Source organism: Paraplanobispora siamensis, from assembly GCF_016863175.1.
GTDB lineage: Bacteria > Actinomycetota > Actinomycetes > Streptosporangiales > Streptosporangiaceae > Planobispora > Planobispora siamensis.
Genome location: NZ_BOOJ01000030.1, coordinates 113,274 through 169,632, shown reverse-complemented (window position 1 = coordinate 169,632; position 56,359 = coordinate 113,274). Strand labels below are relative to the sequence as shown.

At 71.3% G+C, this 56,359-nt stretch carries 53 protein-coding genes, 2 tRNA genes and 1 riboswitch (2 of these 56 only partly in view); of the genes, 41 read left to right on the top strand and 14 right to left on the bottom strand.

Translation table 11 applies throughout. The features are described from left to right. Positions 1-268, top strand: the final stretch of a protein-coding gene (locus tag Psi01_RS18265) for a methyl-accepting chemotaxis protein (RefSeq protein WP_204065229.1). 857 nt of this gene lie to the left of the window's left edge; the window shows 268 of its 1,125 coding nt (coding positions 858-1,125); the start codon falls outside the window, past its left edge; its stop codon occupies positions 266-268. 151 nt (positions 269-419) lie between these two features. On the opposite strand, the gene Psi01_RS18260 is transcribed toward Psi01_RS18265, so the two are convergent. Both Psi01_RS18260 and Psi01_RS18255 read right to left on the bottom strand, forming a co-directional pair. Continuing rightward, complete coding sequence (locus Psi01_RS18260; RefSeq protein ID WP_239127810.1) at positions 420-1,877, bottom strand: MDR family MFS transporter; 1,458 nt, start codon at positions 1,875-1,877, stop codon at positions 420-422. A gap of 179 nt (positions 1,878-2,056) precedes the next feature. Then, a complete protein-coding gene (locus tag Psi01_RS18255; RefSeq protein ID WP_204065228.1) occupies positions 2,057-3,523 on the bottom strand; it encodes a tetratricopeptide repeat protein in 1,467 nt (488 codons plus the stop codon). Positions 3,524-3,708: 185 nt separating this feature from the next. Here Psi01_RS18255 and Psi01_RS18250 point away from each other — a divergent pair, with 185 nt between their 5' ends. Continuing rightward, positions 3,709-4,110, top strand: coding sequence for a hypothetical protein (locus Psi01_RS18250; RefSeq protein ID WP_204065227.1), 402 nt, complete (start codon positions 3,709-3,711; stop codon positions 4,108-4,110). Between the two features lie 66 nt (positions 4,111-4,176). Beyond that, positions 4,177-5,307 (top strand): serine hydrolase domain-containing protein, encoded by a 1,131-nt coding sequence (locus Psi01_RS18245; RefSeq protein WP_204065226.1) that lies wholly within the window; start codon positions 4,177-4,179, stop codon positions 5,305-5,307. A 300-nt stretch (positions 5,308-5,607) separates the two neighbouring features. Here Psi01_RS18245 and Psi01_RS18240 read toward each other — a convergent pair. Further along, positions 5,608-5,692 (bottom strand) — tRNA-Leu (locus Psi01_RS18240). A 165-nt stretch (positions 5,693-5,857) separates the two neighbouring features. Between Psi01_RS18240 and Psi01_RS18235 the strand changes: the two genes are divergently transcribed. The 3 genes from Psi01_RS18235 to Psi01_RS18225 all read left to right on the top strand — a co-directional run bounded on the left by Psi01_RS18235 (position 5,858) and on the right by Psi01_RS18225 (position 9,296). Next, on the top strand, positions 5,858-7,165 hold the full coding sequence (locus Psi01_RS18235) for a M20/M25/M40 family metallo-hydrolase (RefSeq protein ID WP_204065225.1): 1,308 nt from the start codon (positions 5,858-5,860) through the stop codon (positions 7,163-7,165). A 144-nt stretch (positions 7,166-7,309) separates the two neighbouring features. Next, positions 7,310-7,894, top strand: a complete 585-nt coding sequence (locus tag Psi01_RS18230; protein WP_239127809.1) for a hypothetical protein — start codon at positions 7,310-7,312, stop codon at positions 7,892-7,894. A gap of 238 nt (positions 7,895-8,132) precedes the next feature. Continuing rightward, positions 8,133-9,296: a chaplin family protein gene (locus Psi01_RS18225; RefSeq protein ID WP_204065223.1), complete on the top strand. Its 1,164-nt coding sequence runs from the start codon at positions 8,133-8,135 to the stop codon at positions 9,294-9,296. Positions 9,297-9,457: 161 nt separating this feature from the next. On the opposite strand, the gene Psi01_RS18220 is transcribed toward Psi01_RS18225, so the two are convergent. Then, positions 9,458-9,643, bottom strand: coding sequence for a DUF5703 family protein (locus tag Psi01_RS18220; RefSeq protein ID WP_203872705.1), 186 nt, complete (start codon positions 9,641-9,643; stop codon positions 9,458-9,460). A gap of 160 nt (positions 9,644-9,803) precedes the next feature. Between Psi01_RS18220 and topA the strand changes: the two genes are divergently transcribed. The 9 genes from topA (at position 9,804) to Psi01_RS18175 (ending at position 21,722) form a co-directional block, all read left to right on the top strand. Beyond that, a complete protein-coding gene (topA, locus tag Psi01_RS18215) occupies positions 9,804-12,551 on the top strand; it encodes a type I DNA topoisomerase (RefSeq protein ID WP_204065222.1) in 2,748 nt (915 codons plus the stop codon). Positions 12,552-12,739: 188 nt separating this feature from the next. Continuing rightward, the gene (locus tag Psi01_RS18210) at positions 12,740-14,059 is read left to right on the top strand and encodes a metallophosphoesterase (protein WP_204065221.1); all 1,320 of its coding nucleotides are present in this window, start codon (positions 12,740-12,742) and stop codon (positions 14,057-14,059) included. A gap of 152 nt (positions 14,060-14,211) precedes the next feature. Beyond that, a complete protein-coding gene (gene tmk / locus Psi01_RS18205) occupies positions 14,212-16,278 on the top strand; it encodes a dTMP kinase (RefSeq protein ID WP_204065220.1) in 2,067 nt (688 codons plus the stop codon). 31 nt (positions 16,279-16,309) lie between these two features. Next, positions 16,310-17,485: a DNA polymerase III subunit delta' gene (locus Psi01_RS18200; protein ID WP_204065219.1), complete on the top strand. Its 1,176-nt coding sequence runs from the start codon at positions 16,310-16,312 to the stop codon at positions 17,483-17,485. A gap of 268 nt (positions 17,486-17,753) precedes the next feature. Then, on the top strand, positions 17,754-18,503 hold the full coding sequence (locus tag Psi01_RS18195; RefSeq protein ID WP_204065218.1) for a hypothetical protein: 750 nt from the start codon (positions 17,754-17,756) through the stop codon (positions 18,501-18,503). Further along, the gene (locus Psi01_RS18190; RefSeq protein ID WP_204065217.1) at positions 18,500-19,654 is read left to right on the top strand and encodes a glycosyltransferase family 4 protein; all 1,155 of its coding nucleotides are present in this window, start codon (positions 18,500-18,502) and stop codon (positions 19,652-19,654) included. The genes Psi01_RS18195 and Psi01_RS18190 overlap by 4 nt, the downstream gene beginning before the upstream one ends. A gap of 81 nt (positions 19,655-19,735) precedes the next feature. Further along, positions 19,736-19,945, top strand: coding sequence for an RNA polymerase sigma factor (locus tag Psi01_RS18185; protein WP_373872503.1), 210 nt, complete (start codon positions 19,736-19,738; stop codon positions 19,943-19,945). A gap of 334 nt (positions 19,946-20,279) precedes the next feature. Beyond that, positions 20,280-20,684 carry a permease-like cell division protein FtsX gene (locus tag Psi01_RS18180; RefSeq protein ID WP_239127808.1) on the top strand — a complete coding sequence of 135 codons (405 nt, stop codon included), beginning with the start codon at positions 20,280-20,282 and terminating at the stop codon, positions 20,682-20,684. A 192-nt stretch (positions 20,685-20,876) separates the two neighbouring features. Beyond that, positions 20,877-21,722: a PSP1 domain-containing protein gene (locus Psi01_RS18175; RefSeq protein WP_373872502.1), complete on the top strand. Its 846-nt coding sequence runs from the start codon at positions 20,877-20,879 to the stop codon at positions 21,720-21,722. Between the two features lie 8 nt (positions 21,723-21,730). Here Psi01_RS18175 and lepB read toward each other — a convergent pair whose 3' ends face one another. After that, entirely contained in the window at positions 21,731-22,270 is a 540-nt protein-coding gene (lepB, locus tag Psi01_RS18170) for a signal peptidase I (RefSeq protein ID WP_204065215.1), read from the bottom strand. A 209-nt stretch (positions 22,271-22,479) separates the two neighbouring features. Here lepB and Psi01_RS18165 point away from each other — a divergent pair. Both Psi01_RS18165 and Psi01_RS18160 read left to right on the top strand, forming a co-directional pair. After that, a tRNA-Thr gene (locus Psi01_RS18165) sits at positions 22,480-22,556 on the top strand. 250 nt (positions 22,557-22,806) lie between these two features. Continuing rightward, the gene (locus tag Psi01_RS18160) at positions 22,807-24,456 is read left to right on the top strand and encodes a sensor domain-containing diguanylate cyclase (RefSeq protein WP_204065214.1); all 1,650 of its coding nucleotides are present in this window, start codon (positions 22,807-22,809) and stop codon (positions 24,454-24,456) included. Here the strand turns inward: Psi01_RS18160 and Psi01_RS18155 are convergent. Both Psi01_RS18155 and Psi01_RS18150 read right to left on the bottom strand, forming a co-directional pair. Continuing rightward, positions 24,453-25,298, bottom strand: a complete 846-nt coding sequence (locus Psi01_RS18155) for a class I SAM-dependent methyltransferase (RefSeq protein WP_204065213.1) — start codon at positions 25,296-25,298, stop codon at positions 24,453-24,455. The two genes, Psi01_RS18160 and Psi01_RS18155, sit on opposite strands and share 4 nt — an antisense overlap. A 259-nt stretch (positions 25,299-25,557) precedes the next feature. After that, positions 25,558-26,538, bottom strand: coding sequence for a hypothetical protein (locus Psi01_RS18150; RefSeq protein WP_204065212.1), 981 nt, complete (start codon positions 26,536-26,538; stop codon positions 25,558-25,560). 138 nt (positions 26,539-26,676) lie between these two features. Between Psi01_RS18150 and Psi01_RS18145 the strand changes: the two genes are divergently transcribed. After that, entirely contained in the window at positions 26,677-27,192 is a 516-nt protein-coding gene (locus tag Psi01_RS18145) for a SigE family RNA polymerase sigma factor (protein ID WP_204065211.1), read from the top strand. Next, complete coding sequence (locus Psi01_RS18140; protein WP_204065210.1) at positions 27,179-27,964, top strand: hypothetical protein; 786 nt, start codon at positions 27,179-27,181, stop codon at positions 27,962-27,964. Before Psi01_RS18145 ends, Psi01_RS18140 begins: the two co-directional genes overlap by 14 nt. 98 nt (positions 27,965-28,062) lie before the next feature. Here the strand turns inward: Psi01_RS18140 and Psi01_RS18135 are convergent, their stop codons facing one another. Both Psi01_RS18135 and Psi01_RS18130 read right to left on the bottom strand, forming a co-directional pair. Continuing rightward, positions 28,063-28,536: a DoxX family protein gene (locus Psi01_RS18135; RefSeq protein WP_204065209.1), complete on the bottom strand. Its 474-nt coding sequence runs from the start codon at positions 28,534-28,536 to the stop codon at positions 28,063-28,065. Positions 28,537-28,681: 145 nt separating this feature from the next. Beyond that, entirely contained in the window at positions 28,682-29,179 is a 498-nt protein-coding gene (locus Psi01_RS18130; protein WP_204065208.1) for a hypothetical protein, read from the bottom strand. A 345-nt stretch (positions 29,180-29,524) separates the two neighbouring features. Here Psi01_RS18130 and Psi01_RS18125 point away from each other — a divergent pair, with 345 nt between their 5' ends. Then, entirely contained in the window at positions 29,525-29,920 is a 396-nt protein-coding gene (locus tag Psi01_RS18125) for a nuclear transport factor 2 family protein (protein WP_204065207.1), read from the top strand. A 45-nt stretch (positions 29,921-29,965) separates the two neighbouring features. Here Psi01_RS18125 and Psi01_RS18120 read toward each other — a convergent pair whose 3' ends face one another. After that, the gene (locus tag Psi01_RS18120; protein WP_204065206.1) at positions 29,966-30,724 is read right to left on the bottom strand and encodes an MBL fold metallo-hydrolase; all 759 of its coding nucleotides are present in this window, start codon (positions 30,722-30,724) and stop codon (positions 29,966-29,968) included. A 103-nt stretch (positions 30,725-30,827) separates the two neighbouring features. On the opposite strand from Psi01_RS18120, the gene Psi01_RS18115 reads away from it, so the two are divergent. The 6 genes from Psi01_RS18115 to Psi01_RS18090 all read left to right on the top strand — a co-directional run bounded on the left by Psi01_RS18115 (position 30,828) and on the right by Psi01_RS18090 (position 38,539). After that, positions 30,828-31,544, top strand: coding sequence for a DUF998 domain-containing protein (locus Psi01_RS18115; protein ID WP_204065205.1), 717 nt, complete (start codon positions 30,828-30,830; stop codon positions 31,542-31,544). Positions 31,545-31,651: 107 nt separating this feature from the next. Beyond that, positions 31,652-32,668 (top strand): hypothetical protein, encoded by a 1,017-nt coding sequence (locus tag Psi01_RS18110; RefSeq protein WP_204065204.1) that lies wholly within the window; start codon positions 31,652-31,654, stop codon positions 32,666-32,668. Positions 32,669-32,803: 135 nt separating this feature from the next. Then, entirely contained in the window at positions 32,804-34,414 is a 1,611-nt protein-coding gene (locus Psi01_RS18105) for an ABC-F family ATP-binding cassette domain-containing protein (RefSeq protein ID WP_204065203.1), read from the top strand. A gap of 138 nt (positions 34,415-34,552) precedes the next feature. Next, entirely contained in the window at positions 34,553-35,365 is an 813-nt protein-coding gene (locus Psi01_RS18100; protein ID WP_204065202.1) for a hypothetical protein, read from the top strand. A gap of 202 nt (positions 35,366-35,567) precedes the next feature. Continuing rightward, positions 35,568-37,040, top strand: coding sequence for an RNA polymerase sigma factor (locus Psi01_RS18095; RefSeq protein ID WP_204065201.1), 1,473 nt, complete (start codon positions 35,568-35,570; stop codon positions 37,038-37,040). 227 nt (positions 37,041-37,267) lie between these two features. Then, complete coding sequence (locus Psi01_RS18090) at positions 37,268-38,539, top strand: C40 family peptidase (RefSeq protein WP_204065200.1); 1,272 nt, start codon at positions 37,268-37,270, stop codon at positions 38,537-38,539. Between the two features lie 3 nt (positions 38,540-38,542). On the opposite strand, the gene Psi01_RS18085 is transcribed toward Psi01_RS18090, so the two are convergent. After that, positions 38,543-39,049: an inorganic diphosphatase gene (locus Psi01_RS18085; RefSeq protein ID WP_204065334.1), complete on the bottom strand. Its 507-nt coding sequence runs from the start codon at positions 39,047-39,049 to the stop codon at positions 38,543-38,545. Between the two features lie 92 nt (positions 39,050-39,141). Here Psi01_RS18085 and dacB point away from each other — a divergent pair, with 92 nt between their 5' ends. From dacB to Psi01_RS18030, 11 genes are all read left to right on the top strand, one after another. Then, positions 39,142-40,524, top strand: a complete 1,383-nt coding sequence (gene dacB, locus Psi01_RS18080; RefSeq protein ID WP_239127807.1) for a D-alanyl-D-alanine carboxypeptidase/D-alanyl-D-alanine endopeptidase — start codon at positions 39,142-39,144, stop codon at positions 40,522-40,524. A gap of 93 nt (positions 40,525-40,617) precedes the next feature. Continuing rightward, positions 40,618-41,712 carry an Rv3626c family coenzyme F420 biosynthesis-associated protein gene (locus Psi01_RS18075; protein ID WP_204065332.1) on the top strand — a complete coding sequence of 365 codons (1,095 nt, stop codon included), beginning with the start codon at positions 40,618-40,620 and terminating at the stop codon, positions 41,710-41,712. A 145-nt stretch (positions 41,713-41,857) separates the two neighbouring features. Further along, positions 41,858-42,850, top strand: a complete 993-nt coding sequence (gene tilS, locus Psi01_RS18070; protein ID WP_204065199.1) for a tRNA lysidine(34) synthetase TilS — start codon at positions 41,858-41,860, stop codon at positions 42,848-42,850. Positions 42,851-42,929: 79 nt separating this feature from the next. Continuing rightward, positions 42,930-43,487, top strand: coding sequence for a hypoxanthine phosphoribosyltransferase (gene hpt / locus Psi01_RS18065; RefSeq protein ID WP_239127806.1), 558 nt, complete (start codon positions 42,930-42,932; stop codon positions 43,485-43,487). Positions 43,488-43,775: 288 nt separating this feature from the next. Continuing rightward, positions 43,776-45,746 carry an ATP-dependent zinc metalloprotease FtsH gene (ftsH, locus tag Psi01_RS18060; protein WP_204065198.1) on the top strand — a complete coding sequence of 657 codons (1,971 nt, stop codon included), beginning with the start codon at positions 43,776-43,778 and terminating at the stop codon, positions 45,744-45,746. A gap of 1 nt (position 45,747) precedes the next feature. After that, complete coding sequence (gene folE / locus Psi01_RS18055; RefSeq protein ID WP_373872500.1) at positions 45,748-46,359, top strand: GTP cyclohydrolase I FolE; 612 nt, start codon at positions 45,748-45,750, stop codon at positions 46,357-46,359. An 82-nt stretch (positions 46,360-46,441) separates the two neighbouring features. Next, a complete protein-coding gene (gene folP / locus Psi01_RS18050; RefSeq protein ID WP_373872499.1) occupies positions 46,442-47,296 on the top strand; it encodes a dihydropteroate synthase in 855 nt (284 codons plus the stop codon). Beyond that, entirely contained in the window at positions 47,293-47,730 is a 438-nt protein-coding gene (locus tag Psi01_RS18045) for a nuclear transport factor 2 family protein (RefSeq protein ID WP_204065197.1), read from the top strand. Before folP ends, Psi01_RS18045 begins: the two co-directional genes overlap by 4 nt. Then, positions 47,727-48,092: a dihydroneopterin aldolase gene (gene folB / locus Psi01_RS18040; protein WP_204065196.1), complete on the top strand. Its 366-nt coding sequence runs from the start codon at positions 47,727-47,729 to the stop codon at positions 48,090-48,092. Before Psi01_RS18045 ends, folB begins: the two co-directional genes overlap by 4 nt. Continuing rightward, a complete protein-coding gene (folK, locus tag Psi01_RS18035; protein ID WP_204065195.1) occupies positions 48,089-48,586 on the top strand; it encodes a 2-amino-4-hydroxy-6-hydroxymethyldihydropteridine diphosphokinase in 498 nt (165 codons plus the stop codon). Before folB ends, folK begins: the two co-directional genes overlap by 4 nt. Beyond that, positions 48,583-49,038 (top strand): DUF3180 domain-containing protein, encoded by a 456-nt coding sequence (locus Psi01_RS18030; RefSeq protein ID WP_204065194.1) that lies wholly within the window; start codon positions 48,583-48,585, stop codon positions 49,036-49,038. The genes folK and Psi01_RS18030 overlap by 4 nt, the downstream gene beginning before the upstream one ends. 13 nt (positions 49,039-49,051) lie before the next feature. Here the strand turns inward: Psi01_RS18030 and Psi01_RS18025 are convergent, their stop codons facing one another. Together Psi01_RS18025 and Psi01_RS18020 are read right to left on the bottom strand one after the other, a co-directional pair. Next, positions 49,052-50,212: an NADH-quinone oxidoreductase subunit D gene (locus Psi01_RS18025; protein ID WP_204065193.1), complete on the bottom strand. Its 1,161-nt coding sequence runs from the start codon at positions 50,210-50,212 to the stop codon at positions 49,052-49,054. Between the two features lie 55 nt (positions 50,213-50,267). Next, entirely contained in the window at positions 50,268-51,611 is a 1,344-nt protein-coding gene (locus Psi01_RS18020) for an aminotransferase class V-fold PLP-dependent enzyme (RefSeq protein ID WP_239127805.1), read from the bottom strand. A 51-nt stretch (positions 51,612-51,662) separates the two neighbouring features. Beyond that, positions 51,663-51,778: riboswitch (SAM riboswitch) on the bottom strand. Between the two features lie 184 nt (positions 51,779-51,962). Between Psi01_RS18020 and Psi01_RS18015 the strand changes: the two genes are divergently transcribed. Together Psi01_RS18015 and Psi01_RS18010 are read left to right on the top strand one after the other, a co-directional pair. Further along, the gene (locus tag Psi01_RS18015; RefSeq protein WP_204065191.1) at positions 51,963-52,727 is read left to right on the top strand and encodes a TerC family protein; all 765 of its coding nucleotides are present in this window, start codon (positions 51,963-51,965) and stop codon (positions 52,725-52,727) included. A gap of 47 nt (positions 52,728-52,774) precedes the next feature. Further along, positions 52,775-53,974, top strand: a complete 1,200-nt coding sequence (locus tag Psi01_RS18010) for a cytochrome P450 (protein WP_204065190.1) — start codon at positions 52,775-52,777, stop codon at positions 53,972-53,974. Positions 53,975-54,099: 125 nt separating this feature from the next. Here Psi01_RS18010 and Psi01_RS18005 read toward each other — a convergent pair whose 3' ends face one another. Next, positions 54,100-55,065, bottom strand: coding sequence for an SAM-dependent methyltransferase (locus Psi01_RS18005; protein ID WP_204065189.1), 966 nt, complete (start codon positions 55,063-55,065; stop codon positions 54,100-54,102). 331 nt (positions 55,066-55,396) lie between these two features. On the opposite strand from Psi01_RS18005, the gene Psi01_RS18000 reads away from it, so the two are divergent. Both Psi01_RS18000 and panC read left to right on the top strand, forming a co-directional pair. Further along, on the top strand, positions 55,397-56,287 hold the full coding sequence (locus tag Psi01_RS18000; protein WP_204065188.1) for a Rossmann-like and DUF2520 domain-containing protein: 891 nt from the start codon (positions 55,397-55,399) through the stop codon (positions 56,285-56,287). Beyond that, positions 56,278-56,359 carry the start of a pantoate--beta-alanine ligase gene (panC, locus tag Psi01_RS17995; protein ID WP_204065187.1) on the top strand. 782 nt of this gene lie beyond the right edge of the window, so only the first 82 of its 864 coding nucleotides appear in the window; it begins with the start codon at positions 56,278-56,280; the stop codon falls past the right edge of the window. Before Psi01_RS18000 ends, panC begins: the two co-directional genes overlap by 10 nt.

The window sequence follows — 56,359 nt, the reverse complement described above, 5'->3', positions numbered from 1 at the left end:
CCAGATCAGCGAGATCATCGCCCAGGTCAGCGAACTGCAGACCACCATCGCCGCCGCGGTGGAGGAGCAGACCGCCGTCACCGGCGAGATGGGCCGCAGCGTGAACGAGGCGGCCACGAGCAGCACCGAGATCGCCCACGGCATCGCCGACGTCGCCGAGGCCGCCCACACCGCCTCCTCCAGCGCCTCGCAGACCCGCGAGATGGCCCAGACGCTGCGCGACACCTCCGGCCGGCTGCGCTCGGTCGTCGAGCGGTTCACCGTCTGAGTCGGGGGTTCACCGTCTGAGTCGGGGGTTCACCGTATGGGTCGGCGGTTCAGCGTCTGAGCCGCCGAGGGCCCGGCGCGGCCGGGCGGGTCGGCGGAAAGGTCTACCGCGGCAGCGGCCCTGAGGCCGCTGCCGCGGTAGACCGCCGGTGTCAGTGGACGGGGTGCCCGGCCTCGGAGGTGCTGTCGGCCCGGGCCGGCAGGAGCAGGGCGGCGATGATCACGACCACGGACAGCGCCGCGCCGATGACGAAGGCCATCCGCATGCCGTCGAGGGTGGCGACCGCCTCGGTGACTCCCGTGGACTTCAGGGCATCGGCCCGCGCGCTCATCACGGTGATCACGAGCGCGGTGCCGATGGCCGCGGCGACCTGCTGCAGCGTGCTCAGGATCGAGCTGCCGTGGGAGTAGAGGTGCGAGGGAACGGCGCCGAGCCCGAGGGTGAACACCGGGGTGAAGGTCGCGGCCAGGCTCACCATCAGCAGCGCGTGCAGACCCAGGAGCTGCCAGTAGGGCATGGTCATGGTGACCTGGGTGAAACCGGCGAGCGAGAGCATGATGCCGATCGCGCCGGGGATGACCAGGACCCGTCCGCCGAACCGGTCGAACAGCCGGCCGACGGTCGGGCCGAGCAGTCCCATCGCCAGGCCGCCCGGCATCACGAGGAGGCCGGTCTCAAAGGCGCTGAGCCCGCGGAGGTTCTGCAGGTACAGCGGGAGCAGGATCATCGAGCCGAGCATGGCCATGAAGGCCACCGCCATCAGGATCAGCGCGATCGTGTAGGTGCGGTGGCGCAGCGTGCGCAGGTCCATCAGCGGCACACCGCGCTTCTGCAGGCGCAGCTGGCGCAGGACGAAGACGGCGATGGTGACCAGGCCGGCCCCCACGATCGCGGCGGCGACACCGGCGTCGCCGCCCTCGAACCGGCTGAGCCCGTAGACCAGGCCGCCGAAACCGGCGGCGGCGGTGAGCACGCTGAACCAGTCGATGGTGCTGAACTCGGGCTCGCCGACGTTCTGGAGCTGCTTCAGGCCACGCCAGGTGATCAGGGCGGCGATGGGGAGCACCACGGCGAACAGCAGGCGCCAGGAGCCGAGCTGGAGGATCAGCCCCGAGACCGCCGGGCCCATCGCGGGCGCGACCGAGATGGCCAGCGTGACGTTGCCCATCACCCGGCCCCGGTCCGACTCGGGCACCACCTGCATCAGCGTGGTCATCAGCAGCGGCATCATCACGGCCGTCCCGGACGCCTGGACGATGCGGGCGCCCAGCAGCACCTCGAACGACGGAGCGGCGGCGGCCAGCGCCGTACCGAGCAGGAACAGGCCCATCGCGGTGGCGTACGCACTGCGGGTGGACACCCGCTGCAGGAACCATCCGGTGATCGGGATGACCGCGGCCATGGTCAGCATGAAGGCGGTCGAGAGCCATTGCGCGGTCTGCGCGGTGATCTGCAGCGCCCCCATCAGATCCGGGATCGCGTTGATCAGGATCGTCTCGTTGAGGATGACCACGAAGGTGGCGAGCACCAGCAGCCGGATCACGGGCGGCGTGCGACCGGCAGCGGCGGCCGCGGGCTTGGCGGGTGAATCGAGCAGTTGGCTGGACACGGTACCTCGATCGGGTTGTCGGACATGACACGATCACGGCTGGCGTCCCAGCCTTCGACCACAAGAAGTCGTGGTGATCCAAGAATGACGGGTGCCACCGACAAAACCCGTCGACCGCTCAACCCTCCAGCACGTGACGCGAAATGTCATCCGGTTTTCCCGGCAGTCGGACGCCGGGACTACCGGGCGGCCAGTCGGCCGCGGAACTCGGCGTCGGCGCTCTGGATCAGCCGGTTCAGATGCTCCAGCTCGGCCTCGGTCGGCTCCCTGCGGAGCCTGACCGCGATCGCGAACTCGTCGTCCTTGATGGTCACGTCGAGCTCCTCGAGGAGGTCGCCCGGCAGCCTGCCGATGACGAACTCGCGGAACGCCGCGGCGAGCGCGCTCCGGACGTCACCGCATCCGCAGGAACGGCCGTCCATGATGGCGCCGAGGTGGCCCCGTCCGCTGATCGCGTCGGGGTGCGCGACGTCCAGCGTCGACAGTCCCGCCTCCACCGCCGTCCGTGCCTCCTCCAGCCGCTCCCGATGCTGGAGGAAGAGCCCGAGCGCGACACGTGAGCGGCCGAGCATCTCGGGGTCGCTCCCGAGCTCGGCCTCGGCCACGGCCTCGCGCAGGGACCGCTCCGCCTCGGCGGGGCGGTCCGCGGCCGACAGCGCCAGTCCCCGGTTCCGCAGTACCTGGGCGGTGAGCTCGTGGCGGCCGATGCGTTCGGCCCGGGCCCGCGCCTGCTCGTACGTCCGCAGCGACCCGGCCGTGTCGCCCGCGTCGTCCTGCGCCATGGCCAGGCCGAGGGCCGCCATCACCGCCTCCTCCGCCATGCCCTGCCGGTCGTAGGAGGCGAGCACCCTCGTGATCGCCTCCACCCGGCCCGCCTCGTCACCGGCGTCGTGGCTGATGTTCGCGAGCTGGGAGAGCACGTTGAGCGTCGCCCGGTGATCGGGGCCCAGCCTCGCGTCCAGCACCGCGGCCAGGTCGGTGAGGACCGCCTTGCCGATCACGGGATCGCGGCCCGCCCGGCTCATCGCGGCGGACGCGATCTCCGCGACGACCTCGTCCGGCAGCGGTCCCGGATCCGGGAACGCGGCCTCGTCCCGGCCCCCGGTCACGACGATCTCCGCCCGCAGCGCCAGCGCGGTGGCGATCCACGGATGCCCGTTGCGGTAGAAGGCGGCGACCGCCTCCTCGGCGGCCCGGCGGGCCTGATCGAGGTCGCCGCGCCGGAGCAGGAGGTCGGCCAGCTGCTGCAGCCCGAAGGCGTACCCGGGATGCTCGGGACCGTAGAAGCCCTGCCGCTCCTGGAGGTTCCGGCGCAGCTCGGCCTCGGCCTCGTCGAGCCGGCCGGCGGCGGCCAGTACGGTGCCCAGGTTGAGACGGTAGGTCAGATAGTCCTGATACCTGTCCCGATCACCGACGGGCGGGTGGGCGCACGCGGCGCGGTAGCACTCCAGCGCCCGGTCGGCCTGGTCCGAGCTGAACAGCAGATTGCCGAGATCGCACTGGGCGGACGCCCATTCCGGGCTTCCACGGCCGTGGCTCCGCTCGACGGCCTGCAGTTCCCGCACCAGGACCTGCTCGGCGTCGACCAGCCGCCCCTCCCGCAGAAGGCCGAAGGCGATGTCGAGTGCTGTGGGCGATTCAGACATGGGCGAGGAGTCTAGCGATCAGATCACGACATATCAGCGTTGTGCGCGCCGTCGTGTCAGCGGCCGCGTCAGGACGGTGACGGCCCGGTATCAGAGCGGTTCGCGATGGTTGAGCCATGAACGGTTCGGCCGTCCGGCTGAACCCCCTAACAGATTCCGTAACAGCTTCGAAGGAGCACACCACCATGTCCGTCACCCTCATCGACCAGGACGTCCTCACCCTTCGCACCGCCGCGTGGGGCGCCGTCTCGCTGATGGCCGCCGCCGGCGCCGCCGGCTCGGCCCACAAGGCCGCCACCGAGGCCTCCATCGCCCTGACCTCCGCCACCGGCCTGGTCGGGCACGTGCTCACCAAGGCGCCCAAGGGCCTGGGCGGCAAGTCCACCGCCGAGCTCGCCGACCGGGTGCTGCCGGCCCTGACCGCGTCCATGAGCCTGCTCAAGCAGCAGGCCCCGGCCGAGGCCGACAACTTCCGCCGCACCGTCCTCGTCGCCGTCGAAGCGGCCGGCCGGCCCCAGAAGGGCGCGCCCAGCCCCACCATGGCCGAGATGGCCCGCAAGATCACCGAAGCCCTCGACGCCGCCTGACGACCGAACTCCGTACCAGCCTTAAAGATCCGGACCAGCCTTAAAGATCCGAAGGAGCGCACCACCATGTCCACCACCACCCTTGCCGGGCAGGACCGTCCGGAGCTGCAGAAGGTCGTCCAGGAGATCGTCGATTTGGGCTTCGTCGGGGTGTCGCTGCGCGTGCACGACGAGCGGGGCGAGTGGGTCGGCGGCGCCGGGGTCGCCGAGCTGGGCGGGACCGACGGACCGCCGGCCGACGGGCACGTCCGGATCGGCAGCAACACCAAGACCTTCATCGCGACCCTGGTGCTGCAGCTGGTGGCCGAGGACAGGATCGGGCTGGACACCCCGGTGGACGACTATCTGCCCGAGTTCGGCCTGGACCGGCGGATCACGGTGCGGATGCTGCTGCAGCACACCAGCGGGGTGTTCAACCACACCGGCGACTACTACCCGGACTTCGTGCCCGGGGTCGTCTGGTCGGGCCGGGAGTGGGTGGAGAACCGGTTCAGGACCTACAGCCCGGAGGAGCTGGTACGGCTGGCGCTGTCCAAGCCGGCCCGGTTCGAGCCGGGGACGGACTGGAGCTACTCCAACACCAACTACGTGCTGGCCAGGCTGCTGATCGAGAAGGTCACCGGCCGCACCTACGCCGAGGAGATGCAGCGGCTGATCCTGGGCCCGCTCGGGCTGTCGGGCACCGTGGCGCCCAGCACCGAGCCGGACGTGCCCGAGCCGCACGCCCACGCCTACTACCGCTACGAGGACGCCGGTCAGGAGAAGACGGTCGACGTCACCCGCCAGAACCCCTCCTGGATCTCCGGCGGCGGTGACATGATCTCGACCACCCGGGACCTGCACACGTTCATCTCCGCGCTGGTGGGCGGCAGGCTCCTGCCGGAGGCGCTGCTGGCCGAGATGTTCACGCCGCGTCCGACGGGCATCCCGAACATGGGCTACGGCCTGGGCGTGTTCGTGCAGGAGACCGAGGACGGCGGTACCGTCATCACCCACAACGGCGGCATCTCGGGCCACGGGGCGCTGATGTACAGCACGCCCGACGGCAGCAGGACCCTGACCGCCGCGATCAACTATGTGGACGACGCCGAACTCTCCATGGGGGCGGTGTTCCCGCAGGTGACGCAGCGGCTCGTCGACGAGGTGTTCGGCAGCGGACAGGCCGGCGCGGCCGGCGAGGTCGAGCCGGCCCAGTGAACCCGGCCCAGTGAACGGACCCGGCTCGGTGAACGGAGCCGACTGGATTGGCGCGCACGCCGCGCCCGCCGCGGGCGGGCGCGGCGTGCGGGTACGCCTGCATGCTCAGCGACACCCTGCGAAAGACCGACTGCTAGTGCCGCGTTCCGCAAAGCGGGCGGACAAACCGTCGGCGCGGGGCGTTCGCCCGGCACCGCCTCGTCCGGACGATCGACGAGTCGGCCTGCGGCTGACCTATCACCCCGGGAAAACAAAAGTGAGGGCCGAGATCCTTCTCAGCCCTCACGTAGTGAAAGGGTGTGTCCGAGGGGGGACTTGAACCCCCACGCCCCGCAAAGGGCACTAGCACCTCAAGCTAGCGCGTCTGCCATTCCGCCACCCGGACGTGGTGCCTGCACGAAAGACCGTCATCCCTCGTCGGCGGACCTAGGTTAGCAAACCTTTGAGCGCACGTCATATCGGTAACCGCCGAGGTCCGGCGGGGGGTGCCGGGCGGGTGTCCACGGCGGCAGGATGGGGACGCAAGCCGTACCAAACCGAAGGAGTCGACATGACCGTGCTCAATGGTGAGGACGAGGTCGTCGAGCTGTGCCGTGACCTGATCCGGATCGACTCGACCAACGCCGGTGACAACGCGGGGCCCGGCGAGCGTGCCGCCGCCGAGTACGTCGCGGAGAAGCTGGCCGAGGTCGGGCTGGAACCGCGCATATTGGAGTCGGACGACCGCCGGGCGAACGTGGTCGCGCGCATCGCGGGGGAGGACTCCTCCCGCGACGCCCTCCTGCTGCACGGGCACCTCGACGTGGTCCCGTTCAACGCCGACGACTGGACCCACCACCCGCTCAGCGGCGAGATCGCCGACGATTGCGTGTGGGGGCGCGGCGCGGTCGACATGAAGGACATGGACGCGATGATCCTCGCGGTCGTCCGGCAGCGTCTCAGCCAGGGCCGCCGCCCGCCGCGGGACGTCGTGCTGGCCTTCACCGCCGACGAGGAGGCCGGCGGGACGTACGGCGCGCAGTGGCTGTCGGAGAAGCACCCGGACCTGTTCGAGGGGTGCACCGAGGCGATCGGTGAGGTCGGCGGGTTCAGCGTCTCCATCGACGAGGCGCGCAGGCTCTATCTGATCGAGACGGCGGAGAAGGGCATCGCCTGGATGCGCCTGACCGCCCACGGCCGCGCCGGCCACGGGTCCATGCTCAACAGCGAGAACGCCGTGACGGAGCTGGCCGAGGCGGTCGGCAGGATCGGGCGTTACGAGTGGCCGGTACGGCTGACGCAGACGGTGAAGACCTTCCTGAACGAGGTCTCCGCGAACCTCAACCTGGAGTTCGACCCCGACGACGCCGAGGCCACCGTGGCCAAGCTGGGCCCGCTGGCCCGGATGATCGGCGCCACGCTCCGCAACACCGCCAATCCCACGATGCTGGCGGGCGGGTACAAGGCCAACGTCATCCCGCAGACCGCGACCGCGCACGTCGACGGCCGCTTCCTGCCCGGCCACGAAGAGGAGTTCTTCGCGACCATCGACGAGCTCCTCGGGCCCAACGTGACCAGGGAGTTCGTCTACCACGACATCGCGATCGAGACCGGTTTCGACGGGCCGCTGGTGCGGGCCATGGCCGACGCGCTCGTCGCCGAGGACCCCGGCGCGCTGGCGGTGCCGTACACCCTGTCGGGGGGCACGGACCTGAAGGCCTTCAGCCGGCTGGGGATGCGCGGATTCGGGTTCGCGCCGCTGCGCCTCCCGGCCGACTTGGACTTCTCGGGGATGTTCCATGGGGTGGACGAGCGGGTGCCGGTCGATTCGCTCCGGTTCGGGGTCCGGGTCCTTGACCGCTTCCTGGACGCCTGCTGAGACGTTCTCCGGAAAACCATTGCACTGACAGGACGTGGTGCTAACGTAACTCTCCGTTGAAGGCCGGGCCGCGCCATGCGGTCCCGGCACCGAATTCCGGGAGGTCGCGTGGCACGCACGCCGCACAGACGGTGGAGGGCCCTCGTGCCCGCCGTCACGCGGGGTGTGCCCGTGGCCGTCCTCGGCGACGACGTGACCTCCAGCCGAGACGACCGGACGGCGCGGTTCGCGACCGGCGTCCGGCGGGTGGTCAGGCGGGCCTTCGCGATCGGCGGCATGGTCGCCGCCGGATGGCTGCTCGCCGTCGTCTTCGGTCTCTTCGGCACTGCTCCGGCGGTCGCGGACACCACCGCGGCAACGGGAGCAGCCCTTTCCGACGTTCTTGCCGTCACCCCCTTCGAGCCGGCCGTCCAGGCCGGCGGTTTCCCCACGGAGAGCGGTGAACTGTCGGCGGGCAACGCCGAAGCGATGGCCGGGCGAGGTGTCGACGGGCTCACCCGCCAGTCGGCGCCGGGTTCCCCGGCACCGTCCACCGTTGACCCCAGCGCGGGCTCCAACGGCTTCGTGCCTCAGACCGGCGGTGGATCCGGCCTTTCCGGGCCGAGCGTGGGGGATGTCGCACGGTTCGTCTACGACCCGCAGCTGAGGGCGCACCGCGTCCCGCGGGCGTTGGTGCTTCCCCCCGTCGTCCGCACAGCGGCGGACGACCCTTCCATCTCACCCGACTGATCCTTCTCTCTCGGCCGGTTCCGTTCCCGCTGTCGTCGGGTGGCCGGCCGGGCGGAGCGTCCCGCGGGCTGCACGCCCATGAGGAGCCGCTCCGTGCCCGGGTGATGAGCAACTTCCCATTCTCGTGACGGTCGCCGGGTGTCCGCTGCGCGCTCTCCTGCCGAGATCCCGCATGCCCCCGCACGCCGCACACGAGATGTCAGGTTCCCCCTGAAGAACTCCAAGGAGTAACTGAACCATGCGTACACGGGTTAAGAGCACGAGTTCGGCGGCGCTGCTCGCGCTGGGCGTCCTGGTTCTCGGCGGCGGCACCGCCGTCGCCGACACCGACGGCGACCAGTCGGTCGGCGGCGGCAACCAGCTCGATCTGCCGATCAGCCTGCCGATCGACATCAGCGGCAACGGTCTGGGGGTCTTCGGCCAGGCGGACGCGAGCTCCAAGGGCGGCGCCTCCGCCGAGAGCGGCGGTGGCGGCATGGGCGGCCGGACCTCCGGGGCCAACAGCGTGCTCGGCGGCAACCAGGTCGACGCCCCGATCAGCGTCCCGGTCAACGTCTGCGGCAACGCGGTGTCGCTGTTCGGCAGCTCCGACGCGGGCTGCAAGGGCGGCGCGTCGACCAAGGGCGGCGGCGGCAAGAGCGGTGGCGGCCGGACCTCCGGCGAGTCCTCCGTCGGCGGCGGCAACCAGGTCGACGCGCCGGTCAACGCCCCCGTCGACGTCTGCGGCAACTCGGTCTCGGTCTTCGGCGAGGCGTTCTCGGGCTGCAAGGGCGGCTCCCACTCCGGCTCCGGTTACCACCACGGCCCGCACAGCGGCTGGCACGCCAAGGGGAACACCACCGACGGCCGCTACGGCGCGGCGAGCGGCAACCAGCTCAACGCCCCCATCACCGCCCCGATCGTCGCCTGCGGCAACGCCGTGGCCGCCCTCGGCGACGCCGCCGCGGGCTGCCTGGGCGGCTCGCACCCCGGCGGCTCCCACCCCGGGCACGGTTACGGCGGTGACTGGGGCGCCAAGCCCGGCAAGCACCACACCCGCGGGATGCTGCCCGCGCTGCCCGTCGTCCCGGCGCTGAACGGCGCCGCGAACGCCGGTGTCCTCCCGCAGCGGGCGAACGGGCCCGCGCTGCCCGTCGCCGGCGGCGTGCAGAACCTGCCCCCGCTGTCCGAGCTCCCCGTCGCCCCGGGCCAGGCCCTTCAGGACCACGGGGCGGGCTCCCTCCCGGCCGACGGCGTCTTGCCCCTGGACGACCTCGGCCTGATGAGCGCCGAGCAGCCCGCGTCCCTGGCCGGGATGAACTCCGGCTCGCTGCTGGCCCTGGTGCTCGGCGGGCTCGCCGCCGCCTCCGCCGCGACGTTCGCGATGACCCGCCGTCTCCGTCTCCGCCTCGGCAGGAGCTGACCCCACCGCCTCGGCGGGAGCCGACCACACCATCTAGGCGGGAGCGATCCCGCCCCGGCGGAAGCCGACCTCTCCGCCGCGGAGGGGATGCGCAGACGCTCTGCCCGTTCCGGGGGCGCGGCCCGGGACGGGCAGAGCCATATCCGGGGCCGTGCCCGGGATCACATCGTCCTGGTCGCGCGGATGACCTTGCGGCGCAACCGGACGTCCCGGCGGCCGTCGGGATACAGTCGCAGACGGTCGAGTTCCCATCCGCCGTATTCTGCGTGTTCGGTCAAGATCTGCCGGGCGACGTCACGGGAGGTGCCGCGTGGCAGACGAAGAACCAAGTAGGAGTAGTCGAGCACAGCGATTAGTCTCCGAGGGGTGGGGCTGGGGGACGTCGGCACTCATTGGGCCTTATTCTGCGTCCTTGCGGCTTTCCTTGGGAGTGTCCCGGATCCAGATCGGGTAACCCTGAGGGAAAGTTAACGGGGAACCAATGCGAACAGCGAGGTAGGAAGCAGCGTGCCAGCCAAGAACGGCAACGCCGGCGGAACCCGCCTGGTGATCGTCGAATCGCCCTCCAAGGCGAAGACCATCGCTGGGTACCTCGGCCGCGGCTACGTCGTGGAGTCCAGCATCGGGCATATTCGCGACCTCCCCCAGAAGGCCGACGACATCCCGGACAAGGACAGGAGCAAGCCCTGGGCCCGCCTGGGAGTGAACGTCGACAGCGACTTCGAGCCGCTCTACGTCGTCAACGCCGACAAGAAGGCTCAGGTCAGCAAGCTCAAGCAGCTGCTGAAGGATGCCGACGAACTTTACCTCGCGACCGACGAGGACCGTGAAGGCGAGGCGATCGCCTGGCACCTGCGCGAGGTGCTCAAGCCCAAGGTCCCCGTCCACCGCATGGTGTTCCACGAGATCACGCCCCGGGCGATCCAGGACGCCGTGGCCAACCCGCGCGATCTGAACCTGCGGCTGGTCGACGCCCAGGAGACCCGGCGCATCCTCGACCGCCTCTACGGCTACGAGGTCAGCCCGGTCCTGTGGAAGAAGGTCAAGCCCCGCCTGTCGGCCGGGCGCGTGCAGTCGGTGGCGACCCGGCTGGTCGTGGAGCGCGAGCGCGAGCGCCTGGCGTTCACCAGCGCGAACTACTGGGACCTGCAGGCGCTGTTCGACACCGGCCGCGACGAGGTCCCGCACGAGTTCACCGCCATGCTGACCGGCGTGGACGGCAGGCGCGTGGCCCAGGGCCGCGACTTCGCCAGCACCGGCACGCTGAAGAACGCCGACGTGCTCCACCTGGACGAGCAGGCCGCCAGGGCCCTGGCCGGTCGGCTGGCGGGCACGGCCTACGCGGTCACCTCCGTCGAGCGCAAGCCGTACACCCGCAAGCCCTACGCGCCGTTCCGGACGACCACGCTGCAGCAGGAGGCCAGCCGCAAGCTCGGCTTCTCCGCCAAGTCGACCATGCAGGTCGCCCAGCGGCTCTACGAGAACGGGTTCATCACCTACATGCGAACCGACAGCATCACGCTGTCGGAGACCGCCGTGGCCGCCGCCCGCAACCAGGCGATCAAGCTGTACGGCGCGGCGTACGTGACGGACAAGCCGCGCGTCTACGCCAGCAAGGTGAAGAACGCCCAGGAGGCGCACGAGGCGATCCGCCCCTCGGGCGAGGAGTTCCGCACGCCCGGCGAGACCGGCCTGACCGGTGACATGTTCCGGCTGTACGAGCTGATCTGGCAGCGGACCGTGGCCTCCCAGATGAAGGACGCGGTCGGGGAGTCGGTCACCGTCAAGGTGGGCGGCACCTCCAGCGCGGGCGAGCGGGTCGAGTTCAGCGCCTCCGGCCGGACCATCACCTTCCACGGCTTCCTCAAGGCCTACGTCGAGGGCGCGGACGACCCCTCGACCGACCGCGACGACTCCGAGAAGCGCCTGCCGGCCCTGACCGAGGGCGACCGGCTCACCGCGGCCGACCTCACCGCGCTGTCGCACACGACCAAGCCGCCGGCCCGCTACACCGAGGCCTCACTCATCAAGGAGCTGGAAGACCGGGAGATCGGGCGCCCGTCGACCTACGCGTCGATCATCGGGACGATCCTCGACCGGGGGTACGTCTTCAAGAAGGGCACCGCCCTGGTGCCGTCGTTCCTGGCGTTCGCGGTGGTCAACCTGCTGGAGCAGCACTTCGGCCACCTCGTCGACTACGACTTCACCGCCGACATGGAGAAGGTCCTCGACGACATCGCCAACGACCGGGCCGAGCGGGTGCCGGAGCTGCGCCGCTTCTACTTCGGCGACAACGGCGACGAGGGCCTGAAGGAACTGGTCACCGACCTCGGCGACATCGACGCCAAGGAGATCAGCTCCTTCCCGATCCGGGGCACCGACATCATGATCCGGGTGGGCCGCTACGGTCCCTACCTCGACCGTGACGGCGCCCGGGTGAACATCCCCGAGGACCTCGCGCCCGACGAGCTGACCGCCGAGATGGCCGAGGAGCTGTTCGCCCGCCCGAGCGGGGAGCGGGAGCTGGGCCGCGACCCGGTCAGCGGGAACGTGATCGTGGCCAAGGACGGCCGCTACGGGCCGTACGTCACCGAGATCCTGCCCGAGGAGCCCGCGCCGGCCGAGGGTGCGAAGAAGCGGACGAAGAAGGCCGACGCCCCCAAGCCGCGCATCAGCTCGCTGTTCAAGAGGATGTCCCTGGACACCGTCACGCTCGATGACGCCCTGAAGCTCCTCTCGCTGCCCCGGACGGTCGGGGAGATCGACGGCGAGGAGGTGAAGGCGCACAACGGCAAGTTCGGGCCCTACATCAAGAAGGGGACGGACTCGCGGTCGCTGGCCTCGGAGGACGACCTGCTCACGGTCACGATCGAACAGGCCAGGGAGCTGTTCGCCCAGCCCAAGACCCGCGGCCGCCGGGCCGCCGCGGCGCCTCCCCTGCGCGAGCTGGGGCAGGACCCGGTCTCCGGCAAGCCGATCGTGGTCAAGGAGGGCCGCTTCGGGCCGTACGTGACCGACGGCGAGACCAACGCCTCCCTGCGCAAGGGCGACGAGGTCGAGCAGATCACCACCGAGCGCGCGGCCGAGCTGCTGGCCGACCGCCGCGAGCGGGGACCGGCGGTCAAGAAGCCGCGCGCCACCACGACCAAGACGGCCGCGGCCAAGACCACCAAGACCACCACGACCAAGACGGCCGCCAAGACCGGCGCGGCCAAGACCACCAAGACGGCCAGGACCACGAGCACCAAGGCCTGATCGCACGGGCGCCGGGTCCTGGACCGCGCGGGCGCCGGGGTTGACCGTACGGGCGCCGGGGCTCGGCCGCACAGGCCGCGGCGCCCGAGCTGAGAGCCCTCTCAGGGCTGGTGGGAACGCATCCGCCGTTCCCGGCGTTCTGTCCAACACGCCGGGAACGGCGGGCAGGCGTTCAGGGCGGGGCAGGGATGGCAGTCGTGGGTTTCGTGGCACTGGTCTTCAGCGTGGCGGTGCTGATCCACTATTACCTCTGGCGCCGCCTGGTCAGGGCCACCACCGTCCCCGGCCGGACCCGCCGGGTGCTGACCTGGGTCCTGATCGGCCTGGGCGCGTTCGTCCCGGTGACCCTCATCGGCTCCCGCACCGAGTGGGGGCACTTCCTGGCCTGGCCGGGCTTCTTCTGGATCGCCCTGATGTTCTACCTGCTGGTGTTCCTGGTGGTCCTGGAGATCCCCCGGGCACTGGCCCTGCTGGCCCTCCGCCGCTCCGAGCGCCGACGCGCCGCCGGGGCCGTCTCCACCGCCGACCGGCCCGGCACCGTCCCCGTCGCCACGGCCGCCCTCACCGCGACCGGCCCGGCTCCCGCCTCCACCGCGCCCGCGGCCTCCGAGGGCGGGGAGGACGAGCAGGCGGACCCGCCCTCCCCCACGGAGCCGGAGGTCGCGCCGGAGGCGATCGGGCGCAGGCTGTTCATCGCCCGTACGGCCGCGGCCGTCGCCGGGGCCGGGGCCCTCGTCACGGTCGGGGCCGGCGTCCGGACCGCCCTGGGCGACCCGGTGATCGAGTCGGTCAAGGTCACGCTGCCCCGGCTGGACCCGCGCCTGTCCGGCCTGCGGTTCGCGGTGGTCAGCGACATCCATCTGGGCCCGCTCACCGGGATCAGGCACTCCGAGCGCATCGTCCGGATGATCAACGCGCTCCAGGCCGACGTGGTCGCCGTCGTCGGCGACCTGGTCGACGGCACGGTGGCCGAACTCGGCTCCCTCGCCCGCCCGCTGGGGGACCTGGAGTCCCGCTACGGCGCCTACTTCGTCACCGGCAACCACGAGTACTACACCGCCAACGGCCCCGAGGAGTGGATCGAGGAGCTGCGCGAGCTCGGCATCCGCCCGCTGCGCAACGAGCGCGTCGAGATCGCCCACGCGGGAGCCGTACTCGACCTCGCCGGGGTCAACGACGTCACCGGCGCCACCGTGGACGACGGCCCCGACTTCGAGCGGGCGCTCGGCGGGCGCGACCGGTCCCGGTCCACGGTCCTGCTCGCCCACCAGCCGGTCCAGGCGCGCGAGGCGGCCGGGTACGGCGTGGACCTCCAGCTGTCCGGGCACACCCACGGCGGCCAGATGGTCCCCTTCAACCTCGTCGTCCCGATCCAGCAGCCGGTGGTCTCCGGGCTCGGCGAGGTGGACGGCACCCAGGTCTACGTCACCCGCGGCGCGGGCTTCTGGGGCCCGCCGGTCAGGGTCGGCGCGTCCCCGGAGATCACCCTCCTCGAACTGCGCGCCTGAGCCCTGCCCGGACCGCCCGCCTGGGCTCTTCTCCGCGTGGCCTGCCGACGGGGAGCAGGCGGGACGTACTACCCTCATGCGACGGGCAGCCGGACATATCAGTCTGGCTCGTGTCTTCCCCAGCCCGGCGAACACCTGGATACGCTGACATCATGACCTCCCACGGCCGGAGCACCGCGCGCCGCAAGCCCCCCCACGTGCTGGCCAACGCCCCGTTCCGCAAGTTGTGGACGGCCATGTCGGTGTGCAGCCTGGGTGACTGGCTCAACCTCCTGGCGCTGACCGCGCTGGCGGGCAACCTCACCGCGGCCGAGGGTTACAAGACGCAGAGCCTGGCCATCGGCGGCGTCTTCGTCGTGAAGATGTTGCCGGCCATCGTGCTGGGCCCCCTCGCCGGCGCGTTCGCCGACAGGTTCGACCGGCGGCTGACGATGTTCACCGCCGACCTGCTGCGCTTCGCGCTGGTGCTGTCGATCCCCCTGACCGGCGCCAACTACTCGTGGCTGATCATCGCCACGTTCATGGTGGAGTGCGTCAACCTGTTCTGGGTCCCGGCCAAGGACGCCACGGTGCCGAACCTGGTGCCCAAGGAGCGCCTGGAGGAGGCCAACCAGCTCAACCTGCTGGTCACCTACGGCACCGCCCCGGTGGCGGCGCTGCTGTTCTCCGTGCTGTCGGTCGCCGACGACGCGCTGGGCACGGTCGTGCCGTACTTCGAGGACCGCGACACCTACCTCGCGCTGATCATCAACGCCCTGGCCTACCTGATCTCGGCGTTCCTCATCTTCACGCTCCGCGACATCCCGGGCAACCACGTCGACGGGACCGCCCCCACGCCGTCGGTGCTGCGGCAGATCTTCGAGGGGTGGCGGTTCATCGGCGCCGACCGGCTCATCAGGGGCCTGGTCATCGGCATGCTGGGCGCGTTCGCCGCGGGCGGCGCGGTGGTCGGCGTGGCCAAGATCTACGTGCAGGCGCTGGGCGGCGGCGACGCGGCCTACGGCGTGGTGTTCGGGGCGGTCTTCGTCGGCATGGCCTCGGGCATGTTCTTCGGGCCCAGGCTGCTGCGCGAGCTGTCGCGGCGGCGGCTGTTCGGGCTGTCGATCGTCATGGCCGGGTTCGTGCTCGCCGCGATCGCGCTCATCCACAACCTGGTCATCGTCGCCCTGCTGACCGTGGCGCTGGGCGCGTGCGCGGGCATCGCCTGGATCATCGGCTACACCATGATCGGGCTGGAGGTGGAGGACGGCCTGCGGGGCCGTACGTTCTCCTTCCTGCAGTCGCTCGCCCGGGTCACCCTGCTGCTGGTGGTCGCCGTCGTGCCGACGCTGGCCGGTCTCTTCGGCGAGCGGGAGATCAGGATCGAGCAGGAGCCGGTCTACCGGTTCGACGGCTCCAACCTGGTGCTGCTGGTCGGCGCGCTGCTCGCCGTCGCCGTCGGCCTCCTCGCGCTGCGGCAGATGGACGACCGCAAGGGAGTGCCCATCGTCACCGACCTGATCGCGGCGTTCCGGGGCGAGCGGCCGGCGCCGGAGGGGGCCGAGCCGCCGCGCGGGATGTTCATCGCGTTCGAGGGCGGCGAGGGGTCGGGGAAGACCACCCAGTCGCGGCTGCTGGCCATCTGGCTGCGTGACCAGGGCTTCGACGTGGTCCAGACCCGCGAGCCCGGCTCGACCAAGGTCGGCATGCGGCTGCGGGCGATCCTGCTGGACGCCGTGCACCAGGGCCTGTCGGCCCGGTCGGAGGCGCTGCTGTACGCCGCCGACCGCGCCGAGCACGTGGAGAAGGTCATCCTCCCCGCGCTGTACCGGGGGGCGATGGTGATCTCCGACCGCTACGTCGACTCCTCCCTGGCCTACCAGGGGGCCGGAAGGGCGCTGAAGCCGGAGGAGGTGGCCCGGATCAACGCCTGGGCCACCGGCGGGCTGGTGCCCGACCTGACGGTGCTCATCGACACCCCGCCGTCGGTCGGCCTGACCCGCCTGGGCGGGGCCGCCGACCGGATCGAGTCCGAGCCCCTGGAGTTCCACGAGCGGGTGCGCCGCGAGTTCCGGGCGCTGGCCGCGGCCGACCCCGGCCGCTATCTCGTCGTCGACGGCACCCTGACGCAGGAGGAGATCTCCGGGGCCATCCACGACCGGGTGCGTGAGATCCTGCCCGACCCGGTGCCCCGGGAGTCCGAGGACATCACCGGGACCATGCCGGCCATCCGCGACTGACCTGGGCGGCCCCGGCGGTAGGTTGGACGGCGTGGGAGTCTTCGATGACCTTGTGGGTCAGGAGCGCGCGGCGCGGACGCTCCGCCGCGCCGCCGACGGGGCCGCGGAGCTGCTGGCCGGGGGCGCCGGGACGGGGATGACCCACGCGTGGCTGTTCACCGGGCCGCCCGGATCCGGGCGTGAGGAGGCGGCGCGGGCGTTCGCCGCCGCGCTGTTCTGCCCCGACCGGGGGTGCGGCCACTGCGACATGTGCCACCAGGTGATGATCGGCTCCCACCCCGACCTGGAGACCGTCCGCCCGCAGGGCCTGTCCTACGGCGTCAAGGACACCCGGCAGCTCATCCTGCGCGCCGCCGGGGCGCCGACGCTGGGCCGCTGGCGGGTGGTCCTGTTCGAGGACGCCGACCGGGCCACCGAGGGCGCCTCCAACGCGCTGCTCAAGGCCATCGAGGAGCCGCCGCCGCGGACGGTCTGGCTGCTGTGCGCGCCCTCCCCGGACGACATGATGATCACCATCAGGTCCCGCTGCCGGGTGGTCACGCTCGTCACCCCGCCCACCGCCGCGGTCGCCCACGTGCTGGCCACCCGCGAGAACGTGCCGCCGGACATGGCGGCCTTCGCCGCCAGGGCGGCGCAGGGGCACCTCGACCGGGCCCGCAGGCTGGCCCTGGACGCCGAGGCACGCGGGCGGCGCGAGGCGGTGCTGTCCATCCCGGCCTCGCTCACCGGGGTGGGCGAGTGCGTGGCGGCCGCCGAGCGGCTGGTGAAGACCGCCGAGGACGAGGCCGCCGCGGTCACCTCGGAGCTGAACGAGTCGGAGATCACGGAGCTGCGCAAGGTCTACGGCGAGGGCTCAACCGGCAAGGGGCTCAACCGCGGCCTCATCCGCGGCGGGGCCGGGGCCCTGAAGGAGCTGGAGGACCGGCAGAAGTCCCGGGCCACCCGTACCAAGCGCGACGTCATCGACGCGGCCCTGCTCGATCTCGTGGCGTTCTACCGCGACGTGCTGTCGGTGCAGTTCGGCGCGGAGGTGGAGCTGGCCAACGAGGACCGCCGCGCCGATCTGGAGACCGTGGCCCGCTCCTCCACACCGGAGGACACGCTGCGCAGGATCGACGCCATCATGCTCTGCCGCAGGCGGCTGGCCGCCAACGTCAATCCGCAGATGGCCGTCGAGGCCATGACGCTTTCCCTGCGCAAGCCCTGACCTTCTTTCTTCACGCTTTCATCTCCGGCCCCGGGAGAACCGGGAGAACACGGCCGTTCCGACCTCCGCATGGCCGTACCAGCCGTACCCGAACGATTCCTTTCCGTGATTTTTTGATCAAGGGAACCGATCGGCGTTAATTCACCTCAAAGCTCACGGGTAGATCGTTAGAATTCCCAGCAAAAATCGGCCGATTTGTTACAAACGAGCCAGAAGAGTCCTGAGCTACGGGGATGACGGGGAGAGGGCCGGGGGTCTGTTGATCAATATGGAGACACATCGTGAGGTGGTCCCGACGGGGGTCAGGAGGGCCGTCACGAGCCGGGTGGAAGACGACGACACGCTGAGGATCGAGTGGCCGGGACCGGATGACGGCGGCATCGTCCTGCGGCACGCGGAGACCGGCGAGGAACACCCGGGTGTGGAGCTGGCCGGTCTCGCGGTGGGAACCTGGACGGTGTGCAAGCACGGCACGCCCGTCGTCACCGACGATCCGGGGTTCTCCCTGGACGGGCTGGTCGCCTACGCCGCCACGCCCCGGCGCAAGGAGGTGCGGGCGGTCCGGAGCTCGCAGGGGATCCTCACCGTGGTGGTCCGCGAGGTCGAGCCGTACGTCGAGGTGACCAGGGTCGGCCCGGAGGACGGCGTGATCGCGGTCGAGGGGATCATCGCGTACGGCGAGCCGGTCGCGGGCGAGCGGCCCGCCGGTTTCACGGCCGTGGCGAGGAAGGGCCCGCAGGTGACGGGCGCCGGGACCGCGTCGGGGCGGCACTTCTCCGGGACCGTTCCGATCGGGCCGATGGCCGAGGGCCAGACGCGGCAGCGGGTCTTCTGGGACCTGTTCGCCGAGGTCGGCGGGGTACGGCTGGAGCTGGCCGCACGGCTGGACGACGTCGAGGGAAAGAAGGCCCGCGTGAGGTTCCCCGCGCAGCGTGCGGGGCAGGTGAGGGTGCGGCCGTACTTCACCGACACCGACAGCCTGGCCGTCGCGTGCACGATCGAGGGGGAGAACACGTGAAGGTCTCCTTTCTGATCCTCAACGCCTACGGAATGGGTGGCACGATCCGGGCCACCTTCGATCTCGCCACCGAGTTGTCCGACCGGCACGAGGTCGAGGTGATCAGCGTCTTCCAGCACGCCGACCGTCCCTTTCTGCCGTTGGGACCGAAGGTCCGGCTCCGCTCGCTGGTGGACCTGAGGGCGGGGGCGAAGGTCCGCTGGCCGTACCGCAAGCGGGCCGAGAGGCTGAGCCAGGAGCCCAGCGCGCTGATCCACCCGGAGGAGCGCGCCTACACCTCCTTCACCGCCTGGAGCGACGACGTGCTCCGGCGCGAGCTGGGCAGGCTCCGCACCGACGTGCTGGTGACCACCCGGGCCGGGCTCAACATCATGGCCGCCCGCTACGCGCGCCGGAAGGTCATCACGATCGGCCAGGAGCACCTGCACTTCGAGGCGCACAAGCCCGGGATCTTCGAGGAGATCCGGCAGTGGTACCCGAAGCTCGACGCGGTCGTCACCCTCACCGAGGCCGACGAACGGGACTACCGCAGGATGCTGGAGCGGACCGGGACCGAGGTGTTCACCATCGGCAACGGCCTGGCCGGCGGGCCGCGCCCGCGCTCCAAGCAGGAGAACCGCATCATCCTGGCCGCCGGGCGGCTGGTGCCCGTCAAGGGCTACGACCGGCTGCTGAAGGCCTTCGCCCGCGTGGCGGAGGTCCGGCCGGACTGGAGGCTGCGGATCTACGGCGAGGGCCGGGTCAGCGACAAGCTGGTCAAGCTCGCCGTGAAGCTGCGCCTGCACAACAACGTCACGTTCATGGGCCCGACGGGCGACATCGAGGGCGAACTCGCCAAGGCCTCGATCCACGCGGTCAGCTCCCGGTTCGAGGGCTTCGGCATGACCATCATCGAGGCGTTCGCGTGCGGGGTGCCGGTGGTCAGCTTCGACTGCCCGCGGGGGCCGAGGGAGATCATCACCCCCGGTCACGACGGCCTGCTCGTCCCGCCGGACGACGTCGACGCCTTCGCCGAGGGACTCCTCAGGATGATCGACAACGAGGAGGAGCGCCGCCGGATGGCCGCCAACGCCCTGAAGACCGCCCGCGAGTACGACATCTCCATGATCGCTGACCGCTGGGAGGACGCCTTCAGCGAACTCGTGAGCTGATCTCCGCCGTGCCGGGTTCCGTACCGGATTTCGCGGGGTCGAGCAGCAGGCGGCCCGCCACGGCGTCTCTGTGACGTGACCATGTCATTGCCGGGGAGTCCCCCGGAACCCGAGATAGAGCTGCTCTCCTGCGGGAAGACGCTGGCCGGGGAACGCGTCGACGTCGCGGCGCTCTTCGCCGAGCACCACCTCGGGCTCGTACGGCTGGCGCTGCTCATGGTGGGGGACCAGCCCACGGCCGAGGACGTCGTACAGGAGGCGTTCGCCTGCGCGACCCGGGCAAGGCGCTGACCTACGTCCGCTCGGCGGTGCTGAACGGCGCCCGCTCCGTCCTGCGCCGCCGTGAGCCGTCCGCAGTGGAGGACCGTCTGCGTGAGGCCCTGTCCGCCGCCACCGCGACCGTCGCCGGGGTCCGCCCGCTGACGGCGGTCCCCGCCCGTCGCCGTCCTCGCGTGCTCCTCCGCATTGCCGTGGCCGCGTTGTCCGTCACCGCGACGGTCGTCGCGCTCGGGTGGGTCGCGTACACCCGCGAGGTGTCCGCCATGACACGGCAGGCCGGGGGTGCCGTGATGATGAGCGTGGGCGGCCCGGGAGCGTCGGAGCCCGTGGGGGTCAGGGTCTTCCTGTGCCAGCAGAACAGCCCATGGCCCCCTGCCTGGGCAGGGGGGCGCCGAGCGAGGCGGAGAAGGAGGAGATCCGGAGGACGCTGGAGGCCAGGCCGGAGGCGGCGGGCGTCCTCTTCGAGGACCACGGGCAGGCATACGAGCGCTTCCGGGCGCAGTTCCTGGACGACGCCGGCCTTCTCCAGGTCGTTCAGCCCTCGGACATACCGGAGTCGTTCCACGTCCTGATGCGGCCGGACGCGGCCCCTGAGGACTTCACCGCGGTGGCCCGGACCGCGTCCGAGGTGCCCGGGGTGTCCCATGCCGTCGATCAGAACTGCTTCCGTGACCGCATGTCCGTGTTGTCGGTGATCGAGAATCATCTCCCAGGAGAGGATGACGAGCCCCAGTGCTCGTTCCCGGAGTGAGGGAACCTGCGGGCGGGTGCGGGAGTACGGTCCCGCTCGCGTGACAGGTGCGTAGGCACGGTGTACGGCTCCGCCCGCGTGGCAGGGGTACGGCTCCGCCTCCCCGCGGCCCTCCCGTGAGGGCGGTGGCGGCGCGTAGTGTGGGCGTGAGCCGTACCACTAGCTTGGTCTGGGAGCCGCATGAGCATGATCATGGCCGTGAGCTTCACCCGTTACGGCCGGCTGTACTACCTCGACCCCGGCGAGCACAGTCCCAAGGTCGGTGACAAGGTGCTCGTGCCCACCGACGCCGGGCCCGAGGTGGCCGAGTGCGTGTGGGCGCCGCAGTGGACGAGCGAGGACGTCGGCGGGCTGCCGGTCTGCGCGGGCATCGCGGGGGAGGAGCACCTGGCCCGTGACGAGAGCAACAAACGGCGCCGCGCGGAGGTCAGGAGCGTCTCCAAGCGGCTGATCAAACGACACTCGCTGCCCATGAAGGTCGTCGGGGTCGACTATCTCGACGCCGACAACGTCTACACCGTCTACTTCTCCGCCCCGCACCGCGTCGACTTCCGCGCCCTGGTCCGCGACCTGGCCCGCAACCTGCGCGCCAGGGTCGAGCTGCGCCAGATCGGCCCCCGCGACGAGGCCCGCCTTCAGGGCGGCATCGGCCCCTGCGGCCGCGACCTGTGCTGCGCGACCTTCCTGAAGGACTTCGAGCCGGTCTCCGTCCGCATGGCCAAGGACCAGGACCTCCCGGTCAACCCGATGCGCATCGCGGGCGCCTGCGGACGCCTGATGTGCTGCCTGAAGTACGAGCACCCGCTCTACGCGGAGGCGCACACGAGGATGCCCCGACTGGGCCTGAAGGTCGACACCCCCGAGGGCCCGGGCACCGTGGTGGGCCGCAACGTCCCCTCGGACTCCGTGGTGGTCCGGCTGGAGAACGGCGGCCGCCGGTGCGCGTGCCCCTCGGCCTCGGTCTGCTCCCCGCGCAAGCAGCACGACGCGAGGTACGGCGAGGAGGCCCCGACCGCCGAGGGCGGCCCGGAGGGGTAACCGGCCTCCTATCCGGTGCCGGCGTCCTCGATGACACCGAGGACGCCGGACACCGAGATGGTCCCCCCGCCCGGCTTGAGCTGGTAGCTCCGTGAATCGAGGGCGACGGCCCGGTGGTCGCCCATCAGCCACAGCCGTCCGGCAGGAACCGTGACGCTGAAATCCGGGAAAATCGGATCCTCGTCCGGACGCACGTAGTCCTCCCGCAGCGGCTTGCCGTTCAACAGCAGCCTGCCGGCCGGATCGCAGCACCCCACCGTGCTCCCCGGGACGCCGATGACGCGGCTGATGGCGGAGTAATCCCGTTCCCACTCCGGCGCCTCGAACAGGACGACATCGCCGTACTTCGGTTCGTACTCCCCCTCGCCGACCATCGAGACGGTCACCCGGCTGCCCTTCGCGAGCGTGGGCTCCATCGACTCGGAGGTGATGATGTAGGTCTCCTCACCGATGACCTCGGAGACCGCGCGGTCGATGACGGCGCCGCAACCCGAGAGCGTCGAGACCGAGGATGCGATGATCAGCGCGGGGATCCAGCGGAAACGCATGGTGTGATTATTCGGTACACATGCCCACAGAGCGGTATCTCGCGGATCGATCGAGATCATCGTGAGGCCATCGTGACCGATCACCCTCTGACGACGGCCGGGGCGCACCCGTGAGCGGCGCCGCCTCTCCGGGATCAGGTGATATGTCGGCGCGACCAGCTCCTGAGACCATGTAGACTGTCACAAGTCATGCGAACCATGCGTGGCACGCCGCCTTAGCTCAGTCGGCCAGAGCACTTCACTCGTAATGAAGGGGTCTGGGGTTCGATTCCCCAAGGCGGCTCCAGGTCAGAGGCCCTCACCGGGATCCGGTGGGGGCCTTTTGCTAACACCCTTGCTAACGGCCTCGTCGGCGGTCCCAGCCTGCTGGGCGACCAGAGCGCCGTCAGCTACGCCAACTCCGCCGCCGCGATCGTGCGCGACGGCCCGCAGTACGTCGCGCGGATCACCGATCCCTTCGCTGATCACGCCGAGTACACCGAGGCGTTCTGCGCGGGCATTCTCAGGAAACGCCGCCGCGGGCCGATGAGGGCTTCGTGACCGAGTACGTTCATTCGTTCGAGGCCCGGGACAAGACCTTCGCCGGACTGCTGGAGCTTCCGCACGCACGCGTCGCCGTACTGGCGCCCGACGGAAGGCGGATACCGGCGCCCGCCTCGCTGGTGATCGACGGAGACCGGCTGGTCCCCGTACCGCAGGACAACGCCAACCTCCTGGAGATGCTGGACCCGGCGGACGTGGTGGCGGCCGTGGCGGCCTGGGAGCACACCGGCAGGACGGGGGTGGGGGCGGTCAGCGTACGGCTGCGCGACGAGCCGGGCCGCCGCTACAAGCTGACCGCCGTCGACATGCGGCACCGCCACGGCGTGTTCGTCTGCGTGCTCATGGATCTCGACACCGGTACGGCCGCCGCCGGCGCCGACGGAGGCGAGCAGCCGCTGGCGTCCCTGCGGCCCCGTTCGGCGCGGATGCTCAAGAGGTTCGACGGGGTCATCACCGACGTCGACGAGCGGGCGACCAGGATGTTCGGCTGGAGCAGGGATCAGATGGTCGGCTCCCGCTCGACGCACTTCTTCCACGAGGAGGACGTGCAGCGCTCCATCACCGCCTGGCTCGACATGCTCAGCACCAAGCACAGCTCGCGGGTGCGGGTCCGCCACCGCTGCGCGGACGGGAGCTGGCTGTGGATCGAGGTGGAGAACATCTACCAGGAGGCGCCGGAGCTCGAAGACGCCGTCATGATCAGCCACATCAGCGACGTCTCCGAGGAGATGGCCGCCTACGAGGCGCTGCGCCAGCGCGAGCACCTGTTCCGGAGGCTGGCCGACTCGCTGCCCGTCGGGCTGCTCCAGCTGGAGCAGGACGGTTCCGTCGTCTACGCCAACTCCCTGCTGAACACGATGCTGGGCACCGGTACGGCGGGCACCGCCCGGGAGCGGCTCGCGAGCGTCACCGACCAGGACCGCCCGATGCTGGACGCGGCGCTCCAGAACGTCCTGGGCGGAGGCCCCGACCGGGAGCTGGAGGTCACCGTCCAGCCCGCGGGGGAGCAGCGCCGTTGCGCGATCACCCTGATCGGGCTGTCGGACGAGGACGGCACGCCCGGAGCGCTCGCCTGCGTGCGGGACATCACCGAGAGCGTGCGCTCACGGGAGGAGCTGCGGGTCAAGGCCACGTTCGACCATCTCACGGGGTGCTACAACCGCGCCTCCAGCCTGGCGATCCTCGACCGGGAGCTCTCCGCTGAGGGAAGCCACCTCACCGGAGTGGTCTTCGTCGATCTCAACGAGTTCAAGAGCGTCAACGACTCCCTCGGGCACGCCGCGGGCGACGAACTGCTCGTGAACGCCGCCGGCCGGATCAAGAGCGTCCTCCGCAGCGACGACGTCGTCGGCCGGATCGGCGGAGACGAGTTCCTGCTGATCTGCCCCCGGCTCGATCACCCCGCCGAGCTGGTCGGCATCGCCGAACGGGTCGGCAGGATCCTGGACGGCGACGTCGTGCTGTCGGCCGGTACGGCGCGGCTCAGCGCCGCCATCGGCGTGGCCTGCTCCACGGACGGCTCCACGGGTGACGTCCTCATCGCGCGGGCGGACGCGGCCATGTACGAATCCAAGCGCCACAGGCCCCGGCGCCCGGTCCTGTTCGAGGAGGCCCCGGCGGAGCCCGGGACGGGCAGGCGTTAGCCGACGGTCGCGCGGGTCAGGCGGCACAGGTCGGCGGGGCGCAGGGGGTCGGAGCGGTTCCACAGGGTGGGGATGACGCTGTCGGCCTGCCGTACGTGCTCGGCCGTCTCCAGGCCGTGCCGCTTCAGCGTGTCCGACAGGTCGTCGGGGGTGAAGAAGCTCAGCCAGGGTTCACCGCGTTCGGCGGCGGCCGGGAGGGCGGAATCGGCGTAGGCGGCGCCCCGTTCGTCGCGGAGGGGGGCGGACAGGGCGTACTCCATGACCAGCTCGGTGCCGGGGGCGAGGCGGCCGACGGCGGCCAGCGTGGCGTCGATCGCCTCTCCGGTGAGGTACATGGACACTCCGAGCCAGCTCACCAGGGCCGGTCTGGACGGGTCGAACCCGGCGGCGGTCAGGGCGGGCAGCGGATCGCCGGTCTCGAAGTCCGCGGGGACGAAGACCGGGCAGTCGAGGCCCGAGGCCTCGATCAGGCCCCGCTTCCACTGCTGGGTGGCGGGGTGGTCCACCTCGAAGACCGTGACCCGCCCGGCCGGGCCGGAGCGCTGGGCGAAGGTGTCGAGGCCCGCGCCGAGGATCACGTACTGCTCCAGGCCGTCGCGGACCAGCTCGGCCAGGCGGCGTTCGGTGTAGTGGCTGCGGGCCGTCACCTGGGCGCGGGTGCCAGACAGGATGAGGTGGTCGCCGTGGATCCGGTGGTAGCCGATGATCTCCTCGGCGAGTTCGCCGAGCAGCGACGCGGCCACGGTGTCGCGGAAGATGAAGGGCTCCCGGTCCACCACCAGGTGGGCCGCGCGGGCGGCCGCCGCCATGATCGCGGTCTGGCTCGGCTGTCCTTCGTGCATGAGACGTCGTTCCTTTCCGGTGCCGGGAACGACGATGCTAAATGCAGAATTGAATTGCTTTCCCGCATCATAGCAGCCGGAAATAAATTACCGATCTCCCATCGATGAACAAGTCGTCACGGCGTGGATTTCAATTCTCCGGTGTTCTTCTCCGTGACCGCTGACGCCGTACGCCGCGCCCGTCCCGAAACGCGATCCCGGGCCCGGTGGGCCTTCGGATCGCGAATGCCCCTTGACGGGAGGGCGCGGGTCGCGGCGGTCACGGAAGGGCGGGAACCGCCGGCGGGGTGTCGGTCCAGCCGACGTGGAGCATGGTCTGGGTCGAGGTCTTGTTCGGGAAGACCTTGCCGCCGATCGTGGTCTTCACGTTCTCGGCCAGCAGCACCATCGCGTCGGTGTCGACGATCATCTGTCGGGTGACCACATGATCGCCCTTGTACCGCCGGACGATGGAGAAGCCCTCACCGGTCCTGCCCCGGGAGTCCTTGACCTTCCCCAGAGGCCGGACGCCGGGCATCGTCGGCAGCGCCCGGTACGCCGCAGTGCGGACCTCCTTAGGCACCGGGAGGTCGTAGAGCAGGCTGAACAGCGCCCCCGTCACATGGCCGTCGACGGACTCCTCGGGCACTCTCGCCCTCGGATCCGCGTGCGGGACCCGTACGGCCTTGTCGATCCAGGCCTTCAGCGCGGCCGGATCGGCGGGCAGCCGCTGCAACTCCTCGTACGTCAGTCGCTGATCGACCAGGATGAAGGCGTTCACCTGCCCCTTCACGGGAGTGACCCTGCCCTTGTCCGGGGCGATGGCCAGGGACACGGTCATGCCGTCCGCCGTACGACGCCAGGTGGCCGGGGAGCCGTCGCGGCGCCACGCCGCCTCGTCGGCGGCGCTCTTCAGACGCACGCCCAACTCGCGGTACCCGAACCAGCTCTTGGTGTCGCGCGAGGTCCACGTCTCGCTGATCCCCCACTCCTCCACCCAGTAACGGTTCGAACCTCTGCCGAGCTGCCGGGGATGGGTCATCGTGAACAGCGTCCGCACGTGCCAGTAGGCGCCCTCCGGCGCGGTCCTCACCGGTCGTGCGCTCTCCGGTGCGGCCACCGCGGGCCGTACGGCGGCCGCGAGCCGCAGGTTCGGTGCGCTCCGCGGAGCCGGCGAGCTCGGCGGAGCGGCGGCGCCCACCGCCGCCAGGCCGATCCCGGCCGCGATCAGGGACCGGACGGGTACGGTCGCGAATCTCATCTGCTTCCTCCGTGTGCGGTTTCGTGATCCCTAATACACCTGGGCCGTCCGGGAGGTTGCCCGCGCATGGTTCGCTTTTCCGGGCAACGCCCGTAACCCTCCGCGTGTATTAGGTGGCATGAGATTGGACGAACAGGCGTGAACGCCGCCGAGGACGACGGATTCGCCGCGTTCGTGGCCGCGCGCGCCACGAGCCTGCTGCGCGTCGCCTACCTCTCGTGCGGTGACGAGGGAGAGGCGGAGGACCTGCTGCAGACGGCGCTGGAACGCGCGTACCGCAACTGGGACAGGGTGCGCTACGACAACCCCGAGCCCTACGTCCGCCGCATCATCGTCAACGCCGCCATCAACCGCGCCCGGCGCCGGGCGATCCTGCGGATGATCCCGATGCACACCCCTCCCGAACCGTCGGCGCGGGAGACCGACGTCGACCTGCGCCACGTGCTCATGGAGACCCTGCGGGCCCTGCCTCCCCGGCAGCGCGCGGTGGTCGTCCTGCGCTACTGGGAGGACCTCAGCGAGACGCAGACCGCGGAGGTCCTCGGCTGCTCGACCGGCACGGTGAAAAGTCAGGCCTCGAAGGCGCTCGCCAAGCTCCGCGCGGCGATCGGCGGGGAGTCAGCGGAAGGAGTGATCAGGAATGTCCACGCTTGAAGACGAGCTCCACCGCCTCATGGGAGAGGAGACCGCGAGGCTGCGCGCCGCGCCGGATCTGGTGGACCGGGTCGTCCGATCCACGCGGCGCAGGCACAGGACGAAGCGGATCGGGTTCACCGCCCTGGTCGCCGCGGCGGCCTTCGCGGCGGCCGCCGTACCGGCCTATCTGGTTCTCGGCCCGGACTCCGTCGCCGTACCGGAACCCGCGGTCAGCGGGCCGGCCCCGGCCTCCGAGACGTCGCGGCCGGAGGCCACCGACGAGGCCGCGCCGGAGCCTCCCGCCATCGACGACACCATTCCCGCCCCCTCCCCGACCCGCGATCTGGGGGACCTGGGCGACGGGAAGGCCTTCAAGAGCCTCAGGGTGGGTTATCTGCCCAAGCGCCTGCAGTGGTCGCACTGGTCGCTGGACTTCGGTGACAAGTACACGACCTCGTGGAACTACGACGGCGACTCGAACGGCTTCTACTGCGTCCAGATCTACGTCCACGAGGGTCAGGCCGTCCAGGAGGTGGACGAGAGGGTGCAGGGGTACCGCGACGAGGGAGAGGGCGCGGAGGTCGCCGTCGGAGACCGGACCGGTTACCTGGTCAGGCAGGGGGTCGGCGAGGACGGCGGGGACGGCACCCCGACCCTCGTCCTGAGCGTGGGCGAGGGGCGCCGGGTGGAGGTGATGTTCAGTCCCGACTACGCCAAGGATCTCGGCGGCGCCGAAGCGGTCGACCGCGAGCTGAAGAAGATCGGCGAAAACCTCACCGCCGCCGACTGAATCTGTTCCGCCGGCTGGATCCGTCCGGCCCGAACGCGGACGACCCGTGCCCTCGCGGGGCACGGGTCGTCGGTCCGTCGTCCGTGGCCGGGACCGGCTCAGCGCCGGCCCACCAGGGTGCGCACCAGGGCGCGGGTCTGGTCGCGGCGGTCCCAGGCCACCAGCGCGAACACCACCGCGAAGCCCGCCGGCAGCAGCGCCCAGGCCGGCTCGATCACCAGGATCTGGGTGGCCGCGGCCCCGGCCATCAGACCGATCAGCCCGATCGAGGCGGCTCCGGCCAGCGACGGGATCAGCAGGCCGATCCCGCCGGCCAGCTCCACGACGCCGGTCACGTAGCGGAACCACTGACCCCAGCCGATCAGCTCGAAGGTGGTGATCGCGTTCTGCTCGCCGACGAACTTGGGCAGCGCCGAGGCCGCGATCAGGAACACCGCGATCAGGACCTGCGGGACCCACAGGACGCGCCGGAGGGTGGAGGTGCGGGTGGTACGGCGGGCGTCACCGGCGCCGGCCTCGGAGGTGATGGAGGTGCGGGCGGCGTCGGTGCGGGCGGTGTGCGTGGCGGCCATGTGGGTGTCCTTCCGGGAACCGGTCGTTTTCGCTTTTCACCCACGCGTCGTACGGCCCCGGCCCGGATCGACACGATCCCGGATTCTTTTTTCAAGATTTTTTGGAGATCCCCGTATCCCCTGTTCATCAGAGGTTTTCCGGGTGTCAGCGCAGCGGGCCTCGTTCGTCGACGTACCGCGTGGGGGTCCCCAGGAACACCTCCGGCTCCGCAGGGCCGTACGCGACGTTGAGCGTGTGCAGGTGGTAGGTCCAGTCGGCCATCCCGGCCGCGCTGCTGAAGCGGTAGTTGAGCTGCCAGCGCACCCACTGCCCCGGACCCAGGCGGACGCCGGGAGGGCGGCGGCGCCGCGGCGGCAGGGTGAACATCGCCGGTATCAGCGGATAGACGAGCAGGCGTCCGTCGGCCTCGCGCAGCCGTACGCTCCGGCTCCCGCCGCCGGGCAGGGGCCCCACGGACCATCGTGGCCGGAACCCGTCGGCCTCCCGCATGGAGATCTCGTGGAGGAACGGGCGCGAGGCGTCCGGCAGCTCGAACCCGACGGGCAGCGCGTTGCGGAGCGCGGCGGCGTACCCGCCGCGTGACTGCTTGGTCCACGACGTGCGGACCCACTGCACGATCACGTCCATGGAGGACACGTCCATGGGTGAATCGTCGCACCGCCGCGCCCACCGGACGAGCCCGTCCGCACCCCCGGAAGGCCCGGGAGTCCCGGGGTCACGGCGACGTCGGCGTGAACGAGGAGACGACGAGCCGGAGGGCGGCGACCGCGATTCCGGCCACGAGCACGAGGTTCCGCAGCCGTTCGGGGCTCGTCCTCCACCGGAGGCGGGAGGCGCCGGAGGCCGAAGGGGGTGCGACCGGAGCACCGGGCCATCCGGGCCCGCGCCGGTGCGGTGCGGTGCGGTGCTCCAAACTCTCCCCGTACCGTGACAGCTCCTTCCGCCCGCTCGGCGTAGCGTTCCGGACGTCTACAGAAGGAGGCGACCATGCAGGAACATCCCAATGTCGCCCTGCTCCGTGACGGGTTCACCGCGTTCGCCAAGGGGGACCTCGACCACATCCGCGACGTGATGTTCGCCGACGGCATCGTCTGGCACTTCCCCGGCCGAAACCCCCTGTCCGGCGACTACCAGGGAAAGGACCAGGTCATCCGGCTCTTCCACCGCCTGTTCGAGGAGACGGACGGCACCTTCTCCGCGGAGCCGTACGAGATCATGGCGAGTGACGACTACGCCACCGCGCTGGTCCGCCTGCGGGGAGAGCGCAACGGCAGGTCGCTCGACACGACGGGCGTCAACGTCTTCCGCCAGGCGGGCGGTAAGACGGTCGAGGCGTGGGTCTACTCGGGCGACCAGTACACCACCGACGAGTTCTGGGCCTGAGGCGGCACAAGGTTTCCGGCCTGAGCGGGCGTCGGGCGCACCGGCCTACCCCTCTGCCCGGCCGCCGAGGTCGATGACCTGCCCGACGGCGGCCACGTCGACCGGCCCGCCGAACCCTTCCGCGGCCGCCCGCCGGGCGGCCGCACGGTCGGTTCCCGGCCACAGATGGGTCAGCGTCAGCCGTCCGGCGCCCGCCAGGGCCGCCTGCGCGCCGGCCTGCCGGGCGCTGGTGAGATAGGGGGCGTTCCCTCCCGGGACCTCCTCGACATAGGTGGCCTCGGCCAGGAGGAGATCGGCGTCATGGGCCAGCTCGACCACCTCCGGGCTCGGCCCGGTGTCGCCGGTGTAGGCCAGTACGGCTCCGCCCGCGCTCAGCCGGATGCCCGCGTTGGGGACGTGGTGGGGCAGCAGGCGGGTGTCGGCCCGGAAGGGGCCCAGCTCGAACGAGGCGCCGGGGACGACGTCCTCGACGGCGCAGGCGCCGTCCAGCATGCCGGGGCGGTCGAGGGCCAGGACCGCGTGCAGCGCGCCGGGCGGCGCGAGCACGGGCAGCGCCGCGACGGGCTCGCCGCCCAGCGCGCGGGCGCGCAGCAGCGGGTTCAGGTCCGCGCAGTGGTCGGGATGGCCGTGGCTGATCCACACCGCGTCCACCCGCTCGGCCGGCACGTGCTCCAGCAACCGCGGCAGGGCCGCGTACCCGAGATCCATGACCAGCCGGAACCCGTCGTGCTCGACGAGGTAGCCGCTGCACGCCTGCCCGGCCTCGGGCCAGGCCCCGCAGGCTCCCAGAACGGTGATCTTCACTGTGACCACGGTACGGCCTCCGCGGCGGGCGGGCCGGTGACGGAAGCGCATTCGCATGTCAACTATGGTTGACGCCTGCTCGATGTCAACCTACATTGACAGCATGAGAACCACACTTCTGGCCGCTCCTCCGCCCTCCGGACATCCGCGTACCGACGCACGCACGAAACGGCTGCTGGCCTGCGGCGTGATTGCCGGTCCGCTGTTCGTCGCCACGTTCCTCATAGCGGGCGCGGCCCGCGCCGACTACGACCCGCTGCGTCATCCGGTCAGCTCGCTCGCGCTGGGCGGGGCCGGATGGATCCAGAGCGTCAACTTCATCCTCGCGGGCCTGCTGACGCTCGCCTTCACCGTCGGCCTGCGCCGCGTTCTCCGCACCGCCACGGGTCCGGCCCGCGGCTCGTTCTGGGGCCCGCTGCTGATCGGCGGCTGGGCGGTGGGCCTGGTCGGGGCGGGGGTCTTCGTCACCGACCCGGTGGGCGGCTATCCCCCGGGAACCCCCGCCGTGCAGGGGGAGTACACCGGCGCCCCGGCCTTCCTCCACGACGCGTTCTCCGTCTTCGGCTTCACCGCCCTGATCGCCGCCTGCGCGGTGTTCACCGTCCGCTTCGCCGTACGGCACGAGCCCGGATGGTCGATCCTCTCCGCGGTCGCCGGCCTCGTCTTCACCGCCGCCCTCGTCCTGTCCACCATCGGCTTCGGCCAGGTCGACCCCCTGACCGGCATCGCCGGCCTCCTCCAGCGCGTCATGGCCGCCACCGCCTGCATCTGGATCGCCTGCCTGGCCCTCCACGCCATGAGACACGCAGACCGGCCCTGAACGCCTGCGGGTCTCCCGGGAACCGGAACGGTGGATCACGCGTCTTGCAGATCATGAGACGTCCGCGGGTTCTCCGGTCGCTGGTGATTCTGTTGATTTCCGTGGGCATGACCGGTTCGGTCGCCGCCTGTACGGTCACGTTCACCACCGTCGACCGCCGGGCGTCACCACGGCCCGCCGTGCTGCCGGAGCCGCCCGAACTGGACACGGCCGCCGAGGTGTGGCCCGAGGCGACGTTCACACTGCCCACGAGGCTCGGCAACGGGCTCGACGTCCAACCGGTCGCCATGCTGGACACGGACGAGGTGCTCATGATCACTCCGTTCGCACTCGCCCGGTTCGTGGTGTACGACCGCCGCACGAAAAAGCACCGGGTCCTGGCGACGGCCCCGAAATGGGGCGAGTGCGACCTGTGCTACGACATCAAGAGCGTGGCCGTGAGCCGGACACGGATCGCCTGGACGGCCGAGATCTACCGCTCCGAACCCTGGAACGCGGGCAAGCGGCACATGGAACTGTGGACCATGCCGCGCTCGGGCGGGCCGATGCGGCTGGTGACCTGGCTGACCGGCCACGGCGACGTCCGTTTCGAGGACTCCCTGGTGATCGAGGGCGACCACGCCGTCTGGGACGGCGGCCACGACGGATACCGTGTCCCGCTCACCGGAGGCAAGGCGGACAGGCTCCCGGGGTCCTTCGCACTGCTCGATCCGGAGTCACGGAACTGCGGAGCCGAGTGGTGCGCCCAGCAGCTTCCTCCCCGGCCCTACGAGCTGACGACGGTGGCGGTGGAACGCAAGGACGGTTCGGGCCGCACCACCGTCGCCGCGACGGGAGGCCCCCTGATCGGGGACAGGTTCGGGCTCTTCGGCCCGCCGCACGTGTACGACGACGGACCGGTGTACATCTCGGGAGGAAGGACGGAACCGTCCGCGGTCGTGTACGACCGGTGCACCGGCAGGTCGGCGTGGGCCGGCGCGGACGGAGCCGACGACTCGTCCGAGGGCGTCAAGCAGGGAGCGCGGGGAACGGACGACCCGATCCTGTTCTGGCTGGAACCCGGGGGAAGGCGCTACGCGGTGGTCGACCTGTCACGCATCCCCGACTGGTTCTGCGTGCCCTGATCCCCTGATTTTCGGGGGAGGCGTCCTCTCCGTGCGGCTGTACCGATCATGAGCTGCGCCGTACCGGCGGAAAACCGGATGTCCCGCGGTGAAAACGGCATGTACCCTCCCTGGGGATCCAGGAGGGGAATTGTCGTGGGACACGTCGAGGTCGGGCATCTGACGTATGTGCTGCCGGATGGCAGGCCGTTGCTGGACGATGTGTCCTTCCGGGTCGGGGAGGGTGTGAAGGCGGCGCTCGTCGGGCCCAACGGGGCGGGGAAGACGACGTTGATGCGGCTGGTCGCGGGGGACGTCCAGCCGGTCGAGGGGAGCGTCGCGAGCTCCGGCGGGCTGGGGATCATGCGGCAGTTCATCGGGAGCATCCGGGACGGGCGCAGCGTGCACGACCTGCTGGTCAGCGTGGCTCCCGAGCGGGTACGGCGGGCGGCCGAGGCGCTGGACGCCGCCGAGCTCGTGATGATGGAGCGCGACGACGAGAAGGCCCAGATGCGCTACGCGCAGGCCATCACGGACTACACCGACGCGGGCGGCTACGACATCGAGGTGCTCTGGGACACCTGCACGATGGCCGCCCTCGGCGTGCCGTACGACCGGTGCAAGTACCGCGAGGTCAACACGTTGTCGGGCGGTGAGCAGAAGCGGCTGGTGCTGGAGGCGCTGCTGCGCGGGCCGGACCAGACCCTGCTGCTGGACGAGCCGGACAACTACCTGGACGTGCCGGGCAAGCTCTGGCTGGAGCAGGCGCTGCGCGAGACGCCCAAGACGGTGCTGCTGGTCAGCCACGACCGGGAGCTGCTGGCCAACGCGGCCGACCGGATCATCACCGTCGAGTCGGGCAACGTCTGGGTGCACGGCGGCGGCTTCCGCACCTACGCGCAGGCCCGCAGGGAGCGCAACGAACGCCTCGACGAGCTGAAGAAGCGCTGGGACGAGGAGCACGCCAAGCTCAAGCGCCTGGTGAACATGCTCAAGCAGAAGGCGAAGTACATGGACACCATGGCCGCCGCCTACCACTCGGCCCAGACCCGGCTGCGCAGGTTCGAGGAGGCGGGCCCGCCCGAGATGGCGCCCCGCGAGCAGCTCATCAGCATGCGGCTCAAAGGCGGCCGTACCGCCAAGCGCGCGGTGATCTGCGAAGGCCTGGAGCTCACCGGGCTGATGAAGCCGTTCGACCTGGAGATCTGGTACGGCGAGCGGGTCGCGGTGCTGGGCTCCAACGGCTCCGGCAAGTCGCACTTCCTGCGGTTGCTGGCCGGGGAGGAGGTACGGCACAGCGGCGTCGCCAGGCTCGGCGCGCGGGTCGTGCCCGGGCACTTCGCGCAGACCCACGCCCGTCCCGAGCTGATCGGCCGCACGCCGTGCGAGATCGTCATGACCGAGCACGCGAAGCTGAAGAACGAGGCGATGAAGGCGCTGGCCCGCTACGAGCTGGCCGGGGGGATCGCCGAGCAGCGGTTCGAGACGCTCTCGGGCGGCCAGCAGGCGCGGCTGCAGATCCTGCTGCTGGAGCTGTCGGGGACCACGCTGCTGCTGCTGGACGAGCCGACCGACAACCTCGACCTGGCCAGCGCCGAGGCGCTGCAGGAGGGGCTGGACGCCTTCGACGGGACCGTGGTCGCGGTCACCCACGACCGCTGGTTCGCCGACGACTTCGACCGCTATCTGGTCTTCGGCTCCGACGGGCGGGTCTACGAGTCGCGGGAGCCGGTCTGGGACGAGACCCGGGTGGTGCGCCAGCGCTGAGAGCCGCCGCCGGGCGGGGGCGTCCGGCGGTGTCGGAGAGCGTGCGTCCGGGCGCCTCGGAGAGGGTGCGTTAAAGACTTCCCCGCGTCCCCGCGTGTCCGGGCGGAGGCCGTCCGGACAGGGGGTTATGACGGCTGGGTGATCCACAGTACTCGAGTCGTCAGCGCACTCCTCCTGCTCCTCGTCGCCGGATGTTCGGGCGAGGAGAAGGACGTCACTCCGGAGCTGCGGCCGCTGGCCGTGAAGGAACAGGTCTCCTCCGTCGTCAAGGGCGGGGATCGGTACGACGGTTACGTCGTGAACTGGGCCGGGGTGCTGGACAATCCCAACCCGTGGCACTTCGCCGAGCACGTGGTGGCCACCGTGGTCGCCAGGGACGCCAAGGGCGAGGAGGTCGTCCGGGCCGAGCAGCCGCTGGACGCCGTGCCCCCGGCGGGGTCGCTCTCCTTCACCGGCCAGGCGCTCGCGGAGCGCAGGCCGGCCAAGGTGACCATCGAGTACCGCCCGGCCGAGTGGCGTCCGGCGAGCCGGATCGTCTCGGAGCTCAGGCCGTTCCCCATCTCCGGGGTGCAGACCGCCGGCAAGGACGACGGCAGGTACCTGGTCACCGGATACGTCGGCACGCCGTACCGGCGCCCGGCGGGCACGCTGGCGGTCACGGCGCTCCTGCGCGACGAGGACGGCAGGCTGCTCGGCGGCGGGAGCACGTTCGTGGACGACGTGCGCGACGGGGTCAGGCGCCGGTTCGTCCTCGACATCGAGAGCGTCGCCGACACCGGCAAGATTGCCAAGACCGAGCTGGTCGCGCGGACGTGGGGATCGAGCAGCCGTCCCTACGAGGATCTGGCGCTGGGCGGGGCCCTGCCGGTGCACACGGCCGAGCCGACGACGTCGCCTTTCGAGAAGGACCGGGGACGCCTCGAGCCGCCCGGCGGCGACGCCCGGCCGTGACCGGGAATTCCGTAATCTAGGAAATTTCGGGATCCGGGAATTGTCGAGAACCATGAACACGGACAAACAGGCGCTCATCAATATTTATCCAAGCAGGTCGACCGGCGCTCTTTACTCCCGTTCCTAACATTCTGAATACGGTCCGTGTCGTTGTCGGCAAACCGGTGGAACTTGTAGTTATCAAACCATTACCGTCGGTCACATGAATGACAGTGTCCTGGTCGAAGCCCTGCGTGAGCGCGACGCAGGCGCGCTCGCCGCGCTCTACGACTCGTACGCCGAAAGCCTCTACCGATACTGCCTGTCCATGCTGGACGGAGCGGAAAACGCCCAGGCGGCGCTCCGGGACACGCTGATCGTGGCCGAGGCCCACATTCACGCGCTCGCCGACGCCGATCGGCTGAAGCCGTGGCTGTTCGCCCTGGCCCGGAGGGAGTGCCTGCGGCGGCGCCCCGCCGTGGGCGCCGGAGCCGCCTCCGCCGAGCCGCCGGACGTGGGTGACGACCAGGCCGACCTGCGGGTGATGGCCTGGAACGCCATCCGGAGCCTGCCGGAGGACGACCGCGAGCTCCTCGCGCTCCTCACCGTGCACGGGCTGTCCATGGCCGAGGTCGCCTCGTTGCTCAGGGCGCCGGTCAAGGGCGCCGAGGCGATGCTCGAAAAGGCCAAGGAGGAACTGCGCGACGCGGTGACCGCCGAGGTCCTGGCCCGCAAGGGTCCCTACGACTGCGCCGAGCGGGCCCGGATCCTGACCGGGTTCTCCGGGGAGCTCGCCGCCGGGATGCGTGAGCGGCTGGTCGGGCACATCGCCGACTGCGACACCTGCGCGCCGCACCGCTCCCGGCAGGTCTCCGCGAACAAGGTCTTCGACCTGCTGCCGCCCGAGCCGCTGCCGGAGACGCTCAAGGTGCGGCTGATGAGCTGCTTCACCGATCCCGAGCTCGTCCCCTACCGGCGCTACGTCGCCCGCAGGGCGGGTCTTCTCGATGCCGCCGGGTTTCCCGTCGAGGGGATGGGCGGGCGCCCTGGCTGGGTTCACGCGGTGGCCGGTGTGGCGGCTGCGGTCGTGGCGGCGGCCGCCATCGCGGTGATCTTCGCCCACCTCGGCGGGCAGACCGGCGAGACGGTCGCCGACATCGCCTCCGGCAAGCTGCCCGTGACCGGCGAGCCGCCGGGCGTCGGCCTGCCCTGGGATCCGGAGGCCGACAACGGCCCGGTGGCCCTGGAGTTCATCCCCCGCCGGCCGGCCGCCCAGCCCGGGGCGGTGCCGGTCGAGCCGGCCGTCGCCGACCCCGGCGGGCCCCCGCCCGACGGCGACGCCCCCGCGCGGCCGGACCGGCCCGATCCCACGGGCTCCGGCCCCGCCGACCCCGTTCCCGCGGAACCGGACCCGTCGGGTGAGCAGCCGGACCCGACCGGCGGGACCGACCCCACGCTCGCGCCCACCCGGCCGCCGCGCGACCACCAGGACGGACGGCCCAGGCCCCGGCCCTGCCCCGTCCCGTCCCGTACGGCTCCCGCCCCGAAGCCGACGCCCACGCCGACGCGCACCACGGCCGCCCCCACGCCCACGCACGGGACGCCGACGGTCACATCCACACCCACGCCGACGCCGACCGGTCAGGTCACCCCGAGTCCGACCACTCCGGCTCCCAGCCAGAGGCCGGCCGTCTGACGGCGTCCGCGCCCCGGGGCCCGGTTGCAGGGGCGGGACCCCGGGGTGCGGAATACCCCGTCCGGGCGACCGGACTGGGTGAACGGAACCTTTTCCGACGGACAAGACACACCTTCCACCTGAACTGATTACCGCTCGTATCCAGTACGTGTGCTTAGAGTCACCCCGGGGAATCTTGAACGCGGCCGTCCGCTGCACGGGACACGCGTGATTCGGGAGGGGGATTCATGCACTCCGTCGGGAGAAGGCGTCACCGCGCCGCGGTGGTGGCGGGCCTGGCCTGCGTCCTGGTCGTCGGGACGGGCGCCCCGGTCGGCGCCCTGCCGGGCGCGGCCGGCCGTACGGCGCCGGCGTCGCCCGGCCCGTCCTCCGACGAGGTGGCGGCGGCCCAGGCCGAGGCGCGGGCGCGTGACGCGCGCTCCGGGGCGGCCGCCGTACGGCTGGCCGCGGCCCAGGCCCGCCTCCAGGAGCTGACCGTCCGGGCCGAGAAGCTCATCGAGGTCTACAACGGAGAGCTGGTCAAGACGGCGCGCGCCCAGGAGGCGCACCGCAGGGCCGGTGAGCGGGTGCTCGCCGCCGGGGCGCAGGTCGAGCAGGCCCGCCGGACGGTCATCGCGATCACCTCGCAGGGCTACGGCGGGGTGGACCCGATGATGGCGATGGTGGCCGATCTCGGCAGCGCGACCGAGCACGGCTATCTGCAGCGGGCCAGCATCCTGGCCCACATGAGCGGCGGGCAGGCCGAGACGCTGAGGCAACTGCGCGACGCGCGGGAAGTCCTGGGCATCCTCCAGGCTCAGGCGGCCGACGCCTACACCGAGCAGCGGCTGGCGGCCGAGCGCGCGGCCGCCGCCAAGACCGTGGCCGAGCAGGCCGTCGCCGCGCAGGTCGCCGAGACCGGCCGGCTGAAGGTGGTTCAGGCGGTGCTGGAGAAGCAGGCGGACCGGGCGCGCAGCACCGCCGAGAGACTGGCCAGGGCGCGGCAGGCGGCGCTGGAGCGGGCCAGGCTCGCCCGCGAGCGCGCCGGTCAGGAGAGGGAGCGGGCCGCGGCGGCCGGAAGGGACCGGGCGCGGGCCGCGGCGGCGGCCGGGAAACCGGTCCCGCGCTGGGCGCTCGGCCACGGCCTGTCCTCGGACCGGGGCGACATCGCCGCGGACTGGGCGCTCGCCCAGCTCGGCAAGCCGTACGTCTGGGCGGCGGACGGGCCGGACAGCTTCGACTGCTCGGGCCTGACCATGCGGGCCTGGGAGCGGGCCGGCGTCAGGCTCGACCACTGGACCGGCACCCAGTGGACCTCGGGCCCGCGCGTGCCGCTCGACCGGCTCCGCCGGGGCGACCTGCTGTTCTTCGGTCGGATCACCGACAACCCCGGCGACATCCACCACGTGGGGATGTACGTCGGCAGGGGGCTGATGATCCACGCCCCGCAGACCGGGGACGTGGTCAGGATCGCGCCGATCTGGCGTGGAGACCTCGTCGGCGCGATCCGTCCCGTCTGACGGTCAGTGTCCCTTGTGCCCCTCGTGCACCTGCTCCTCGGCCCGCTTGATCGAGCGCGCGATCTCCTCCTCGGCCTCGACCCGGCCGACCCAGTTGGCGCCCTCGACGGACTTGCCGGGCTCCAGGTCCTTGTAGACCTCGAAGAAGTGCTGGATCTCCAGGCGGTCGAACTCCGGAACGTGGTGGATGTCGCGGATGTGCTCCATCCGGGGGTCGGTGGCCGGCACGCACAGGACCTTGTCGTCGCCGCCCTTCTCGTCGGTCATGCGGAACATGCCGACGGCGCGGCACTGGATCAGGCAGCCGGGGAAGGTCGGCTCCTGCAGCAGGACCAGGGCGTCGAGGGGGTCGCCGTCCTCGCCCAGGGTGCCCTCGATGAAGCCGTAGTCGGCGGGGTACTGGGTGGACGTGAACAGCATGCGGTCGAGCCGCATGCGCCCGGTCTTGTGATCCACCTCGTACTTGTTCCTCTGTCCCTTGGGAATCTCAACGAGGACGTCGAACTCCACCGCGGTTCCTCCGCTCAAGCCCCCGGGTACTCCCGGTGGGGCGTTAGTGTCTCGTAGGCGTTAACTACCCGGATCGGTGAGAGGTCGGCGACATGATGCGGCGTGATCGGTGGGTGGCCGTGGTCACTCTCGTCATGCTGCAACTGTTCGTCGTCGCGGCCGGCGCCCACCTGCTCGTCAGCGGCACGCTGGCCGAGAAGGCGCCGGAACCGGTCGCTTCGCCGGAGCCGCCTCCCGTCGCGGTCGTCACCGCGGGTCCGGTGCTGGCCGCGGGTGGGAACGGACCTCTCCCTCCCAAGGGTACTTTGACCCGCCGCCTCACCGAGGCGCTGGGTGACCCCGCCCTGGGCGACAGCGTGGGCGCCGCGGTCGTCGACGCCGAGAGCGGGACCCTGCTGTTCGGCAGCGGTCAGGACACGGGCATCACCCCCGCCTCCACCACCAAGATCGTCACCTCCGTGGCGGCCCTCGCCTCCCTGGGGGCGGACACCCGGCTGGCCACCCGCGTGGTCCGCGGCTCCTCGCCGACCTCGATCATCCTGGTCGGCGGCGGCGACCCCACGCTGACGCGCGCCACGCCCGACTCCTCGGTGTACCCCCGGCCGGCCTCGCTGGCGACCCTCGCCTCGCGTACGGCCAAGGCCCTCAAGGCGGCCGGGACCGGGAAGGTGAGCGTGGCCTACGACGACGGCCTCTACACCGGGCCGCGCACCGCCGCCAGCTGGAAGCCCGGCTACGTGCCCGAGGGCAGCGTCGCCCCGGTCACGGCGCTGATGGTCGACTCGGGCAAGGTCGCCCCCGACAACCGTCAGAGGGTCGCCGACCCGTCCACGACCGCGTACGCGGCCTTCGTCTCGCTCCTGCGCAAGAACGGGATCACGGTCGCCAACAAGACGGCCAGGCGGACCAGGGCCATCGCGAGCGCCGAGGAGATCGCCCGGGTCGAGTCCGCGCCCGTCTACGCCCTGGTGGAGCGGGCGCTGACGCTCAGCGACAACGACCTGTCGGAGGCGCTGGCCCGGCACGTGGCGCTCAAAGAGGGGCAGCCCGCCTCCTTCGACGGCGGCGCCGCGGCCGTGCTCGCGGTCCTGACCCGCCTGAAGGCGGCCGACGGCGTGCGGGTCTTCGACGGCAGCGGCCTGTCGCCCAGGAACCGCATCACCCCCGCCGCCCTGGCCCGGCTGGTGGCGGTGGCCGCGTCCCCGGCCAACCCGCACCTGCACCCGGTCGTCAGCGGCATGCCCGTGGCCGGGTTCTCCGGCACGCTGGGGAGCCGGTTCGGCAAGAGCGACTCCGCCTACGGCCTGGTCCGCGCGAAGACGGGCACCCTCGACGGGGTCAGCACGCTGGCCGGGCTCACCGTCACCAAGGGTGGCCGGCTGGTGACGTTCGCCTTCATGGCCGATGACGTCCCGGCGGGATGGGGTAAGGCAGAAGCGGCGCTCGATCGGCTGGCGGCGTCGGTGGCGAGCTGAGAGCGGACGGCGGGCGCCCGGCCGGGACCGCCGTGGCGAAGGCCGCGCAGGGAGACCGCGCGGCACGAAGGGAGAGCACGTACGGTGGACGGTATGCAGGTGATCGACTGGGACCTGGCCGTAGCGACCGGAACGCGCCTGGTGCGCCCCGGGCCGCAGGTGAGCCGAGAGGAGGCCCGGCAGGCCGTCGCCGAACTACGACGGCTGTCCCGTGAGGCCGAGGGGCATGTTCGCGAGTTCACCCGAATCGACACCGAGACCGCTCCACAGCCCGCCACGATCGTCGACCGGCCCGGCTGGATCAAGGCCAACGTCGAGGGCTTCCGCGTGGTGCTGGAGCCGCTGACCGAACGGATGGCCGCCCGCAGGAGCCAGACCCCGGCGATCGTGACCGCGGTGGGCTCGCGCATCACCGGGGTCGAGGTCGGCGCTGTGCTGGCCTTCCTCGCCTCCCGCGTGCTGGGGCAGTACGAGCTGTTCCTGCCGCCCGACCCCTCCGGCCAGGCCGCCGTCGGCCGCCTCACCCTGGTGGCCCCCAACATCGTCCACGCCGAGCGCGAGCTCGGCGTCGACCCGCACGACTTCCGGCTGTGGGTCTGCCTGCACGAGGAGACGCACCGGGTGCAGTTCACCGGCGTCCCCTGGCTGCGCGAGTACATCCGCGCGCAGATGACCGAGTTCCTGCTCGTGTCGGACCTGGACCTGCCCGACCTCCTCGACCGGCTCCGCTCGGCGGCCGACGCGGTCGCCGACGCCGTCAGGGGCGGCGAGGGCAACCTCATCGACGCGATCCAGACCCCCGAGCAGAAGCAGATCCTCGATCGCCTCACCGCGGTGATGACCCTGGTCGAGGGGCACGGCGACTACGTGATGGACGCCGTCGGCCCGGCCGTGGTCCCCTCGGTCTCCGACATCCGCGCGAAGTTCCAGCACCGCCGCGAGGGCGGCTCCCGGGTCGACCGCACGGTCCGCAAGCTGCTGGGCATCGACCTCAAGATGAAGCAGTACGCCGAGGGCTCCGCCTTCGTCCGCACGGTCGTGGCCCGCACGGGCATGGACGGCTTCAACAAGGTCTGGACCTCCCCCGAGACCCTTCCCACCCAGGAGGAGATCGCCGACCCCGACCGCTGGATCGCCCGCGTCGTCGACTTCCCCGCCCTCCCCGAAGCCAACGGCACCACCGGCTGAGGGACACTCTCCTTCCAGGGTCACGCCCCCCGCGAGGGGGCGCCGGTGCACTGGACCGAGGAGCGAAGGAGCGAAGCGGATGAGCGACGAGGGAAGGCACCGGATCGAGGAGCCCCCGAGCCGCGACGTGCAGCGTCGCCATTAAATGGGGCCGTATCCGGCTGTGGCCGACGTCCGGCGCGCCGTACGGCTCTCGCTGGCGGATCTGACGGCCGGTGACCTCGTGCTGGTCGCCTGCAGCGGCGGGGCCGACTCGCTGGCGCTGGCCGCCGGGGTGGCGTTCGCCGCGCCGCGGGCCGGGCTGCGGGCGGGCCTGCTGACGGTCGACCACGGCCTGCAGGAGGGGTCGGCGCGGCAGGCCGCCGCGGTGGCGGGGCTGCCGCTCGGCCTCGACCCGGTCGAGGTGCTGACGGTCTCGGTGGGGACGTGCGGAGGGCCGGAGAACGCCGCCCGGCAGGCGCGGTACGCCGCGCTGTCGGAGGCGGCCGGCCGGCTCGGGGCCGCGGCGGTGCTGCTCGGGCACACCAGGGACGACCAGGCCGAGACCGTGCTGCTGCGGCTGTCGCGGGGGAGCGGGACGCGCTCGCTGGCGGGCATGCCCGCGACCTCGGGGATCTACCGCAGGCCGCTGCTGGAGCTGGGCCGCGCCACGACCGTCGCCGCCTGCGCGGCGCTGGGGCTGACGCCCTGGGAGGACCCGCACAACCTCGACGGCCGCTACACCCGGGTCCGCGTCAGGCGGCGGCTGCTGCCGGCGCTGGAGGAGGAGCTGGGGCCCGGGGTCGCCGAGGCGCTCGCCCGCACCGCCACCCTGTGCCGCGACGACGCCGACGCCCTGGACGCCTGGGCCGAGGAGGCCTACGCGCGGGCGGACCTGTCGGATTCCGCTTTAAGCGATATTCCGGAGGTGGTGCTGGCCGTACCGGAGCTGGAGGGACTGCCCGCGGCGGTCCGGCGGCGGGTGCTGCGCCGGGCGGCCGTCGCGGCGGGAGCGCCGCCGGGCGCGCTCTCGGCGGCGCACATCATGCGGGTGGACTGTCTGATCACCGGCTGGAAGGGACAACGGCGCATCGAGCTACCCGGCGGGATCGGTGCGGTCCGTCGATATGGCACCCTGATACTCGCCGTGACGCGCTAGCGTCAGGACCGGCCGCCGGGCCGCCACCGCGAGTCCCGCGACCGATCACCCCACGCCTCGTCTTGTAAGGAAATCCCAGGTGGACGCAGCCGACATGGGCAAGGACCTCGCGAAGGTCCTCATTTCGGAGGAAGAGCTCCAGGCCAAGATCAAGGAGCTCGCCGGCCAGATCGACGAGGACTACGCGGGCAAGGACCTCCTGATCGTGGGCGTGCTCAAGGGCGCGGTCATGGCCATGGCCGACCTGGCCAGGGCGCTGCACCTGCCGGTCCAGATGGACTGGATGGCCGTGTCGTCCTACGGCGCGGGCACCAAGTCCTCCGGTGTCGTCCGCGTCCTGAAGGACCTGGACACCGACATCGCCGGACGGCACGTGCTGGTCGTCGAGGACATCATCGACTCCGGCCTCACCCTGTCCTGGCTCATGCAGAACCTGAAGTCGCGCAACCCGGCCTCCGTCGAGATCTGCACCGTGCTGCGCAAGCCGGAGGCCATCAAGGTCCCGATCGACGTGCGCTACGTCGGGTTCGACATCCCGAACGAGTTCGTCATCGGGTACGGCCTCGACTATGCGGAGCGCTACCGCAACCTTCCCTTTATCGGGACGCTCGCCCCCCACGTGTATGGGGCCGGCTGAAATACGCCCTGCGCGAAGTGTGCCAGGTCGCATATAACTCGAAACGCGACATTAGCCATAGCGACGGGGAACACGGGCCTGCCTGACGTACGTTGGGTAAGGCAGAGCCGGTGTCGCCCGGGCGGTTACCCTGCGCGTCACACCGGTGTACCTTCGGACGACCACGAGGTGCCTTCGGGTCATCTCTGGGTAGTCAGTTGGAGCGGTTAGGGATACCGCGAGCCCCGGGTCCGCCCGGGGTTGAGGCTTTGGTCAGGAAGGGACGGGCCCGCCGGGGTTCCGCATCGGATGGATCTCAAGCGATTTACACGTGGGCCACTGCTGTGGATCCTGGGCATCGTCGTGCTGCTTCTGCTCGTCACCACGATGTGGAGCAGTGACGGCAACTTCGAGAAGACCGACACCTCGAAGATCGTCAGCTGGATCGACGAGGGCAAGGTCTCCAACGCGAAGATCACTGACAAGGAGCAGCGCATCGAGGTCACTCTGACCGACGGCAAGCGCTACTACTCCTCCTGGGTGACCGGCCAGGGCGTGCAGCTCACCGACAAGCTCGAGACGGCGGAGAACGCCGGCAAGCTGCCCAAGGGCTACACCGTCGACGTGCCGAAGGAGAACTTCCTCCTCGGCCTCCTGGTGAGCTTCCTGCCGATCGTCATCATCGTGCTGATCTTCCTGTTCATCATGAACCAGATGCAGGGCGGCGGCTCCCGGGTCATGAGCTTCGGCAAGTCCAAGGCCAAGCTCATCAGCAAGGACACCCCCCGCACCACCTTCGCCGACGTCGCGGGCGCCGACGAGGCCATCGAGGAGCTCCAGGAGATCAAGGAGTTCCTGCAGGCCCCGGCCAAGTTCCAGGCGATCGGCGCCAAGATCCCCAAGGGCGTCCTGCTGTACGGCCCGCCCGGAACCGGTAAGACCCTGCTCGCCAGGGCCGTCGCCGGTGAGGCCGGCGTGCCGTTCTACTCGATCTCCGGTTCGGACTTCGTCGAGATGTTCGTCGGTGTCGGCGCCTCGCGTGTCCGCGACCTGTTCGAGCAGGCCAAGGCGAACGCCCCGGCGATCATCTTCATCGACGAGATCGACGCGGTGGGCCGTCACCGCGGCGCCGGTCTCGGCGGCGGTCACGACGAGCGCGAGCAGACGCTGAACCAGCTGCTCGTGGAGATGGACGGCTTCGACGTCAAGGGCGGCGTGATCCTCATCGCCGCGACCAACCGGCCCGACATCCTCGACCCGGCGCTGCTGCGTCCGGGCCGCTTCGACCGCCAGGTCACCGTCGACCGTCCCGACCTGGAGGGCCGCAAGGGCATCCTGCGCGTCCACGGCCGCGGCAAGCCCTTCGCCGAGGGCGTCGACCTCGACGTCATCGCCCGCCGGACGCCCGGCTTCACCGGCGCCGACCTGGCCAACGTGATCAACGAGGCCGCGCTGCTCACCGCGCGCGCCGACCAGAAGCTGATCACCATGGAGATCCTCGAGGAGGCCATCGACCGCGTCATGGCCGGCCCCGAGCGCAAGACCCGGGTCATGTCCGACCAGGAGAAGAAGATCATCGCGTACCACGAGGGCGGTCACGCCCTGGTCGCGCACGCGCTGCCCAACTCCGACCCGGTTCACAAGATCACGATCCTGTCCCGCGGCCGCGCCCTCGGTTACACGATGACGCTGCCGATGGAGGACAAGTTCCTGGCGACCCGCTCGGAGATGATGGACCAGCTCGCGATGCTGCTGGGCGGCCGCACCGCGGAGGAGCTCGTGTTCCACGAGCCCACCACGGGCGCCTCCAACGACATCGAGAAGGCGACCTCCATCGCCCGCCGCATGGTCACCGAGTACGGCATGAGCGAGCAGCTCGGCGCCCGCAAGTTCGGCACCGGCCAGGCCGAGGTCTTCCTGGGCCGCGAGATGGGCCACGAGCGCGACTACTCCGAGAAGATCGCTTCCACGATCGACGAGGAGGTGCGCCGCCTCATCGAGACGGCGCACGACCAGGCGTGGGAGATCCTCGTCGAGTACCGCGACGTGCTCGACAACCTGGTGCTGGAGCTCATGGAGAAGGAGACCCTCTCCCGCGAGCAGGTGCTGCAGATCTTCGCGCCGGTGGTCGTCAAGGAGCACCGCCCGTCCTACTCCGGGTACGGCAAGCGGCTGCCCTCCAACCGCCCGCCGATCCTGACGCCGAAGGAGCAGGCCGGCAACGGCGCGCTCCCCGCGGGCGCCGGACACCCGGACGTCGCCCCGCTGGACGGTAACTGACGTGGGCCGTGAGCCACTCGAGGACGACGAGATCGGGCGTGAGCCGCTTCAGGTGGACCACGCCCGGATCGAGAAGGCCGTCCGCGAGATCCTGATCGCGATCGGTGAGGACCCCGACCGTGACGGGCTCCAGGACACCCCGGCCCGCGTCGCCCGCGCCTACAGCGAGCAGTTCGCCGGGCTGGGGCAGGTCCCCGAGGACGTGCTGACCAAGGTCTTCGACGTCGACCACGACGAGATGATCCTGGTGCGCGACATCGAGGTCTACTCGACCTGCGAGCACCACCTGGTCCCCTTCCACGGGCTCGCCCACGTCGGCTACATCCCGAACGACAAGGGCCAGGTGACCGGACTGTCCAAGCTCGCCCGCCTGGTCGACGTCTACGCCCGGCGGCCCCAGGTCCAGGAGCGGATGACCTCGCAGATCGCCGACGCGCTCATGCGGGTGCTGGAGCCGCGGGGGGTGATCGTGGTGATCGAGTGCGAGCACCTGTGCATGACCATGCGCGGTGTCCGCAAGCCCGGCGCCAAGACCACCACCTCGGCCGTCCGCGGGATGTTCCGCGACAGCGACAAGACCCGCGCCGAGGCGATGGCCCTGATCCTCCGCTGATCGCCTTGGGGCTGCCGATTCGTTATCCGCAAGCCGGGCCCGCGCGCCGGTTCGTTCCGTACGACCGCCTAGGCTTGGCCGCATGACGACCTCGCACGCGTTGCCCGGAGGGGACGACCCGTCCCGCTGTCTGGTGATGGGCGTGGTCAACGTGACCCCCGACTCCTTCTCCGACGGCGGGCTCTGGTTCGATCCCGAGGCCGCCGTGCGCCACGGCCTGGAGCTGGTCGGGCAGGGGGCCGACATCGTCGACGTCGGCGGTGAGTCCACCCGGCCGGGAGCGGCGCGGGTGTCGCTGGAGGAGGAGCTGGCCCGGGTCGAGCCGGTCATCCGGGCGCTGGCCCGGGAGGGCGTCACGGTGAGCGTGGACACCATGCGGGCCGAGGTCGCCCAGGTGGCGGTGGAGGCCGGGGCCAGGCTGGTCAACGACGTCAGCGGCGGCCTGGCCGACCCCGACATGCCGCGGGTGGTGGCCGCCTCCGGCGTGCCGTACGTCGTGATGCACTGGCGGGGTCACAGCCACAGCATGGACAGCCGGGCGGTCTACGGCGACGTCGTGGCCGAGGTGCGCGAGGAGCTCGCCAAGCGGGTGGCCTCCGTGCTGGCCGAGGGGGTCGCGGAGAGCCAGATCGTGCTGGACCCCGGCCTGGGCTTCTCCAAGAACCCCGAGCACAACTGGGCGCTGCTGGCGGGGATCGACCGGCTCGCCGAGCTGGGCTACCCGCTGCTCATCGGCGCGTCCCGCAAGCGTTTCCTCGGCCGCCTGCTGGCCGGGCCGGACGGCGCCCCGCGCCCGTTCGACCGCAGCGACGACGCCACGCTGGCGGTGACCGCCCTGGCCGCGCACGCGGGGGCGTGGTGCGTGCGAGTGCATGACGTGGGCCCGAACGCGGACGCCGTCCGAGTGGCCGCCGCAGTCCGGAAAGCGAGAGCATGAGCGTCGACATCGCGGCCGTGGAGACGGTCAACCAGGCCTTCTACACCGCCATCGAGAACGCCGACCTCGACCGGATGACCGAGATCTGGGCCGAGGAGATCGACGGCCGGCAGGTGAGCTGCGTGCACCCGGGCTGGCCGATCGTGACCGGCCGGGCCGAGGTGCTGCGCTCGTGGGCGCTCATCATGGCCAACACGCCCTACATCCAGTTCGTGCTGACCGATGTGCGGGTCATGGTCTTCGGCGACGTCGCCGTACTGACCTGCGAGGAGAACATCCTCACCGCGGGCGACGAAGGTGAGTCCAGCTTCGCGGCGGGAAAGGTCGTGGCGAGCAACACCTTCGTCAGGACCCCGGAGGGCTGGCGGCTCTGGCTGCACCACGGCTCGCCGGTGCTGCAGGGCGACGAGGAGGAGGAAGAGGAGACCTCGTGACGCGCGATCGGATCAGCCTCAGAGGGCTGCGGGCCAGGGGACGGCACGGCGTGCTGGCGGCGGAGCGCGAGCTCGGCCAGGAGTTCGTCGTGGACGTCACGCTCTTCCTCGACACGGCGCCCGCGGCGGCGGGGGACGACCTCACCAAGACGGTGCACTACGGGGAGCTGGCCGAGGACCTGGTGAAGGTCGTGGCGGGGGAGCCGGTCGACCTCATCGAGACCCTGGCCCAGCGGCTGGCCGAGGTCTGCCTGGCCCGGGAGCTCGTCGAGGCGGCCGAGGTGAGCGTGCACAAGCCCGCCGCCCCGATCCCGCTGCCCTTCGACGACGTGGTCGTGACGATCACCAGGAGCCGGGCATGAGGGCCGTGCTGGCGCTGGGCAGCAACCTGGGCGACCGCTTCGAGACGCTCCAGGGTGCGATCGACGCGCTGTTCGACGCCCCGGGGCTGCGCTTCACCGCCGTGTCGCCCGTCTACGAGACCGATCCGGTCGGCGGCCCCGAGCAGGGCCCCTACCTCAACGCCGTCGTGATCGCCGAGACCTCCCTGGAACCCCGGGCGCTGCTCGATCGTGCACAGGGTGTGGAGAACGCCTTCGGCCGGGTCCGGGTGGAGCGCTGGGGGGCGCGCACCCTGGACGTCGATCTGATCACGGTGGGCGACGTCGTCTCCGGCGACCCGCTCCTGACCCTTCCCCACCCCCGGGCCCACGAGCGCGCGTTCGTGCTCGTCCCCTGGCTCCAAGCCGACCCCGAGGCGGTGCTGGGCGGCCGGTCGGTGGCCGAGCTGCTGGCCGGGCTCGACAAGGGATACGTCCGGCTCTGCCCCGACCTGACCCTGCAGGCGCCCGAATGAGGCCGAGCCGTCCCGGTGTGCTCGTCGGGCTCACCGTCGTCGTGGCCATCCTCACCTGGGCGGCGCTGAAGCCGCTGTACATCTCCCTGCCCAAGGTGCCCTGGACGGCGATCCCGACCGTCCTGCTGCTGGCCATCGGCGAGGCCTACACCGGGTGGATGACCAGGGCCAGGATCCAGCGCAAGCCGGACACCAAGCCGGTGGAGCCGCTGGCCGTGGCCCGGCTGGCCGCCCTGGCCAAGGCCTCGGCCTACGGCGGTGCGGTCTTCGCCGGGATCTTCGGCGGGTTCGCCCTCTACACGGCGGAGCTGCTCAGCGAGGAGTCCCCGCGCCGCGACTTCTTCGTCACCGGCGGCTCGTTCGCCGCCTGCGTGGTGCTGGTCTGCGCCGCCCTGTACCTGGAGCACTGCTGCAGGGTGCCCAAGGACCCCGACGCCGACACCCGCCGGTGACGGCGCGGGCGGGTCACTTGTCGATGTCGCCGACGACGAAGAACATCGAGCCCAGGATGGCGACCATGTCGGCGACCAGGTTGCCGGGGAGCATCTCGCGCAGCACCTGGATGTTGTTGAAGGAGGCCGAGCGGAGCTTCATCCGCCACGGGGTCTTCTCGCCGCGAGAGACGAGATAGTAGCCGTTGATGCCCAGCGGGTTCTCCGTCCAGGCGTAGGTGTGACCCTCGGGGACCTTGAGCACCTTGGGCAGGCGCTGGTTGACCGGGCCGGGGGGCAGCTCGCGGAGCCGTTCCAGGCAGGCGTCCGCCAGGTCCAGGGAGACCTTCACCTGCTCCAGCAGCACCTCGAACCGGGCGTGGCAGTCTCCGGCGGACCGGGTGACGACCTTCACCGGCAGCTCGCCGTAGGCCAGGTAGGGCTCGTCGCGCCGCAGGTCGAGGTCCACCCCCGAGGCGCGGGCGATGGGGCCGCTCACGCCGTACTGCATGATCTGCTCCCGGGCGAGGACGCCCACGCCGACCGTGCGGGCCAGGAAGATCTCGTTGCCGGAGATCAGGTCCTCGATGTCGGGCAGGCGCCGCCGCACGTCCGCCACCGCGCGGGCGGCCCGGTCCGTCCAGCCCTCGGGGATCTCCTCCTTCAGGCCGCCGACCCTGTTGAACATGTAGTGCATGCGGCCGCCGGAGATCTCCTCCATGACGGCCTGGAGGGTCTCGCGCTCCCGGAAGGCGTAGAAGAGCGGGGTGATCGCGCCCAGCTCCAGCGGGTAGGAGCCGAGGAACATCAGGTGGCTGAGCACCCGGTTGAGCTCGGCCATCAGGGTCCTGGTCCACACGGCCCTGACCGGCACCTCCATGCCGAGCATGCGCTCCACGGCCAGGACCACGCCCAGCTCGTTGGCGAAGGCCGACAGCCAGTCGTGCCGGTTGGCCAGCACGATGATCTGCCGGTAGTCGCGGACCTCGAACAGCTTCTCCGCGCCGCGGTGCATGTAGCCCACGATCGGCTCGGCCGCGCTGATCCGCTCGCCGTCCAGGACGAGCCGGAGCCTCAGGACGCCGTGCGTGGAGGGGTGCTGCGGCCCGATGTTGAGGATCATGTCCTCGGTGGCGAGCTCCTTGCCGCCGACCGCGCTCGCGCCCGCCCCGATGCCCACGATCCGTTCCGTCATAGGGGCCATGCTGCCACGCCCCCGTCCCCGCGCCCATACACCGGCCCGGGACGGGTCACCCCCGGCGGGAGGTGAGGTCGGCGAGGGCGGCGAGCAGACGGTCGACGTGCTCGTCGGTGGTGCCGATGCCGATGGAGGCGCGTACGGCGGAGGCGGTGACGTCGTCGCAGCCGCCGTCCTTGGCACCCAGGAGGTGGCGGACGAAGGGGTGGGCGCAGAACTTCCCGTCGCGCACGCCGATGCCGTACTCGTTCGACAGCGCCTCAGCGACCTCGCGGGCGGTGAAGCCGTCCACCACGAAGGAGACGATGCCGACGCGGGGGTGGTCGGGACCCCACAGGGACAGCTCGTGCACGCCCTCGACGGCGGCGAGCCCGGCGCGCAGGCGGGCGAGCAGCCGCTCCTCCTCGCGGACCAGCGCGCTCCAGCCGGTGGCGGTCAGCGCGTCGCAGGCGGCGGCCAGGGCGACGGCGCCCAGGACGTTCGGGGTGCCCGCCTCGTGCCGGGCCTCGGGGTCGTCGTGCCACTCGACCTCCGGCGCGTCCGGGTCCGGGGCCGTCGCGCCGCCGTTCACGGCCCGCACCGCGCCGCCGCCCTTGAGGTACGGCTCCGCCGCGGCCGGCCAGTCGGGCCGGCCGACGAGCACGCCCGTGCCGAACGGGGCGTAGAGCTTGTGGCCGGAGAAGACCACGTAGTCCAGGTCGAGCGCGGTCAGGTTGAGGGGGCGGTGCGGGGCGAGCTGGGCGGCGTCGACCAGGATGCGCGCGCCGTGGCGGTGGGCGATGTGGGCCAGGGCGGCGATCGGCCACAGCTCCCCGGTGACGTTGGAGGCGGCGGTCACCACCAGCAGCGCCGGGCCTTCGATCCCCTCCAGGGCCGCGTCGGCCGCGCGGACGGCCTCGCCGGGGAAGGCGGGGGGCGCCAGCCGTACCGGGTCCGTCCAGGGCAGCAGGGAGGCGTGGTGCTCGGTGTCGAAGACCACGACGGTGGTCCCCTCGGGCAGGGACCTGGCCAGCAGGTTCGTGGCGTCGGTGGTGTTGCGGGTGAAGATCACCGCGTCGCCGGGGCGGGCCCCGGTGAAGGCGCGGACGGTGTGCCGGGCCTGCTCGTAGCGGGCCGTGGTGAGCTGGGAGGCGTAGCCGGCGCCGCGGTGGACGCTGGAGTAGGCTGGGAGCGCGGCGGCGACGGCGGCGCTCACCGGCTCCAGACACGGCGCGCTGGCGGCGTAGTCGAGGTTGGCGTAGGGGACGAGCCTGCCGCCCTTGACCGGGACCTCCAGGTCGGCGCCGAGCACCGCGGGGATCTCACGCTCCCCGGAGGGCCGCGCGGCGGGGACGGCGGAGGCCGCAGGGGCGGTGGCGGCGGTGGCGGCGGCGGTGAAGATGCTGAGTACGGACACGCCAGACTCCTCGGAGGTCATCGGACCCCAAGCCATGGCGTTGGTGCGTGGAGCCCGCGCTTGCCCGGCACACCTCGTGCCGGACCAGGTCCTCACCCGGGGCACCCCGCCGCGAGCGCGAGGGTTGCCGGCCAGCGAGCCGGGGCTTGTCACTGGCACTCATGACCTACGGCCGAACTATAACCATCACCCGGCCCGGTTTTGCAAGTCCGCGGGCGATATGCGGATCACTTCCCGGGCAAGGAACTCATCGCGTCTCCCGATCGTCTTGGGACGTGACGCCGCATGAGTGACCCGGATGAGTGACGTGGTGTCAGCGGCCCGTGACGCGGTTCCACAGAGGAGAGAACGATGGACTGGGTGACCGACCCACAGATCTGGATAGGGTTTCTCACCCTTGTCGGCCTGGAGATCGTCCTGGGCATCGACAACGTCATCTTCATCTCGATCCTGGCGGGCAAGCTCCCGCCCGAGCAGCGGGACAGCGCGCGCCGGCTGGGCCTGGCGGCGGCGCTGATCAGCCGGCTGGCGCTGCTGCTGGCGCTGTCGTGGGTGGTACGGCTCACCTCCCCGCTCTTCGAGGTCCTGGGGCAGGAGATCTCGGGCCGGGATCTGATCCTGATCCTCGGAGGACTCTTCCTGCTGGGCAAGAGCGTCTTCGAGATGCACGACAGCCTGGAGGGCAAGTCCGGCCACGCCAGCGGCAAGGTCGCCGCCTCCTTCACCGCGGTGATCATCCAGATCATGATCCTGGACATCGTGTTCTCGCTCGACTCGGTGATCACCGCGGTCGGCATGGTGGACGAGATCGGCGTCATGATCGCGGCCGTCATCGTCTCGGTCATCGTGATGCTGGTCGCGTCCGGGCCGATCAGCCGCTTCGTCGAGAAGCACCCGAGCATCAAGATGCTCGCCCTGTCCTTCCTGGTCCTGATCGGCGTCGTGCTGCTCGCCGAGGGCCTCGGCCAGCACATCCCCAAGGGCTACATCTACTTCGCGATGGCCTTCTCGCTCGTGGTGGAGCTGCTCAACATCCGGATGCGCACCAAGGCGAACGCGGACAAGCCGGTCGATCTGCACCACCGGTACGAGGAGGACAAGCCCGCGGCGCCCTGACCGGTAGCGGGCTCTACCGGAGCCGGGGTCCGGATTACGATGACTTGGTGCGCTTTGATCCATGGAATCCGGAATTCGTCGCCCATCCCTACGACGTCTACGACGAGCTCAGGCGGGAACGGCCGGTCAGCTTCTTCGAGCCGACCGGCCAGTGGCTGATCGCCCGGCACGCCGACGTCAACGCGCTGCTGCGCGATCGCAGGCTCGGCCGCTCCTACCTGCACGTCGCGACCCACGCGGAGTTCGGCCGGCCCGACGACCCCGAGTTCCAGGAGCCCTTCTGGAGGGTGATCCGGGCCGGCATGCTCGACGTCGAGCCGCCGGTCCACACGCGGCTGCGGCGGCTGGTGTCCAAGGCCTTCACCCCCCGCATGGTCGAGGCGCTGCGCCCCAAGATCGCCGAGATCGCCGGGGGGCTGGTGGACCGCTTCGTCGAGCGCGGCGGGGGAGACCTGATCGCCGAGGTGGCCGAGCCGCTCCCGGTGACCGTGATCGCCGAGATGCTCGGCGTGCCGGAGGCCGACCGTCACCTGCTGCGGCCCTGGTCGGCCGACATCTGCGGGATGTACGAGCTCAACCCCTCGATCGGGGCCCAGCACACGGCCGTGCGCGCCGCCTCGGAGTTCTCCGACTATCTCGTGGAGCTGGCCCGCGCGCGCAGGGCCGATCCGGGCGACGACCTCATCAGCGCGCTCGCGCAGGTGACCGACGAGGGCGACACGCTGACCGAGGAGGAGCTGGTCGGCACCTGCGTGCTGCTGCTCAACGCCGGGCACGAGGCCACCGTCAACGTCACCGGCAACGGCTGGTGGTCGCTGTTCCGCAACCCCGCCGAGCTGGAGCGCCTGCGCGCCGACCACGGCCTGCTGCCGACCGCGGTCGAGGAGATGATGCGGTGGGACACCCCGCTGCAGATGTTCGAGCGCTGGGTGCTCGAGGACATCTCGGTCGGCGGGGTGGACATCCCGCGCGGGACCGAGGTGGCGCTGCTGTTCGGCTCGGCCAACCGCGACCCCGAGGTGTTCGACGAGCCCGAGCGCTTCGACGTGGGCCGCAGGGACAACCCGCACATCTCCTTCGGCGCGGGCATCCACTTCTGCCTCGGCGCGCCGCTGGCCCGCATCGAGCTCGCCGAGTCGTTCGGCGCCCTGCTGCGTGCGGCCCCGAAGATGGAGCTCGCCGCCGAGCCGGCGTGGGGACCGGGTTACATCATCCGCGGCCTGGAATCGCTCCAGGTCCGCGTCTGAGCCGCCGGGTCGCGATCCGCGTCCCCGCCGGCGGCCCGCAGTCCGGGTCTCCGCCGCGTCGTGTCCCCGGGCGCTTCGGCCTCATGCCCGGCCGCTCCGCCGTCCATTTCGGGCGGCCGGGGCGGTCATGGGCGTGTCTGGACGAGCCATCCGAAACCGCCCAGGCCGTGCGGGTCGATCAGCTCGCCCTCCTGTGAGGCCCTCGCCAGGGCGTGGAGGTAGCCGCGCGGGTCGGTGCGGGCGTGGTCGGCCGGCGGCCGGGCCCCGGTGACGCCCAGGGCACGCAGGGCCTCGCGCTGCGTGGTCAGGGCCGTCGTGACCGCTCCGGTCCGCTCTCCCGCCGCCGCGCAGGCGTCCAGGGCGACGTGCGCGGTGATGTCGCACGAGCCGTCGGGGACGGGCGCGACGGTCGCGCCGTCGCGGTAGCCGGTCAGGGTGCCGTACGGCGGGCGCCCATCCGCCCGGTGGGCGTAGTCGACGGCGATCGCCCGGCCCCGCGCCAGCCGTACGGCCACCGAGGCCCAGGCCTCGTCGCGCGGCCTGCCGATCTCCGCGCGCTCCCCGGCCGCCCGCATCGGCCACCAGCACTCCAGCCAGGCCAGATCGGCCGCTTCCGGCGCCTGCCCGAGCCGCTCCTCACCGGTCGACGGATCGACCGTCACCAGCCGGGGGCCGTCCGGGGTCTGCTCGGCGACGTCCACCGGGACGTTGTCCAGCCACTCGTTGGCGATCACCAGCCCGTGGATGCTCTCCGGGGGCGTCGCGGCCCAGGCGATCTCCTCGGGCAACCGGGCCGGCCGCGGGGCCAGGTCCACCGCGGTCACCCGCAGCCTGGCCCGCAGGTGCGGGGGAGCCGCGGCCGTGATCCCGGCAGCGAGAGCGCCGTCGCCCGCGCCGATGTCGACCAGGTCGACGGACGGCGGCCGGCCGAGCGCGTCGTCCACCGCGAGCAGCTCGCGCAGCAGGGCCTCGGCGAAGACCGGGGAGGCGACCACCGACGTCCGGAAGTGCCCGGAGGGGCGTTCGCGGAGGTAGAAGCCGTTCTCACCGTAGAGGGCACGCTCCATCGCGACACGCCAGGGGAGCCACATGACAGCAGACGTTACCCGGAGCGGGCGGGGACGGTGATGGTCTTGGTGATGGGCTCGCCGTGACACGCGGGGCGAAGTGATGACTACACGTTGCCATGACTTTGCGTTACCGTGGCATTACCGGCGGCGATCGCGTCCCGGCCCGCTCCCCCAGCGGGCGCGGTCCGTGTCGCCTCTCGGCCGGCCGGGTTCCCGGCGGGCGCCGGGCCACGTGCCCCGGCTCGGCGCCCGCCGCCGTCTTACACCACGCCGCGACACGGTTACGAGCCGTTGGCCCGTTACGCTGGTCAACTGGGTGCAGAAGCCCCAGGTGGTCGAAGGACGGGACGTCATGCACACAGACGATCGCCCGGCACGGCTGGCAGTCGGAGTGCTCGGAGCCGGACGGGTGGGCTCGGTGCTCGGCGCGGCGCTCGCGCGCGCGGGTCATCGGGTGGTGGCCGCCAGCGGAGTCTCCGACGCCTCCAGGAACCGGGTGGCCGACAGGCTGGGCCTGGCCCCCAGCAACCCCGAGGACGTGGTGGCCAAGGCCGACCTCGTCCTGCTGACGGTCCCCGACGACGTGCTGCCCGACCTGGTGGTGGGTCTGGCCGAGACCGGCGTCGAGCTGCGCGGCAAGCTGCTGGTGCACACCAGCGGCGCCTACGGCCTGGCCGTGCTGAACCCCGCGACGAAGGCGGGCGCGCTGCCGCTGGCCCTGCACCCGGTGATGACCTTCACCGGGAGCGACGACGACCTCAGCCGCATGACCGGCATCTCGTTCGGGGTGACCGCGCCCGACCAGCTCCGCATGGTGGCCGAGGCGCTGGTCATCGAGATGGAGGGCGAGCCGGTCTGGATCGAGGAGAAGGACCGGGCGCTCTACCACGCGGCCCTGGCCGGTGCGGCCAACCACATGGTCACGCTCGTCGCCGAGTCCTCCGACCTGCTGCAGAAGATCGGCGTGGACGACCCCGGCCGGATGCTCGGGCCGCTCCTGGGCGCCGCCCTGGACAACGTGCTCCGGCTCGGCATCTCCGGGCTGACCGGCCCGGTGGTCCGCGGCGACGCCGGAACGGTGCGCAGACACGTGGACGCGTTGATCCTGGCCGCCCCCGAGGCGGCCGACGCCTATGTGGCCCTCGCTAGGCTCACGGCGGACCGGGCGCTCGCGGCGGGGCTGCTCAAGCCCGAGGCGGCCGAGCGCCTCCTGGACGCCCTGGGAGGAAACATATGGACGTGATCGTTGCCGGGGACCGCGCCGAGCTGGCCGAGGCCCGGCGGACCCTCGGGATCGGCGGCCCCGGCCGCCCCG

Excerpts from the sequence above, each read along its gene's own strand:
- Psi01_RS18255 (WP_204065228.1), bottom strand. The coding sequence starts at position 3,523 with ATGTCTGAATCGCCCACAGCACTCGACATCGCCTTCGGCCTTCTGCGG.
- Psi01_RS18250 (WP_204065227.1), top strand. The coding sequence starts at position 3,709 with ATGTCCGTCACCCTCATCGACCAGGACGTCCTCACCCTTCGCACCGCC.
- Psi01_RS18245 (WP_204065226.1), top strand. The coding sequence starts at position 4,177 with ATGTCCACCACCACCCTTGCCGGGCAGGACCGTCCGGAGCTGCAGAAG.
- Psi01_RS18235 (WP_204065225.1), top strand. The coding sequence starts at position 5,858 with ATGACCGTGCTCAATGGTGAGGACGAGGTCGTCGAGCTGTGCCGTGAC.
- Psi01_RS18225 (WP_204065223.1), top strand. The coding sequence starts at position 8,133 with ATGCGTACACGGGTTAAGAGCACGAGTTCGGCGGCGCTGCTCGCGCTG.
- Psi01_RS18210 (WP_204065221.1), top strand. The coding sequence starts at position 12,740 with ATGGCAGTCGTGGGTTTCGTGGCACTGGTCTTCAGCGTGGCGGTGCTG.
- tmk (WP_204065220.1), top strand. The coding sequence starts at position 14,212 with ATGACCTCCCACGGCCGGAGCACCGCGCGCCGCAAGCCCCCCCACGTG.
- Psi01_RS18195 (WP_204065218.1), top strand. The coding sequence starts at position 17,754 with ATGGAGACACATCGTGAGGTGGTCCCGACGGGGGTCAGGAGGGCCGTC.
- Psi01_RS18185 (WP_373872503.1), top strand. The coding sequence starts at position 19,736 with ATGTCATTGCCGGGGAGTCCCCCGGAACCCGAGATAGAGCTGCTCTCC.
- Psi01_RS18175 (WP_373872502.1), top strand. The coding sequence starts at position 20,877 with ATGGCCGTGAGCTTCACCCGTTACGGCCGGCTGTACTACCTCGACCCC.
- lepB (WP_204065215.1), bottom strand. The coding sequence starts at position 22,270 with ATGCGTTTCCGCTGGATCCCCGCGCTGATCATCGCATCCTCGGTCTCG.
- Psi01_RS18155 (WP_204065213.1), bottom strand. The coding sequence starts at position 25,298 with ATGCACGAAGGACAGCCGAGCCAGACCGCGATCATGGCGGCGGCCGCC.
- Psi01_RS18150 (WP_204065212.1), bottom strand. The coding sequence starts at position 26,538 with ATGAGATTCGCGACCGTACCCGTCCGGTCCCTGATCGCGGCCGGGATC.
- Psi01_RS18140 (WP_204065210.1), top strand. The coding sequence starts at position 27,179 with ATGTCCACGCTTGAAGACGAGCTCCACCGCCTCATGGGAGAGGAGACC.
- Psi01_RS18135 (WP_204065209.1), bottom strand. The coding sequence starts at position 28,536 with ATGGCCGCCACGCACACCGCCCGCACCGACGCCGCCCGCACCTCCATC.
- Psi01_RS18130 (WP_204065208.1), bottom strand. The coding sequence starts at position 29,179 with ATGGACGTGTCCTCCATGGACGTGATCGTGCAGTGGGTCCGCACGTCG.
- Psi01_RS18125 (WP_204065207.1), top strand. The coding sequence starts at position 29,525 with ATGCAGGAACATCCCAATGTCGCCCTGCTCCGTGACGGGTTCACCGCG.
- Psi01_RS18115 (WP_204065205.1), top strand. The coding sequence starts at position 30,828 with ATGAGAACCACACTTCTGGCCGCTCCTCCGCCCTCCGGACATCCGCGT.
- Psi01_RS18110 (WP_204065204.1), top strand. The coding sequence starts at position 31,652 with ATGACCGGTTCGGTCGCCGCCTGTACGGTCACGTTCACCACCGTCGAC.
- Psi01_RS18095 (WP_204065201.1), top strand. The coding sequence starts at position 35,568 with ATGAATGACAGTGTCCTGGTCGAAGCCCTGCGTGAGCGCGACGCAGGC.
- Psi01_RS18090 (WP_204065200.1), top strand. The coding sequence starts at position 37,268 with ATGCACTCCGTCGGGAGAAGGCGTCACCGCGCCGCGGTGGTGGCGGGC.
- dacB (WP_239127807.1), top strand. The coding sequence starts at position 39,142 with ATGATGCGGCGTGATCGGTGGGTGGCCGTGGTCACTCTCGTCATGCTG.
- Psi01_RS18075 (WP_204065332.1), top strand. The coding sequence starts at position 40,618 with ATGCAGGTGATCGACTGGGACCTGGCCGTAGCGACCGGAACGCGCCTG.
- tilS (WP_204065199.1), top strand. The coding sequence starts at position 41,858 with ATGGGGCCGTATCCGGCTGTGGCCGACGTCCGGCGCGCCGTACGGCTC.
- ftsH (WP_204065198.1), top strand. The coding sequence starts at position 43,776 with ATGGATCTCAAGCGATTTACACGTGGGCCACTGCTGTGGATCCTGGGC.
- folP (WP_373872499.1), top strand. The coding sequence starts at position 46,442 with ATGACGACCTCGCACGCGTTGCCCGGAGGGGACGACCCGTCCCGCTGT.
- Psi01_RS18045 (WP_204065197.1), top strand. The coding sequence starts at position 47,293 with ATGAGCGTCGACATCGCGGCCGTGGAGACGGTCAACCAGGCCTTCTAC.
- folK (WP_204065195.1), top strand. The coding sequence starts at position 48,089 with ATGAGGGCCGTGCTGGCGCTGGGCAGCAACCTGGGCGACCGCTTCGAG.
- Psi01_RS18030 (WP_204065194.1), top strand. The coding sequence starts at position 48,583 with ATGAGGCCGAGCCGTCCCGGTGTGCTCGTCGGGCTCACCGTCGTCGTG.
- Psi01_RS18025 (WP_204065193.1), bottom strand. The coding sequence starts at position 50,212 with ATGACGGAACGGATCGTGGGCATCGGGGCGGGCGCGAGCGCGGTCGGC.
- Psi01_RS18015 (WP_204065191.1), top strand. The coding sequence starts at position 51,963 with ATGGACTGGGTGACCGACCCACAGATCTGGATAGGGTTTCTCACCCTT.
- Psi01_RS18005 (WP_204065189.1), bottom strand. The coding sequence starts at position 55,065 with ATGTGGCTCCCCTGGCGTGTCGCGATGGAGCGTGCCCTCTACGGTGAG.
- Psi01_RS18000 (WP_204065188.1), top strand. The coding sequence starts at position 55,397 with ATGCACACAGACGATCGCCCGGCACGGCTGGCAGTCGGAGTGCTCGGA.